The organism is Donghicola eburneus (assembly GCF_900115865.1).
In the GTDB taxonomy this organism is placed as follows: domain Bacteria; phylum Pseudomonadota; class Alphaproteobacteria; order Rhodobacterales; family Rhodobacteraceae; genus Donghicola; species Donghicola eburneus.
Map to the genome: position 1 here is coordinate 165,855 of NZ_FOXY01000007.1, position 55,215 is coordinate 221,069.

Consider the following 55,215-nt stretch of genomic DNA (forward strand, 5'->3'; position numbering starts at 1 on the left):
GTTGCCTTTGCCGACGTGGCTGCCAGTATCGCGGCACACCTGAATATCCCCGCCCAAGGGCCGGGAAGGAGCTTTGTATGACAGAAGAAGAGATGGAACATCCGCCAGTCAACCTGCCCAAGGTCGAACTGCACACCCATATCGAAGGGGCCGCGCAGCCGGACTTTATCCGCCAACTGGCGTTCGAGAAGAAGACCGACATCAGCGGGATTTTCGACGCGCGCGGGGCCTACAAGTACCAAGGGTTCCTCGAATTCCTACAGGTCTACGAGGCTGCGACCACGGTCCTGAAATCGCCCGAAGATTTTCGCCGTCTGACTTTGTCTGTGCTAGAGAATGCCGCCCAGAATGGCGTCATCTATATGGAAAGCTTCCTGTCGCCCGAATTCTGCGGTGGGGCAGACGTGGGCGCGTGGACCGAATACCTGCACGCCATTCAGGACGGTGCCGCCGAGGCGGAAAAGAAATATGGGATCGCCATGCGCGGCGTCGTGACCTGCATCCGCCATTTCGGACCGGATAACGCTAAGCAGGCCGCGATCTGCGCCGCCGAAACAGCCGGTGATTTCGTGACCGGCTTTGGCATGGGCGGCGATGAAAACGCGGGCCACCAGCGCGACTTCTTGTGGGCCTATGATTGCGCCCGAGAGGCTGGATTGGGCCTGACCACCCACGCCGGTGAATGGCGCGGCCCCCAAGAGGTGCGCGATGCCATCGACGATCTGAAAGTCACCCGCATCGGCCACGGCGTGCGCTGCATCGAGGATATGCGACTCGTCGAACATCTGGCCGAACGAGAGATCACGCTAGAGGTCTGCCCGGGCTCCAACGTCGCGCTCGGCGTGTTTCCCGATCTGAAAAGCCACCCGATTGAGCGGCTGCGCGCGTATGGGGTGAAAGTCACGGTATCGACCGACGATCCGCCTTTCTTCCACACAACGATGCAGCAAGAGTACGCTGGACTGACGAAAACCTTTGGCTGGGACAACCGCCATTTCAAAGAAATCACCCTCAATGCCGTCGCGGCTGCCTTCTGCGATCAAGCCACAAAAGACGCGCTGACTAAACGACTGGAGGACGCATTTTGATCGACCAATCCAACCCGCCCCACCTGACTGTCGTCGATCACCCGCTGGTCCAGCACAAGCTGACCCATATGCGCAAAGTGGGAACACCCACCGGTGTCTTTCGGCAACTCCTGCGCGAGATCAGCCAACTCTTGGCCTACGAGATCACGCGTAATCTGGAGATGACCAAAGAGGCCATCGAAACCCCTTTGTGTCCGATGGAAGCGCCGGTTTTGGATGGCAAGAAACTGGCCCTGATTTCAATCCTGCGGGCAGGTAATGGCCTTTTGGACGGCGTTCTCGAACTGGTACCCTCTGCGCGCGTCGGCTTTGTCGGACTGTATCGTGATGAGGAAACACTGGAGCCGGTAGAGTACTATTTTAAGGTGCCCGAAGCGATGGGCGAACGTCTGGTGATTGCCGTGGACCCCATGCTGGCGACCGGAAACTCGGCCGTGGCCGCGATCGATATGCTGAAAAAGGCAGGGGCCAAGAATATCCGTTTCATGTGCCTTTTGGCTGCGCCAGAGGGTGTGGAAACAATGCGCAAGGCGCACCCTGATGTTCCGATCGTCACAGCCTCGCTTGATGAGCGTTTGAATGAACAGGGATACATCGTTCCTGGTCTCGGCGATGCCGGAGATCGGATGTTTGGCACTAAGTGATGTGGTAGTTATTGCGTTACCCCCAACCACTGTGCAATCTGTGCACAGTGTTACTGGGGGTTTAGAATGAATAAGCTCTTTGCGGCTGCCACCGCATGTTTGCTGTCCTCGGGTGCTGCTCTGGCGCAGACACCCGTCAACTTTCCACCCTCTGATTTCGAGGGACGCCAGTTCGTGGACAACAAAGGCTGTGCCTATATCCGCGTGGGCGTCGGCCCGACCGTGGACTGGGTGCCCCGTATGACCCGCAGCCGTGATCAGGTTTGCGGGCTTCAGCCAACTTTCCGCACACCGACCCAGACGGTCGAGGCACCTGCAGCCCCCACACCCACCCCGACGCAAGCCAAGCCCGCGCCGCAGCCTGCACGCACAGCAGCCGTGGCCGAGCCCGCGCCGACACCTGCGCCCAAGGTGGCGCGCGCCAAGCCGAGCCCCGCGCCTGCGCCCACGGTCTTCTCGGGCCCCAAGACAACAGCACCTGCCACAACGACTCGCACGTCGCGTGATGCGCCGATGGCAACAGTTGCCAGCACGGTAGTGGCACGCCCCACAGTTGCTGCGCCAGCGACGGTTCTTGCGCCCACATCCGTCACTTCGGGGCAGGCGGTTAGAACCGCTGCTGCCCCTGCGCCTCGGCCCACGGCTGCGACCAGCGTATGTCCCGAGCGGCAAGGCGTGAGCGCGCAATATACCAACGCCGATGGTGTGCGCTGCGGCCCGCAACCCGCAGCTCCGGTCAAAGTTCTAAGCGTTGGTGGCGCCAACCAGCCGCTGCCCACTCCGCCAAAGGGCTACGTCCGCGTGTGGCAGGATGACCGCTTGAACCCGTATCGCGGCCCACGCACGGCCCAAGGCAACGCGCAGAGTAATCAGGTTTGGGATACGAAGACGCCGCGTAACCTGCGCTCTGATCGCACAGCCCAGGCTGTTCAGGTCGCAACGCCTGCGCCTACTGTCCGCCAAGGGGCAGGCCGCTACGTACAAGTGGCGACATTCTCGGTTGCGGCCAACGCTCAACGCACCGCTGGTCGGTTCCAAGCCGCAGGATTTCCCGTTCGAGTGTTGAACATGCGGAATGGTCAGCAGGTGGTGATGGTTGGCGCTGTCCCCGGCGGCACGCTACAACAGACACTCGCCTCCGCACGCAAAGCAGGTTTTTCGGACGCTTATATCCGCTGAGCTTATCGCTGGCAGATGCCCTGAATGCTAATCCAGTCCCCGTCGCTTAGCAGTTGCGGGGACATTTCATTTGCATAGGGGTCACGCGCGATCAGCGTGTCTGTCGTCGGGTCCTCTGATCCCAGAACACGTGCATAGGGTGTCGTCGCGACGCCCTTGTCCTTGAAGGCTGCGATCAGGCGGTCGGCGTCAATCGGATCTGGCGCGGCACTCAGGATATACTCGGCATAGGCATCCAGCGCGCTGGTCGGCAGGCTGCCTGTGGTCAGCAGTTGCGTGACAGCCAGCAGATTGCTGTGCTCCAGAACTGCGGCCAGAGGGTCCTTGCGTCCTGCTCGCAGCTTTTCTGCCAGAGCAAAGCCTGCCATGACGTTCGGATCTTCGTAATCCTCGACCAGCGTTTTGTGCAGCAGGATCGCGCCGCCCGGTAGGTGAAAGGCGCGGCGGGGTCCGCCTGGAATGATCATCAACCTGCGCCGCGGTGTAGAGTCCAACAGCTTGGTCCCTAATCGGTTCAGTGCAGGCGCCCCAAGGCTGTCGCGGCATTCCGGACCGGTGATGCGCACGACGCGGTTAACCAGAGCGGTGCCAATCTCGGCCCGCTTCACGCGGGGCACGACGTTGGTCGCATGGGCGCGCAAAGCGTCCGGCAGCCAGAGCGTCGAGAGTGCGATCAGTCCCGCAGCAAGCGCGGTAAGGAAGCCCCACCGCAGACGTCCCTGTTTCGGGCGGGACCGATCGATTGCGCTGCGCAACTTTTCGATCGCCTCGATCATCATGTTTTCATCGGCGGCAATTTCGAGCGTTTCGCTGGGATCGCCATCGGGATGGTAGACCGCGGGCAAGACGCCGGGGTTGGCGCGTTCTACCGCAGGAATGGACCAATGAGTCAAAGGACGGCTTTGCATGTCCATGACCACAATAGTTGCGTCTCCCAACGACACCACGACATTGTGCCGCTGGGATTTTGGGTTTTCACGCCATATCCCAACGGCTTCTAGCCGCTGATATTCCTTGAGTGCCGTCATGAGTGCCCGATTTCTTGGTTTTCCAAGCGATAGCACGGGTTACAAAGCGCCGTCTATGCCGGTCAACCTGCCTTTTGATCCGCCCTCTTTGTCTTTGGATCGCGCATCAGGTGCAAGAGGGAGGGCAGGCTTCTTTTTGCTCTGAAGACTCAAAACGCCGCCCCATCGGGGCGGCGCTTCTATTTCACAGCCGTTTTATTCAGGATCAGGCGGCGTACGCGTCGCCTTCGCCGTACTTTTTGTAGAAGCTGCTGTTCTTGTCCGCCATCTGCCGCAGCAGCGCGGGGCAAGAGAACCGCTCGCCGAACTTCTCGGTCAGCTGATCGCAGACTTCTGCTGCAAAGGGCGCGCCGATGATGTCCAGCCAGCTGAACGGACCGCCCGACCAAGGCGCGAAGCCCCAGCCAAGAATCGCGCCCACGTCACCTTCGCGGATGTCTTCCAGCACGCCTTCTTCGAAGGCGCGGACGGCTTCCAGAACCTGCGCCATCAAGAGACGGTGCTGGACCTCGTGCAGATCAGGCTGTTCGTCCGCCAGCGGGTATTTCGCCGCCAAGCCTTCCCACAGACCGGTGCGCTTACCCTTTTCGTCATAGGCATAGAAGCCCGCTGCGGCCTTGCGACCCAAGCGCCCTTCGTCCGCCAGCCAGAACAGCACTTCGTCCACATCGTCGTTGGTGTAGTCTGCGCCCATCGCGGCCTTGGTCGCCTTGGCGATCTTGACCCCCAGATCGATCGAGGTTTCGTCGGTCAGCTGCAGCGGGCCCAAGGGCATCCCGACCAGCTTGGCGGCGTTCTCGATCAGGGCAGGGCTGACACCCTCGTGCACCATGCGGATGCCTTCGTTGATGTAGGGGATGATGCAGCGGTTCGCGTAGAAAAAGCGCGCGTCATTTACCACGATCGGCGTTTTGCGGATCTGGCGTACGTAGTCCAGCGCCTTCGCTACAGCCACATCACCGGTCTTTTGACCCTTGATAATCTCGACCAGCATCATCTTCTCAACGGGGCTAAAGAAGTGGATGCCGATGTATTTTTCGGGGCGCTTGGACGCCTTGGCCAGCTCCGAAATCGGCAGGGTCGAGGTGTTGGTGGCAAAGATGCAGTCTTCACCGATCACGGCCTCGACCTGAGCAGTGACTTCGGCCTTGATGGCGGGGTCTTCGAACACGGCCTCGATGATCAGATCACAACCTGCCAGCGCCTGATAGTCAGTGGTGGCGGTGATACGGGACAGCACCTGCTCTTTCTTCTCGGGCGTGGCTTTGCGCTTGGCGATGCCTTTGTCCATGTAGCTGGCGGTGTAGTCACGGCCCTTGTCTGCGGCGGCCTGATCACGGTCCAAGAGAACCACCTCGATCCCCGCCTGAGCGGACACCAGCGCGATGCCAGCACCCATCATGCCAGCCCCCAGCACGCCAACTTTCTTGACGGTCTGATCGGCCACTTCGGGACGGTTTGCGCCCTTTTCCAGCTTTTCCTTGTTGATGAACAGCGACCGGATCATCGCGCCGGAACTGGGGTTCATCAGAACATGGGTGAACCAACGGGCCTCAATCTTGAGCGCGGTGTCAAAGGGGACCATTGCGCCTTCGTAGACTGCCGAGAGCAGCGCCTTGGCCGCCGGATAGACGCCCTTGGTGTTGCCGTTGACCATCGCCGAAGCGCCGACAAAGGTCATGAAACCCGCAGGGTGATAGGGCGCGCCACCGGGCATCTTGTAGCCCTTGTCGTCCCAAGGTTTCACGATGTCCTTGTCGGTCGCCGACAGAACCCAAGCGCGGGCGTCGGCCATGGGATCGGCGCTGACCTCATCAATCACACCCAGCATCTTGGCCTTCTTGGGGGCGTTCAGCTTGCCTTCCAGCAGCAGCGGCGCCGCTGCCATCGCGCCCATCTTGCGAACCAGGCGAGTGGTGCCGCCTGCGCCAGGGAAGATGCCGACCATGATTTCGGGTAGGCCGATCTTGGCCTTGTCGTTGTCGGCGGCAAAGATGCGGTGGCACGACAGGGGCAGCTCTAGGCCGATCCCCAGCGCGGTGCCGGGCAGAACGGCCGCCACAGGCTTGCCGCCCTTGTTGGTCTTGGGGTCCATGCCCGCACGTTCGATTTTGCGCAGCAGACCATGCATGTTCATGATGCCGTCGAATAGGCCCTGAGCGGGATTATCGCCCGCGCTATCCTTCATCTTGGCGATGATGTTTAGGTCCATGCCGCCAGCGAACGTGTCCTTGCCACTGGTGATGATGATGCCTTTCACAGCCTCATCGGCCAGCGCGTCGTCCACCAGGTCGTTCAGCGCTGCCAGACCTTCCAGCGACAGCACGTTCATCGACTTTTCTTTGACGTCCCAAGTGATCGTTGCGATCCCTTCGGCGTCTTTAACCATAGTGAAATCGGTCATTTCGAATTCCTCCTCGCAGGTCTGACGCCCGCTTAAACCCGTTCGATGATGGTGGCTGCGCCCATGCCGCTGGCAACGCAGAGGGTGGCAAGGCCGGTGCTTTTGCCCGTCCGCTCCAGCTCGTCCAGCAAGGTGCCAATGATGATCGCGCCGGACGCCCCCAAGGGGTGACCCATCGCAATCGCGCCGCCGTTCACGTTCAGCTTGTCATGGTCCACGTTGAAGCGCTGCATGAAGCGCAGAACCACGGCGCTGAAGGCCTCGTTCACCTCGAACAGGTCGATGTCGCTGATCGACATGCCGCTCGCGGCCAGGATCTTTTCGGTGACGGGCACGGGGCCGGTCAGCATGATGGTCGGGTCGGTGCCGATCTTGGCCGTTGCGCGGATCACGGCACGGGGCTTCAGCCCGTGACGTTCGCCGAACGCTTTGGACCCGACCAGAACGCCCGCCGCCCCATCCACGATGCCAGAGCTGTTGCCCGCGTGGTGGATGTGGTTGATCCGCTCAAGATGGGGATACTTCATCATGGCGATCTTGTCGAAACCGGGCATGACTTCGCCCTGATCCTTGAAACTGGCCTTCAATGCGCCAAGAGCCTGCATGTCAGTGCCAGGGCGCATGTATTCGTCGCGGTCCAGAATGGTCAGGCCGTTCACATCACGCACGGGCACGATGGATTTGTCGAACCGTCCGGCGGCCCAAGCCTCGGCGGCGCGGCGCTGGGATTCCACGGCAAAGGCATCGGCGTCATCGCGGCTGAACCCGTATTCGCTGGCGATGATGTCAGCGGCAATACCCTGCGGAACAAAGTAGTGATCCATGGCAACGGTCGGATCGACCGCCACGGCCGCGCCATCGCTGCCCATGGCCACGCGGCTCATCATTTCAACGCCGCCCGCGATATAGGCATCGCCCGAACCGCCCTTGATCTGGTTGGCCGCCAGATTGACCGCCTCCATGCCGGACGCGCAGAAGCGGTTGATCGACAGACCCGGCACGTTCTCGGCCAGATCAGAGGCCATCACCGTGGTCCGCGCCAAGCAGCCGCCCTGTTCCATGACTTGGGTCGCGTTGCCCCAGATCACGTCCTCAAACTCGTCCCCTGCCAGATCCGAACGCTCTTTGAGCGCGTTCAGGATCGTTGCGCCCATACGGACGGCGGTAACCTCGTGCAGGCTGCCATCCTTGCGGCCCTTGCCGCGTGGGGTGCGCACTGCGTCATAGATAAAGGCGTCAGCCATCTGCCTCTCCTCCTAGTCAGATATTCGTGTGTCAGGCCCGGTCCGACGGATTGCCGGGCATGAGGTCATAAGGGTGTTTCCAGCCGGGCAGGGCGCTGATGCGGTCCAGCCAAACGTTGATGTGGGGCCATTCAGCACGGTCAAAACCGAACTCTTCGGGGTAGAACAGATAGCCGCAGCAGGTCAGGTCAGCGTTGGTCACGCCGTTCCCCACGATCCAGTCGCGGCCCTCCAGGTGTTTGTCGAGAATGGCATAAGCGCCTTTAAGCCGTCCCTGCAGGAACGCGATAACCTCGGGCTGTCGCTTGTCCTCGGGGATGAAGTTCAACAGGAACCGTGCAATCCCGGCAAAGGACGAGAGCTTGTGATTGTCCCAGAACTGCCAGCGCAGAACCTCGCGTGCCTCTTCGGGTGTGGCCCCCTCGAACTTGCCTGTCTTGTCACTGATGTACTGCTGGATCACAGCGGATTGGGTCAATTTTAGATCGCCATCCACCAATACTGGCGCTTCGCCCATCTCGTTCACTTCGGTGCGGTAGGCTTGTCCGCGCGTCTCTCCATTAAAGAAATCGATATAGACCGGCTCCCACTCCAGACCGGACAGCTCCAACGCCAAAGCGGCTTTATAGGAATGTCCACTCTCTCCGAAACAGTGCAGCTTGATCGTCATCTCTAAATTCCTTTTCCGGTTCTGGCCGATGGGGTCCAACAGTTGAGTATTTGCAGCAAAAAGAAGCCTAAAACCTCTCTGCGGATCATCAGCCTTTAACCGGAATCACCAAAGTTTGATCTCGCGGTACAGGCTGGGGAGCCGATGACCGCCCAAGGAAGAGCCCCGCTTTGGATGAACCGCAGTCGCGCCGTGCGACCCGATCCGGAGCGGGGTGATCCGCTTCTCTTTCTTGGTAAAAATACCCTCGCGCCAAAGGCGCTCTGACATCTCCACCAGAACCGACTTCACCGTTTCCGCGCCTCGAGTTCCGAATTGAACAAACGCAGGCGATGAGGAAACCGTTCTTCGTGCATCACGCTGTCGAAGTTTTCAAAGATGAACGACAGGGCTTCCCCCTCATCAAGCCCCGCCTCCTGTGCAAAGCGGCGAAGGCGGCGGTAACCATCTTCGGTCATAGCAACGGGAAATCGGCGGGTCAGGCGCAGGCGTTTGGGCATAGGTTCCTCGGTTTGATCAGATGGGGCCGAAGGTGCCGGCCCCTGTGGCTGATCAGAAGTTAGCGGCCTCCAGCGTCATCACCGTATCAGCGCCAGTCTCAATACGCGACAGGTGCAGTGCGGTGGCGGGCAGTTGGCGCGCCATGTAGAACCGGCCGGTCTCGATCTTGGTCTGATAGAATTCGGGGTCCGATGTGCCGTTTTCCAGCGCCGCATAGGACGCCTGCGCCATCTTCGACCACATCAGGCCCAGACACACATGCCCGAACAGGTGCATGAAGTCGTAGCTGCCAGAAAGCGCGTTATGCGGGTTCTTCATGCCGTTCTGCATGAAGTACATACCCGCCGCCTGCAGGTCCTTGCTCGCCTTTTTCAGCGGATCAAGAAAGTTGGCCTTCAGCGCCTCGTTGCCTTCGTTCTCTTTGATGTAGGTTTTTACCATGTCAAAGAACGCCATGATGGTTTTGCCGCCATTCATCGCCAGCTTGCGGCCCACAAGGTCCAGCGATTGGATGCCGTTGGTGCCCTCGTAGATCATGGTGATACGGGCATCGCGGACAAACTGCTCCAGTCCCCACTCCTTGGTAAAGCCCGACCCGCCAAGGGTCTGCTGCGCCAAAACGGTGGTCTCGAAACCTTTGTCGGTCAGAAAACCTTTGATGACCGGTGTCAGCAGCGAAATCATCGCATCCGCATCGGCGTCCGATTTGCGGTGCGCTTCGTCGATCATCTTGGCGCCCCAGAAGGTGAACGCCCGCGCTCCTTCGGTAAAGCTCTTTTGCATCAGAAGGTTGCGGCGCACGTCGGGGTGCACAATGATCGGATCGGCAGGGCCATCGGGGTTCTGCACGCCTTTGACTTCGCGGCCTTGCAGGCGCTCGCGGGCAAAGCCCAGAGCGTTCTGATAGGCGACAGCGCCTTGGGCATAGCCTTGCAGGCCTACACCCAGACGAGCTTCGTTCATCATGGTGAACATGGCGCGCATGCCTTTGTGCATTTCGCCGATCAGATAGCCGGTCGCGCCGTCATAGTTCATCACACATGTCGCGTTGCCGTGGATGCCCATCTTGTGCTCGAGGCCGCCGCAAGACACCGCGTTGCGATCCCCGAGAGAGCCATCCTCGTTCACCATGAACTTGGGCACGATGAACAGAGAAATCCCCTTGGTGCCTTCGCCGCCGCCGGGGGCTTTGGCCAGCACCAGATGGATGATATTGTCGGTCAGGTCGTGCTCACCTGCCGAGATCCAGATCTTGGAGCCGGTGATCTTGTAGCTGCCGTCGTCCTGCGGCTCGGCCTTGGTGCGGATCAGGCCCAGATCGGTGCCGCAGTGGGGTTCGGTCAGGTTCATTGTGCCGGACCATTTGCCCTCGATCATGTTGGGCAGGTACTTGGCCTTCTGCTCGGGTGAGCCGTGGGTCTGGATCGCCGAGATCGCGCCATGAGACAGGCCCTGATACATGTTGAAGGCCATGTTGGCCGACACGAACATCTCGCCCACGGCAGAGTTCACCAAGTAGGGCATGCCCTGACCGCCATATTCGGGGTCACAGTCCAGACCGATCCAACCGCCCTCGCACATCTGGTCATACGCGTCCTTGAACCCCTCGGGGGTGGTCACGACGCCATTTTCCAGTTTGCAGCCCTGTTCGTCGCCCACTTTGTTCAGCGGCGCCAGAACGTTTTCCGACAGCTTTGCAGCCTCGTCCAAGATGGCCTGCGTGGTGTCACGGTCCAGCTCGTCATAGCCGGGGATATCGGATTGGGCGACATTCAGAACATCGTGCAGGATGAACTGCATGTCCTTTACCGGAGCGGTATAGGTCGGCATTGGTCTCTCTCCCTTGGTCGCGGCGGATTACTCGGCCGCTTTATTCGTCTGCTTCAGCGAGGCGATGACTTTCTCCGCCCACTTCAGCTGGTCCTTCAGATCGTCGATGGCCTCGTTCAGTTCGTCGCGCTGCTGCTCCATGGCGTGCAGACGCTCCAGCCCGACCTCATGGGTGCGGGACAGCTGGGTCAGCTGCTGGTCGCCCATGTGGTACAGATCCAGAAGCTGGCGGATTTCTTCGAGGCTGAAACCGAACCGTTTGCCGCGCAGGATCAGCTTGAGCCGCGCACGGTCACGTTTGGTGAACAGGCGCTTTTGCCCGTCACGAATAGGAAAGATAAGCTCTTTGGCTTCATAAAAGCGAAGCGTCCGAGGCGTTACGTCATAGGCCTCGCACATTTCGCGGATGGTCATGATGCGATCGTCCATGACGGGTCTCCTGATAGTGTTCGCGCACCAGAATTCGGTTTCTGGTCGTACTATACTACAGGAGTTGACGTTTACGTAAACAGTACGTCACGTCACCTTTTTGTGTGACGGAGGGTCACTTTTGAACTGAACGGTTCATTTTTCTTTCAGAAGGCTTTCCTGCACTTCATCCCGCAGCTGTCGCAGCTCTGTCATGGCGGTTTCGATCTGAGTTTGTTGCTCGTGCAGCTCGCCAAGCTGGCGGTTTGCCATCTCGACCCACGCTTCCATTTGGGCGGTTGTGCCTTCTTTTTCGTAGATTAGCAGCCACTGGCGAATCTCTTCGAGTTGGAAGCCGAACCGGCGTCCGCGCAGAATCAGCGTCATGCGCGCCACGTCACGCGGCGAATAGAACCGCGATCGGCCTTCGCGCTCGGGGGCGAGCAGTTCGATATACTCGTAGTAGCGCAGGGTGCGCGGGGTAACGTCGAACTTGGCACACATTTCTTTGAAGCTGAGACGAGTCTCGGACATCTGGCTCCTCCTTGGTTGGGGCGGAGCGTAGGGCGAACGCTGGGGCAGGGCAACTGTCACCCTTTACGGACGCGGCGTGAATGCTCCATACCAAGAGCAACCAAGGAGTTTACCAATATGAGCGCGGACAAGGCGAAAATCGCAGCGCAGTTTATACAGGCGATTCCCCACTCTCGGGCGTTGGGTATGAATCTGGTCGAGATCGGAGATGGCGAGGCCGTGATCGAAATGCCCTATGACACCAAGCTTATCGGAGATCCCGACACGGGCGTGATCCATGGTGGTGCCGTCAGCGCGCTGATGGACACGTGCAGTGGAGCGGCGGTCATGAGTCATCCCGACGCGCCGACCTCGACCGCGACCATCGATTTGCGAATCGACTACATGCGGGCCGCGACCCCCGGTCAGACCATCCGCACCCGTGCCTATTGTTACCAAGTGACCCGCAGTGTTGCCTTTGTCCGCGCCGAGGCGGTGGATGAAGACACTGCGCGTCCCGTCGCCACGGCCACCGGTGCCTTTACTTTCGAGAGGTCGAAATGAGTCGTCCCCGTCCCGAACCCGTACAAGTGGTGAAACAACGTCGCGACGCCGCGCTCTCTGCTCTGGTCGAGCGCGTGCCTTACATCCAGTTCCTTGGGATCAGTTTTGATCGCCGCGGGGATGAACTGACCGCAACCATGAATTATGATGAAAAGCTGATCGGTAACCCGATGCTGCCCGCCCTGCATGGGGGCGCGACGGCGGCGTTTCTGGAAACGGCCGCGATTATCGAACTCAGCTGGCAAATGATCTGGCCCAGCATCGAGAGCGACAGCCATGAGCTACCCCCCTTGCGGATGCCCAAGACAATCGACTTCACCGTGGATTATCTGCGCTCTGGCCTGCCGCGCGATGCTTATGCCCGTGCACGGGTGAACCGCTCGGGCCGCCGCTACGCGAGCGTCCATGTCGAAGCATGGCAGGACAACCGCGAGAAGCTGTTTGCTCAGGCGACGGGGCATTTCATGATGCCCCAGAAGAATGACTGACACCCCCGCGCCGCGGGCCGTGACCCATCGCAGAGTGCTGAAAATCGCTCTGCCGATTGTGCTGTCCAATGCAACGGTACCGATTCTGGGCGCGGTGGACACAGGTGTTGTCGGGCAACTCGGTCAGGCTGCCCCGATCGGCGCTGTCGGCATTGGTGCGGTGATTTTGACGGCGGTCTATTGGATTTTTGGCTTCTTGCGCATGGGAACCACAGGGTTCGTGAGCCAAGCCGAAGGGGCAGGCGACCGCGCCGAAATCGCCGCGCTGCTGACGCGGGTGCTGATCATCGCCGGACTGGCTGGCTTTGCGCTGATCCTGCTCCAGCAGCCTATCTTCGCGGCGGGGTTTGCCCTGTCACCTGCTTCGACCGAGGTCGAGGCGCTGGCCCGCGACTACATGTCGATTCGCATCTGGTCAGCCCCAGCGCCGATTGCCTTGTACGGGATTACAGGCTGGCTCTTGGCCCAAGAACGTACGCGCGGCGTTCTGGTTATCCAGATCATCATGAACGGCACCAATATTCTGCTCGACCTGTGGTTCGTGTTGGGGCTGGGCTGGGGCGTCCAAGGCGTGGCGCTGGCGACACTCATATCGGAAGTCTTCGGCCTCTGCGTCGGTCTCTGGCTCTGCCGCGCGGCGTTCCGAGTCCCGGCATGGCGCGACTGGCCCCGCGTGCTGGATCGCGTGCGCCTTCGCCAGATGGCGCTGGTCAACTCTGACATCCTGATACGGTCCTCGCTGCTGCAAGCGATCTTCATGGGATTTCTGTTCGTCAGTGCGCGGTTCGGAGACGTGGCGCTGGCGGCCAACCAAGTTTTACTTCAGTTCCTGAACATCACGGCCTACGCGCTGGACGGTTTTGCCTTCACCGCTGAAACAATAGTCGGCCAAGCCCTCGGAGCGCGAAGCGCACCGATTCTTCGTCGCGGTGCGGTCCTGACGTCCGCTTGGGCTGTCGGCGCGTCAGTGTTGCTTGCCTGCGTCTTCGCTGTCGGAGGGGGCACCATCATCGACATCATGACCACGGCCCCCGAGGTTCGCATCGCCGCGCGAGAGTTCCTGCCGTGGATGGTGGCGGCCCCGCTCCTTGGGGTGGCGGCGTGGATGCTGGACGGTATCTTTATCGGAGCAACCCGCTCGCAGGATATGCGCAACATGATGATCGTCAGTTTTGTGATCTACGTGGTCTGCGTTGTCGCGCTTGTCCCACCTTACCAAAATCACGGTCTCTGGCTTGCGTTCAACATCGCGTTCGTCGCCAGAGGGGTCACCCTTGGCCTGCGCTATCCCGCTTTGGAACGCAGCGCAGCCTGACTTCTTTTTGCTCTAAATACTCAAACAGAAAGGCCACTTCCGCATCGGAAGTGGCCTGACCAAAATGAGTGCGGGGCGCGGCCCCGCACGCTTTATCTTATTTCGCGCTGATGCGACCGTCGGTGTAGGGCGTGTAGGGCGCATTGGCCGCGATGTATTCTGCGGTAACGTCCGCCAAATCGGGGCCAAAGTCGTAGGCATTCTCTGCGTCGCGGAACATCTTGTAGCCGTCACCGCCATTGCGAACGTAGTTGTTGGACACAACACCGTAGGTCGCAGCGGGATCAATCGGCTCACCGCCCACCATCACATCGCTCACACGGCTGCCGGGCTCTGCGCTTGCGTCAAAGACAAAGCTCATGCCCGCGATCTGGGGGAAGCGGCCGCCGCCTTCCTCGATCTCGCTCACACCATTTTCCAGTGCGTCGATCATGGTCTGGCCCGTGACTTGGAAAGTCGAAAGGGTGTTTTGGAAGGGCAGAACGGTCAGGACTTCGCCCATGGTGACTTCGCCCGCGTCAATGCTGGCACGGACGCCGCCGCCGTTCTGGATGGCGATCTGGATGCCTTGGTCTTTGACACGGTCGAGCATCGCATCCGCGATCAGAGTGCCCATCTGGCATTCCATCGCGCGGCAAGAACTACGGTCGCCGTCGATGGCTTCGGCCGTCTCGGCTACGACCTTGCTGCGAATTTCTTCCAGCGGCTTCGCGGCTTCGGCGATGCGCTCGACGGTGGGTGCGTCTTCGGTCACGGCTGCGTCCATGATGATCGGAGCGCCGCTCGCCGAGATGATGTTGCCTTCATCATCAAAGACAACGTTCAGCTCGCCTAGGAATTTGCCGTAGGCGTAGGCCGACAGGATCTGGGTGCCATTGACCACGGTGGGGTAGGGGCCTTCGGCGCCGTCCATGTCACCCAGAAGAGTGTTCGTGTGACCGCCCACGATCACGTCAACGCCGGTGGTTTCTGACGCGACGCGCTGGTCTACCGCATAGCCGGAGTGCGACAGCACGATGATCTTGTTCACGCCCTCGGCGGTCAGCTTATCGACTTCACCCTGAACCGCATCCACCGGATCGGTAAAGATCACCTTGTCCCCGGGCGAGGCCAACTCGTCGGTGTTCTGGGGCGTCAGGCCGATCAAGCCCAGCTTCTCGCCGTTGCGCTCGATCACGGTGGACTTCATCAGCTTGTCCGCCAGCGCAGGCTCCATCGAGACATCGGCGTTCGACATCAGCACGGGGAACTCGACCGCATCCATGAAGCCCGCCAGCACTTCGGGGCCATCATCGAATTCGTGGTTGCCGACGGTCATGCCGTCATAACCGAGCTTGTTCATCATCTCGGCGGCAAGTTTGCCTTTGTAATAGGTGTAGAACAGGGTGCCCTGAAACTGGTCGCCGCCATCAAAAAGGACGGTGTTTTCGTTGCGGGCGCGGGCCTCTTCGACGGCTGTCACCAAGCGGGCACTGCCGCCAAAGCATTCGCCAGCTGCGTTATCCTCGGCAGAGCAGCCGCTGTCATATTTGCTGATGGGTTCGAAACGGGCGTGAAAGTCGTTGGTGTGAAGGATGGTCAGCGCATAATCGGCCGAGGCCGCAGAGGCGGTAATGGCCAGAGCGGCGCAGGTGCTGAACAGACGGATCATCGGGAAACCTTTCTTTCGACTCAGTCTAATGGGACGATGCTAAGGGCATTACATCTGAACTGGCGACATCTTTGTGAACTTGACGTGGGGGCGTGCACGGGCCATCACCGCATTATGCTCATTTACAAGATATTTCGGGCCCACGAATGGGCGCTTTTGGAAACCCAAGGCAGCACGACCGGCGCTCCGGTCGATGTGTCTGACGGATACATCCACTTCTCGACTGCGGCGCAGGCGCGCGAAACGGCGGCAAAGCACTTTGCCGGAGAAGAGGGGCTCGTTCTGCTTGGCGTGACGACGGAAACCATGGACGGCGACCTGCGTTGGGAAAAATCACGCGGTGGAGCTCTGTTCCCGCACCTCTACCGTGACCTGCGTATGACCGATGTGGCGTGGTACAAGCCGCTGCCGCTAGGGCCGGACGGGCACTGCTTTCCCGAGGAAATGGTATGAAGATTCTCGAACAGATTGGGATGCGGGCGATCCGGTCCTTTGATCCTGAAACGGCGCATGGGTTGGCGCTTAAGGCGCTGACGTCGGGCCTGGCACCGCGCCCGAAAACAGTGACATCGCCGCGTCTCGCGACCGAACTGGCGGGCCTGTCTCTGCCGAATCCGCTGGGCTTGGCCGCGGGCTTTGACAAGAACGCGGTGGCCCTGCACCCGCTGGCCAAGGTCGGGTTTGGCTTTGTCGAAGTCGGGGCGATCACCCCGCGCGCGCAACCGGGCAACGCCCGTCCGCGCCTGTTCCGTCTGGAAGAGGATCAGGGCGTCATCAACCGCTTTGGCTTCAACAACGAAGGCATGGTTGTTGCGGCAGAGCGTTTGGCGCAGCGCCCGCGCGATGCAGTGATTGGCCTCAACCTTGGCGCGAACAAAGACAGTGACGACCGCGCCAGCGACTACGCCAAGGTTCTGACCAAGTGCGGGGACTATCTGGATTTCGCGACCGTGAATGTCAGTTCGCCCAATACAGAAAAGCTGCGCGATTTGCAGGGACGCGAGGCGCTGACCGCGCTGCTCGATGGCGTGACCGAGGCAAACAGCAAACTGGACCGTCCGATTCCGATCTTCCTGAAGATCGCGCCGGATCTGGATCACGATGGGTTGGCCGAGATCGCAGATGTTGCGATCCAGACCGGACTGTCCGCGATCATTGCGACGAACACGACCCTTTCGCGCGACGGTCTGAGCAGCAAGCACAAGGACGAGATGGGCGGACTGTCAGGACAGCCCTTGTTCGAGAAATCGACCCGCGTTCTAGCCGAACTGTCCAAACTGACCGAAGGGCGCATTCCTCTGGTTGGTGTCGGCGGCATCAGCAATGCAGAACAAGCCTATGCCAAAATCCGTGCAGGGGCTTCGGCGCTGCAGCTTTATTCGGCGCTGGTGTACGGCGGGCTATCGCTGGTTGAAGAGATCCTGCAGGGGCTGGACGAATGCCTGCTGCGTGATGGCTTTGCGACCGTTGAACAGGCGATAGGCTCGGGGCGCGGCGACTGGCTCTGACCGGTTGATCTGCCGCAGCATCTGCACCACCTTTCGAAGGGCGAGGCTTTGGGCCTCGCCTTTTTCATGTGGGGCTCGGGGATGTGCGGACGATTTGCTATAACGCTGCCGGATCAGGCGATGGCCAATGTTTTTGACGCAGCGCCCTCGAATGATCTGCCGGATACCCCCAATTATAATGTCTGCCCAACGAATACAGTGCACGTCGTGGTTTCTGCCGAGGCGCGGCGGATCGTGCCCATGCGCTGGGGATTCATCCCGCACTGGTACAAGGTGCACAATGACGGCCCGCTGCTGATCAATGCCCGATCCGAGACGATCGCCGAGAAGCCCGCATTCCGCGAGGCTTGTCGCGAACGGCGCTGCATTCTGCCCGCAACTGGGTTCTATGAATGGACAAAATCGGCCGAGGACGCGCGGCTCCCTTGGTATATTTCACGCGCGGATGAACAGCCCATCGCCTTTGCCGGGATCTGGCAGGAGTGGGGCACGGGGGAAGACCGAATGCGGACCTGTGCCATCGTCACCTGCGGCGCGAATGATCCGATGAAAGCGATTCACCACCGGATGCCTGTTATCCTGACGTCAGACAGCTTTGGCCTGTGGCTTGGCGAAGAAGGGAAGGGCGCCGCGCGGCTGATGCACGCCGCGCCTGACGATGCACTGGTCTGGCATCGCGTTGATCCCAAAGTGAATTCTAATCGAGCAGAAGGAGAGGATTTGATCGAGCCGATCGCTTGACCTTCCTGAAAAGTTGCAATATCTCTCTGCCCACTGCGCGGGTGTTGTGTAGTGGTAAGACCTTAGCCTTCCAAGCTAATGACGCGGGTTCGATTCCCGCCACCCGCTCCAAAATCTTCCCCACTTTTGAATTTTTTCGCACAGGTGCTCCTGTATGCGCGACAGTTGTGCTCGTGTGCTGCGTATTTTATTTCTGACTAAATTGCTTTGGAAAGGAATTATGATGCAGAGCCAAACTTTGATCGAGACCGGACAGGCGTCGAAATACTTGCAGCAACTGTGCAAACACTTTGCCCACAAGACCGAAGTCACATTCAGCGAAACCGAAGCGCACTGTGTTTTCGGCACCGCAACTGCTGACATGAGAGCCAAAGAGCAGGGCCTTGAGGTGATCATCACCGCCGAAGACCCCGAGGGCATTGATCGCGGGCAGATGGTGATTTGGAAGCATCTCGAACGCTTCGCATTCCGCGAAGATTTGTCCGAACCCGTTTGGCAGACGGCCTAAACGTTCCTGATACTGCGCGACAGAGCCAAGTGAAGGGAAACCTTTGCTTGACCGCGTAGCGCCACGCGGCCATGTATCCCCCGTTATTTCGGAGGACCCATGGCACGAGCTCCTGTTTTGAACGCGCAGCAAGCGGAACGCGAGAAATCCAAGCGTGTGGGCGCGTTACGCGCGCTCTTTCCCTTTCTGGCGCCATACAAAGGGCTCGCTGGTTTTGCCCTGATCGCACTGGTTCTGACGGCGTCGATTTCGCTGATGCTGCCTTTGGCTGTGCGCCGCGTGGTCGACAATTTCGGCGCGCAGGACGGGGGGATGCTGAACCTGTATTTCAGCGCTGCACTGGTGCTGGCTGGATTGTTGGCCGTGGGTACGGCACTGCGCTATGCGTTGGTGACGCGGCTAGGGGAGCGCGTGGTCGCGGATATCCGCAAAGCTGTCTTTGGCCGCATGGTCGGGATGAGCCCCGCCTTTTACGAAAACATCATGACTGGCGAAGTGCTGAGCCGGATTACCACGGACACGACGCTGATCTTATCGGTCATCGGGTCTTCGATAAGTGTGGCGTTGCGGAACGTGCTGATCCTGTTTGGCGGCCTTATCCTGATGCTTGCGACGTCGGCCAAGCTGACGGCGCTGGTACTGCTGATTGTACCGCTGGTCTTGGTGCCGATCCTGACTCTGGGCCGTAAGCTGCGCGTGCTGAGCCGTGAAAACCAAGACTGGATCGCGACCAGCTCTGGCGAGGCGTCCGAAGTGCTGCTCTCGGTTCAGACCGTTCAGGCATTTACCGCCGAAGCAGCAAGCCGCGATCACTTTGGCGAGGTAACTGAAAAGTCTTTTGACGCCGCACGTCGCCGGATCACCACGCGCTCTTTCATGACGGCTATTGTGATCTTTCTCGTGTTCGCGGGGGTTGTCGGGGTGCTGTGGATTGGTGCGTTGGACGTCCGCGCGGGTCAGATGTCCGCAGGGGCCTTGGTGCAGTTCGTGATTTACTCGGTCATGGTTGCGGGCTCCGTCGGCGCCCTATCCGAAATCTGGAGCGAACTGCAGCGTGCCGCAGGTGCGACCGAACGTTTGGTCGAATTGCTTCATGCTGACGATGCTGTAGTTGACCCCGACGCACCGGTCTCTTTGCCCGCCCCGGTCAAAGGCGAGATCACCTTTGATCATGTAAGCTTTACCTATCCCGCGCGCCCTGACGCACCCGCGCTGCGCGACCTGTCTTTGCGTGTCAAAGCAGGGGAAACTGTAGCGCTGGTGGGCCCTTCTGGCGCGGGCAAATCTACTGTGATCCAGTTGTTGGAACGCTTCTACGACCCGACCGCGGGTCAGGTCATGCTAGACGGCGTGGCCTTGGAGACGCTCAGCCGCGATGCGTTCCGCCGACACATGGCGCTGGTCCCGCAAGATCCGGTGATCTTTGCGGCATCGGCACGAGAGAACATCCGCTTTGGTCGCCCCGATGCAACGGATGCCGAGGTCGAAGCCGCCGCCAAAGCTGCCGCTGCCCATGACTTCATCAGCGCGTTACCCGATGGGTACGACACCTATGTTGGCGAACGAGGCGTCATGCTGTCCGGTGGTCAAAAGCAGCGCATCGCGATCGCTCGCGCTATCCTACGCGACGCGCCGGTCCTGCTTCTGGACGAAGCCACCAGCGCCTTGGATGCCGAATCCGAACGTCTGGTGCAGGCGGCGGTGGACGAGCTGTCCAAGGATCGCACCACCATTGTCGTCGCGCACCGTTTGGCAACTGTTAAAAAAGCTGACCGGATCGTCGTGCTGGAAGACGGGCAGATTGTTGCGCAGGGCACCCACGAAGAACTGGTCGCCGCTGATGGTCTCTATGCAAAACTAGCGCGTTTGCAGTTCACCGATGGCTTTTCAGGAGAAAAGTAACGCTACGGCGCAACAAGTTTATCTTTCGTTGCGTAAGTCTTGCGCCGCGCCGCTGCTCCGCTCACATTGATAGGTGGGAGACAAGAAATCTGCGACCAAGCAGGTTCAGGGAGGAAGCATGCCATACGCGTCGTATGCAGATCGCGCTGCGATCGAAACAGAAATGCCTTGGGCGGACAGGGATGTGCCCAAGACTATGTACAAACTGCTGGAACGCACCAAAGAGCAGTTTGGCAAACGTCCGGCGGTCAGTTTCCAGCTGACCTCTAGCCCCAAAGACGCGGGCGAAACCCTGACTTGGGCGCAGCTGTTCGAAAAAGTCACCCAGACCGCGAACCTGCTGCGCAGCCTGCGCGTGGGTCCGAATGATACGGTCGCATTTCTGCTGCCCAACTGTTCCGAGACGGTTATGGCGCTGCTCGGTGGGATGGTCGCAGGGATCGCGAACCCCATCAACCCGCTGCTGGAGCCAGAGCAAATCTCGGCCATTCTGCGCGAGACGAATGCCAAGGTGCTGGTGACGCTACGGGCTTTTCCCAAGACAGACATCGCGCACAAGGCGGCCGAAGCCGTGCGCTTTGCGCCGAACGTGCATACGGTGCTCGAGGTTGATCTGCTGCGCTACCTTAGCCCGCCGAAGTCTTGGATTGTGCCTTTGATCCGTCCCAAGGCGCCGGATTATGCCCACGCGGACGTGCTGAATTTCAACAAGGCGATCGCCAAGCAGAGTACGAACCTGGATTTCGAGGACACCGACGAGGACCGCGTCGCTGCGTACTTCCATACGGGCGGGACCACGGGTATGCCCAAGGTCGCGCAGCACAAATATTCGGGCATGATCTACAACGGCTGGCTCGGGGCCAAGCTGCTGTTCTCGTCCGATGACAACGTGATCTGCCCGCTTCCGCTGTTCCACGTCTTTGCTGTGCACCCGATTATGATGTCCATGATGTCGAGCGGGGCGCACGTGATCTTTCCCACGCCTGCGGGATATCGAGGCGAGGGCGTTTTCGACAATTTCTGGAAGCTGGTCGAGCGGTGGCAGGTCACCTTTATGATCACCGTGCCGACGGCTGTGTCCGCGCTGATGCAGCGCCCCGTGGATGCGGATATCTCTTCGCTGAAAACAGCATTCTCGGGATCTGCGCCCATGCCGCTTGAGCTGTTCAAACGGTTCGAAAGCGCGTGCGGCGTGTCGATCTGCGAGGGGTATGGCCTGACCGAGGCGACCTGCCTCGTGTCGATCAACCCGCCTGCGGGGGAAAAACGCGTGGGCTCTGTCGGCATTCCGTTTCCCTACACTGACGTCAAAATTCTGCGCCACGGTCCCGATGGCCCGATTGAGTGCGGTATCGAAGAGGTTGGCGAAATCTGCGTTGCGAACCCCGGTGTCTACGCGGGCTCGACTTATACCGAGGCGGACAAGAACGCCGATCTGTTTCATTACGACTGCTATCTGCGCACAGGCGATCTGGGGCGTTTGGATGCGGATGGCTACCTGTGGATCACCGGTCGTGCCAAGGATCTGATCATTCGTGGGGGCCACAACATTGACCCCGCCGAAATCGAAGAGGCGCTGTTGACCCACCCCGCCGTTGCCTTTGCAGGCGCGATTGGTCAGCCGGACGCGCATTCTGGCGAGATGCCCTGCGCCTACGTGGAGTTGGTGGATAATGCAGAGGTCACGTGCGAGGAACTGCTCGCCCACGCCAAAAAGCATATCCACGAGCGTGCTGCATGCCCAAAGCATCTGGAAATTCTGCCGGAACTGCCCAAGACGGCGGTGGGTAAGGTCTTTAAACCGGACCTGCGCAAAAGCGCGATCAAGAGAATTTATAATGCCGCGCTGACCGGAACAGGTGCCGAGGTGATCGAAGTTATAGACGATAAACGTCGCGGGCTGACGGCACGCCTGCAGCGCTCAGACTCGACAGATACCAAGGCGGTCGAGGCGGCACTGTCGGCGCACACGCGGCCTTGGGAATGGGCTGACTAGATAACGAGGGGCACCAAAGCGGTGCCCCTTTTTTGATTATTGCGCGGTGTAGCCGCCGTCGACCACGTGGTACGACCCCGTGACGAAACTGGCCTGATCGGACAGCAGATAGGCAACGAGGCTTGCGACCTCTTCGGGTTTCCCCAGTCGTTTCATCGCGTGCATGCCCGCCAGAGCGTTTTGGGTGTCTTCATCCAGGGTCTGATCGACCAATGGGGTGTGAATGAAGCCGGGCCCAACCGAATTGACACGGATGTTGTCACTCGCATGTTCGATGGCGGCAGTCTTGGTCATCCCGACCACGGCGTGTTTTGCTGCCACATAGGCACCTGAACCAGCTATCCCGACGGACCCAAGGATCGAAGCGATATTCACAATGGCGCCGCCGCCCGCGGCTTTCATCTCGGGAATGGCGTAGCGTAGACCGTAGAAGACGCCGTTCAGGTTAACGTTGATGACCTTGCGCCACGAATCCGTCGGATATTCACCTAGCGGCGCGTTGGCGCCGCCGATGCCAGCGTTGTTCACCAGATAGTCCAGACGGCCAGTTTTCTCTTTGGCAAATCGCACCATCGCTTGGACCGAATCTTCGTCGCCAACGTCGACTTTGACGCCCAAGGCTGATGCGCTGATCTCTTTGGCAGCGGCGTCGGCTTTGTCCTGATCTAGGTCGGCAACGATAACGGTTGCCCCCGAGTCGGCCAGTTGTTCAGCGATGGCGTACCCGATGCCAGAGGCGCCGCCGGTCACGATGGCTGTTTTGCCGGTAAAATCGATATTCATAACAAACTCCTTCTCCCGCGAATTTGTGCGGTTGCGTTTGATATGGCACGATTTTCACAAATCCAAAGGCGCGCTCTCGAAACCGTGTGTGTGCATTTGCATACCGAAATACGCAGGGTTGCACCAAGCGCTGACATCAAAGCGCTAGCGAGGTGCTTATTGAAGAAGCGTAATGATTTCAGGGATTTGATGGTGCTGCAGGGGAGGATTGAACTCCCGACCTCTCCCTTACCAAGGGAGTGCTCTACCACTGAGCTACTGCAGCGCCGTGTTGGTGAGGGGGCTTCTAATAACAAAATTCAGGGTGTGCAAGGGCAATCTGGACGGTTTTTTCATCAGGATGTAGGAACGGGGCATGAAAAAAGATTCCGAGCCCCAGAACACCAAGAAATACAAGGATCCGAGCCGTGAAGATCGGCTGAAGGCCGCGCTCAAAGCCAATATGGCGAAGCGTAAGGCTCAGGCAAAGGCTCGTGTCACGACCTCCGAGCAGGACAAGGAAGAGAACTAATGGATTCAATCATCGTAAAAGGCGGCACCGAACTGCGCGGCCAGATCCCGATCGCCGGCGCCAAGAATGCCTGCCTGACGCTGATGCCCGCGACTCTTCTGTCAGAGGAGCCTTTGACCCTGACGAATGCGCCGCGTTTGTCGGACATCCGCACAATGACACTGCTGCTGCAGTCGCTCGGGGCCGAAGTTCAGAGCTTGAACGATGGCCGCGTTTTGGCGCTGTCTTCGCACGGGTTAAATAACCACAAGGCCGACTACGATATCGTCCGCAAAATGCGTGCGTCGATTCTGGTTCTCGGCCCGATGTTGGCGCGCGATGGCCACGCGGTTGTGTCGCTGCCCGGCGGTTGCGCCATTGGCGCGCGTCCCGTGGACCTGCACCTGACCGCGCTAGAGGCGATGGGCGCAGAGCTGGAACTGAAGGACGGCTATGTCCACGCCAAAGCAGCGGGTGGCCTGAAGGGCGGGATCGTTGATTTCCGTTTCGCGTCTGTCGGCGCGACCGAGAACGCCCTGATGGCGGCAACGCTGGCCAAAGGCACCACGGTCCTGAACAACGCGGCCCGCGAGCCCGAAATCGTCGATCTGGCGCAATGCTTGCGCGCGATGGGCGCTCAGATTGAAGGCGAGGGAACAAGCCGAATCGAAATTCAGGGCGTTGAGCGTCTGCATGGCGCGACTCACCAAGTTGTCGCAGACCGAATCGAAATGGGCACGTACATGCTCGCCCCTGCAATCGCGGGCGGTGAGGTCGAAGTGCTTGGCGGATCTATTGAGCTGCTCGGGGCATTCGTTGAAAAGTTGGAGGCGGCGGGTGTCTCGGTGACGCCCACCAAAGGCGGTGTTCTGGTAGCGCGTAAGAATGGCCGCGTTGATGCGGTAGACGTCACCACCGAGCCTTATCCTGGCTTCCCCACCGATCTTCAGGCACAGTTCATGGCGATGATGTGCACGGCGAATGGCACCAGCGTTCTCGAAGAGAAGATCTTTGAGAATCGCTTCATGCACGCGCCGGAACTGATCCGGATGGGCGCCGATATCGAGGTTCATGGCGGCACTGCAACCGTGACCGGCGTTGAACGTCTGCGCGGCGCGCCCGTGATGGCGACCGATCTGCGTGCCTCTGTCTCGCTGATTCTGGCGGGTCTGGCAGCCGAAGGCGAAACCCGCGTGAACCGCGTGTATCACCTAGACCGCGGCTACGAGAGCGTTGAAACCAAGCTTGGCGCCTGCGGTGCCAACATCGAAAGGGTCAAAGAAGAGTGACACAGGACGCCCGTTTCGAAGATGCCAGCCCCAAGCCCCTGAACATTGGGGCAATGGATGCCGATGATCTGCAAGTGATCTCGGCCCTGGTGCAGGACGCTGTTCTGCCCGTGGGCGAGATGACCTATGAACGCGGGGCAGGGCGCTTTGCCCTGCTGCTGAACCGCTTCCGCTGGGAGGATAAGTCTGCCGCCCGTCCCGAACGAGTGCAGGCTGTGCTGGCCTTTGAAACCGTGCGCGGCGTGTCATCCCAAGGCATCGACCGCAGCGACAAGGACACCGTTCTGTCGCTGCTCTCCGTTGAGTTCGCCGAAACGGACGCCCCGAGTGGCCACGTGACCCTGCATTTCGCGGGTGACGGCGCCTTGCGCCTAACGGTCGAGGCGATCGAAGCGACCCTGCGGGATGTGACGCGGCCCTACTACGCGCCTTCGGGTAAAGTGCCTGATCACAACGCCTGATGCGGCCAAAGCACCGGTAGTTCTTGAGGACAGCGCCCCTGCGGTCTATGTCTGCGCCCGTAATCTTAGGAGCCGCAGCCCATGCCCGTATTCCTGTCCACCCGTGACGCCGATTTCGAAGCCCAGTTCACCGCGCTGCTCGGTGCCAAGCGCGAGGACAGCCCCGATGTGGATCATATCGTTGCAGAGATCATTGCGGACATCCGTGCGCGCGGCGACGAAGCTCTGCTGGAATACACGCAGCGCTTTGATTGCCTGGAGCTGACCGCGGATACGCTGGCCTTTTCCGAAGCAGAGATCGACGCACTGATCGCAGAGGTTCCCGCCGAAGAGCGCGAGGCTCTGGAACTGGCAGCCGCCCGCATCCGCGCCTACCACGAGCGTCAAATCCCCGAAGATCAGCGCTGGACCGATGAGAGCGGCGCAGAGCTTGGCTGGCGTTGGACCCCTGTATCGGCCGCTGGCCTGTATGTGCCCGGTGGTCTGGCGTCCTATCCAAGCTCTGTGTTGATGAACGCCATTCCGGCCAAGGTAGCTGGGGTTCAGCGTCTGGCGATCACCGTGCCGACCCCTGATGGCGTGGCGAACCCCTTGGTCCTGCTGGCTGCGCGCCTGTCGGGTGTGGACGAAGTTTATCGCGTGGGTGGGGCGCAGGCCGTGGCCGCGCTGGCCTATGGCACTGACACCATCAAGCCTGTCGACAAAATAACTGGCCCCGGTAACGCCTTTGTCGCGGCAGCCAAGCGCCGTGTGTTCGGCAAGGTCGGGATCGACATGATTGCGGGCCCTTCGGAAATTCTGGTGATAGCGGACAAGGACAATAACGCGGACTGGATCGCTTTGGACCTGATGAGCCAAGCCGAGCACGACGAGAGCGCGCAATCGATCCTGATCACCGACAGCGAAGATTTCGCGCGCGAGGTCTGCGCCGCTGTGGATCGCCAACTGGAAACGCTAGAGCGTCGCGCGATCGCGGGTGCCAGCTGGCGTGATTTTGGCGCGGTCATTGTGGTGGACGATCTGGATCAGGCCGCGCAACTGTCTGACCGCATTGCGCCAGAGCACTTGGAGCTGTGTGTGGCCGACCCTGACGGCCTGTCGGACAAGATCACCCACGCGGGCGCAATTTTCCTCGGTGCTTGGACGCCAGAGGCGATTGGTGACTATGTCGGTGGTCCGAACCACGTGCTGCCCACCGCACGCTCGGCCCGTTTCAGCTCTGGCCTGTCGGTGATGGATTTCGTCAAACGCACGACGCTGGCCAAGATGACCCCCGCCGCGTTGCGGGCTATCGGGCCTGCGGCTGAGGTGCTGGCAAAATCGGAGAGCCTTCAGTCTCATGGCTTGTCCGTCACCGCACGCCTGCAAAGCCTGAATGATTGATCGCCATGACCGCTACGATTTATCACAATCCCCGCTGTAGCAAATCGCGCAACGCCCTGACTATTTTGCAAGCCGCAGGCGAAGCGCCAGATGTCGTTGAATATCTGAAAACCGGATGGACGCGCGACTTGCTGGTGTCACTGTTTACAGAAGCGGGCATTACGGCACGCGATGCTCTGCGCAAGGGCGAGACGCAGGCAAAAGAGCTCGGGCTGTCTGCCCCCGATGTCACCGACGACCAGATCATCGAGGCAATGATCACGCACCCCGTTCTGGTCGAGCGGCCCATCGTCCGCACGCCCAAAGGCGTCGCAGTGTGCCGTCCGATGTCGAACCTCTTGCCGCTCTTGGCGCAGCCGCTTTCGGGACCCGTCACCGATGCCAAGGGCAAAGTCTTGGTCGACGACCAGGGAAACGCCCTGTGACCGATACGCCGAATATCGACGACACCTTGTTTCAGACCTTCGACCCTGCGCGTTTGTTCGAGGCGGAGCGCAGCACCCATGCTCCGCGCATTCTGGTGCTCTATGGATCGCTGCGTGCACGGTCCTATTCGCGTCTTCTGGCCGAGGAAGCGGGCCGCATTCTGACGCGTCTTGGTGCCGAAGTGCGGTTTTTTGATCCCAAAGGCCTGCCCCTGCCTGACGCCGAAGACGCCAGCCACCCCAAGGTCGCTGAATTGCGCGAGCTGGCCCAATGGGCCGAGGGCATGGTGTGGTCCAGCCCCGAACGACATGGCGCGATGACGTCTGTCATGAAAGCCCAGATCGACTGGATTCCGCTGTCTCTGGGCGGCGTGCGTCCGACTCAGGGCAAGACGCTGGCGCTCTTGCAGGTCTGCGGCGGCAGCCAAAGTTTCAATACGGTCAACCAGATGCGCATTCTGGGCCGCTGGATGCGGATGCTGACGATCCCGAACCAGAGCAGTGTCGCCAAAGCCTTTCACGAGTTCGACGAGTCAGGCCGGATGCTGCCAAGCGCCTATTACAACCGCGTTGTCGATGTCATGGAAGAGTTGGTGAAATTTACTTGGCTCACCCGCGATGTGAACGATACCCTGCTGGATCGCTACAGCGAACACGTAGAATCTGCCGAGGACCTGTCGCAACGGGTGAACCAGAAATCGCTCTGATCGGGGCAATGCGCTTGCACCTATCCTAATGGTCACTAAAGATACGGTCGAAGAAAGTAACTGTTAGTGCCCCCTCTTATGTCTCGTATCTCAAATATCACTCTGGACGACAGCGCCCTCCCGCCGCCGACCCCCGAGATTGAACAGGAACGCCGCGTGGCGATGTTCGATCTTCTAGAGGATAATAGCCTTGTCTTGCCCGCACGGGATGACCGCCCCGCGCCCGACGGACCCTACCATCTGGATCTGTCGATCCGTGACAAGCGTCTTGTCTTCGACCTGAACACCGAAGGCGGCGAAAAAGCCGCTGAATTCCATCTGTCGCTTGGGCCGTTCCGCCAAGTGGTCAAAGACTACTTCCAAATCTGCGCCAGCTACTTTGACGCTGTGAAAAAGATGCCCCCGAGCCAGATCGAAGCGATCGATATGGCCCGTCGCGGCATCCACAACGAAGGCGCGCGCATCCTTCAAGAGCGTCTCGAAGGCAAAGCCGAGCTCGATAGCGACACAGCGCGGCGTCTCTTCACCCTGATTTGCGTTCTGCATTTCGGAGGGTAGTGGTTGACGCGGGAGGTGCCTCAGTCGGTTTTGTTCTGCTGCGATCACAACGCGGTACGGTCCCCCATGGCCGAAGGCTTGATGAAAAAGCTGTACGGGCAGCAATGCTACGTCCAGTCGGTCGGCGTAAAGAATGACATGGAGATCGACGGCTTTGCCGTTTCTGTCTGCAAAGAGGTCGGGGTGGAGTTGGACCGACACCAGTCCCGCAGCTTCGATGAGATGGAGCAATGGGGCGATGATTTGTCGTCCTATGATCTGATTATTGCACTGTCTCCCGCAAGTCAGCGGCGCGCGTTGGAACTGACCCGCTTCTTCCACCTCGACGTAGACTATTGGCCTATCCTCGATCCGACAGGTTTGGGGGAAACTCGCGACGCGAAGCTGGTGCAATATAGGGCAGCTCGTGACCAGATTGTTCAGCGGCTGACCGACGCATTCGGGCCGCCAGAAAGCGAGGATTGAATGAGCGCGACCGACGTACTGCGCCGTTACTACGATGCATTTAACGCAGGCGACACCGACGGCATGCTGGAGTGCTTGTCCGACGACGTGGCGCACCACGTGAACGAGGGTAACATCCGCGTGGGCAAAGAAAAATTTGCAGAGTTCAACGCCCACATGACCCGCTGCTACAAAGAAAACCTCACCGACATCGTGCTGTTCGAAGCCGAAGGCGGCACCCGCGCAGCGGCCGAGTTCACTGTGAACGGCACCTATCTGCAAACTGACGAAGGTTTGCCCGAGGCCAAGGGCCAGACCTACCGTCTGCCTGCTGGCACATTCTTTAGCCTCGAGGGCGACAAGATCACCCGCGTGGTGACCTACTACAACCTCTCTGACTGGATTCGGCAGGTCCAGTGACCCTACGCATCGAAACCCTGAGGGGCGAAGCGCTGGACGCGGCACTCGATGATGTGGCGCGTCTGCGGATCACCGTGTTTCGTGATTGGCCGTATTTGTACGACGGCTCGCTCGACTATGAACGCAAGTATCTAGAGGTTTATCGCCAGAGTGATCAGACGGTTCTGGTTGGGGCCTTCGACGGAACGCGCCTGGTTGGTGCGGCGACGGGCACCCCGATGCTGGACCATGCCGAAGATTTTGCGACCGCCTTTGAGGGCGCGGGCTATGACCTTGTGAACATCTTTTACTGTGCCGAATCTGTTTTGCTGCCGGACTATCGGGGGCAGGGCGCAGGACACCGTTTCTTTGACCTAAGAGAAGCGCATGCGCGATCGGTCGGGTCGCAATACACCGCCTTCTGCAGCGTGCAGCGTCCAGCGGATCACCCGATGCGTCCCGCGGACTATGCTCCGCTGGATCCGTTTTGGCGCAAGCGGGGCTACCGTCCGCTCGACGGGGTCATTGCACAGTTCAGCTGGAAAGATGTGGGCGATTCCTTTGAAACGAAAAAGCCGCTCCAGTTTTGGATACGCGATCTTTCGTCCGAAGATAAAAGCTGAGGGGGCCAGGGGGTTGGGGGATTTGGGGTGAAGCGCTCGTAGCGGGCCACTCGTACTCTGATACCGACCGTTGAACTCTTTACCGTCACTCGCAAACATGCGCCGTTTGGAACATCTTCATTCGCGTGGACGGGTGAAACGGTCACTCTGTAAAAGGTTACTTCCGACCAGTGGCGCCGCTGGCGCCCCTCTACCCGGCGTTAACCGAGTAAGAATGGTATACCGTCTTGATTTGCAAAAATCTCGGGCACATCAGTGCAGAATCTACTGCCTTTTGTTGGGGCCTCTGACTTAAGGGTAGGAAACTCAACGTCTTGCGTAGGTTTGGGCCTACGTGCAAAATTTTGTTATCACGTGAATGGGAAGCCAAAAGATGAAAGTCGCAACCGCAGCCTATCCGATTGACTGGCACGATTCTTGGCAAAGCTACGCGGACAAGGTCACGCGTTGGGTGCATGATGCGGCCGAGAACGGGGCCCAGATGCTTGTTTTCCCAGAGTATGGCGCAATGGAACTGGCGTCTTTGGCCGGCGCAGAGCAGGCGGGGGATCTGGCTGGGTCGATTCGGGCCGTGTCGGACCGTGTGGCAGAGGCGGATGACCTGCACCGCCAACTGGCGCAGGACACGCAGACCTATATTCTGTCGGCAAGTGCGCCCGTGCCAGACGGGGATGAGATCGTGAACCGCGCTCGTTTCTTTAGCCCCGCTGGTGCGATGGACTGGCAGGACAAACAGATCATGACCCGCTTCGAACGCGAAGATTGGGGAATCGCCGGGGGCGGCCCTCTCAAGATATTCGATACTGCGTTCGGCAAGGTTGGCATCCTGATCTGCTATGATTCGGAATTTCCACTTTTGGCGCGCGCTTTGGTGGACGCAGGCTGCGAAGCGATCCTTGTGCCCTCTGCGACCGAAGCGCTCAGTGGCTACAGTCGCGTTCGTATCGGCGCGATGGCCCGTGCGCTGGAATGCCAGTGCGTGACGGTCATGGCCTCGAACGTGGGCGATGCCCCATGGTGTGAAGCCGTTGACCTGAATGTGGGGCGCGGCGGCGTCTTCTGCCCGCCGGATAAAGGGTTTGACCCCACGGGCGTTCTGGCCGAAGGTGTGATGAACCAGCCGCGCTGGACCTATGCCGAGATCGACTTTGACCAGATCGCGGAGGTCCGAAAAGACGGCGTGGTGCTTAATTTGACCCACTGGGAAGAGCAACTGCCGCGAGTTTCTGCGGTGGAATTGTCACCTTTCTGAGATTGTTCTTGAAAATCTGCTATAATCGGCCCAATTAGTGGCGCGTCCTACATGAGGGCGAGACTAAATACGGAGTGAACATGGCCAAGGAAGAATTGCTCGAATTTCCCGGCGTCGTGAAGGAACTCCTGCCTAATGCGACATTCCGGGTCGAGCTTGAGAACGGCCATGAGATCATCGCACATACGGCAGGCAAGATGCGCAAAAACCGCATCCGTGTTCTGGCTGGCGACCGCGTACAGGTGGAAATGACCCCCTACGATCTGACCAAGGGTCGGATCAACTACCGCTTCAAGTAAACGAAGTGGCTTTAATCCTCGGCTCAGGCAGCCCGCGCAGGCGGGAACTGTTGGCGCAAATGGGCGTCGTGGCCGATTATATCCGGTCGCCGGATATCGATGAAACGCCGGAGCGGGGCGAACAGCCCCGCCCATACTGCGAACGCATGGCGCGGGAAAAGGCTTTGGCCGTTCCCGGCGGTGCGGTCGACATCATTCTCTCTGCAGATACGACTGTCGCGCTAGGGCGCCGCATCTTGGGCAAGCCCGAGAACGAGAAAGAGGCTGCCTCTTTCCTGCTGGCTCTGTCCGGTCGCCGTCACCGCGTGATCACCGCTGTTGCGGTGCGCAAGGCGGGCAAGCTGTGGGAAAAATCTGTCGTCACCCAAGTTATGATGAAGCGCCTCTCGGACAACGAGCTCAACACCTACCTCGCCAGCGGTGATTGGAAGGGCAAGGCAGGCGCATACGGGATTCAAGGCGCAGCCAGCGCGTTCATCCCGTGGATCAACGGATCATTTACTGCGGTTGTCGGTCTGCCGATGGCAGAGACCGCGAATTTGCTGCAGGCCGCAGGATACCCTCTTTACGGAGAATGAAGACATGAAAGGTCGTCTGATTGCCCTGGACCACATCGGAGAGGTCGAGGCTGCTGCACTTATGGTGGATGGCAAACTCGAAGACCTTCTGATCGACAGCGATATGCCGCGTCCGGGCACCATCTATCGCGCCATTGCTGACCGCCCCATGAAAGGGCAGGGCGGCATGTTCCTAAAAACGCCCGATGGCAATTGCTTCTTGCGTCAGACCAAGGGGCTGGCCCCCGGGGATGCGGTGCTTGTGCAGGTCACGGGTTATGCCGAGCCGGGCAAAGCGATGCCTGTGACCTTGGACGTCCTGTTCAAGAGCCGCTACGCCATCATTACCCCCGACAAGCCCGGTCTGAATATCAGCCGTTCCATCCGCGACGATGATCGCCGTGACGAGCTGCAAGGCATCGCCAAGGGGACAATGCAAGGCAGCGAGTTTGGTTTGATCCTGCGTTCTGCCTGCGCCGAAGCGGACGACGAAGAGGTGGCCGAGGACGTGACAGCCATGCTCGACATGGCGAACGCCGTGCTGGCAGACCGCGAAGGCTCTGAGCCTGAGAAACTGGTCGAAGGCGATGGCCCCCACCTGCTGGCCTGGCGCGAATGGTACGAACGCGCGACCGTCGACGCAGAGGCTGGCAGCTTCGAAGCCAACGGTGTTCTAGACGCGATAGAGGACCTGTCCTCTCCCAAAGTCATGCTCGAAGGCGGCGGGTTCATGTTTGTCGAACCGACCCGCGCTTTGGTCGCCGTGGATGTGAACACCGGCGGGGATTCGTCCCATGCAGCTGGGATCAAAGCGAACTTTGCTGCTGCACGCGCCATTCCGCGTGCTCTTCGCCTGCGTGGTCTTGGCGGCCAGATTGTGCTGGACTTGGCTCCTATGCCCAAGAAAGAGCGCCGGACGTTTGAAACCAGCCTGCGTGCGGCCTTCAAAGCAGACGGCATCGATACCGCCTTGCTGGGCTGGACGACCCTTGGCCATTTCGAGCTGCAGCGCAAACGCGAGCGCCGTGTCTTACGCGATTGCTTGCCCAAGGTATAACCGATGGCCTGCCCGATCTGTGATAAGCAAACCGATCCGAAGTACCGTCCGTTCTGCTCCAAACGCTGTGCGGACATCGATCTGGCCAAGTGGATGACCGGCTCTTACGCCGTGCCGTCCACCGATCCCGAGGACTTGGAACAGGCCCTTGAGGAGGCTGAACAAAAAAAATCAAAACCCCACTGATTTTTTCTGTTTCGGGTCTGGACACTCCCGAGAACTGCGCATAATACAGCGCTCACCCGAACGGACAACGTTCACCCAGCCCGGGTAGCTCAGGGGTAGAGCAGTGGATTGAAAATCCTCGTGTCGGTGGTTCGATTCCGCCCCCGGGCACCATTTTACCGAATGAACATAAAGTGTTATCTGCTTGGTTCGCGCAGCGGTGAGATCACATTTCTTCTGCGCTACACGCCCAAATACAAAAAACGCCTGTCGCAATCTGCGAGGGCGTTTTGTGTTTTCGCTTGGGGTTATTCTTACCAGCGCAAGTACTTGTGGCCCGCCAACGCACCGATCCCGGTGCTGATCAATATTCCGATGCCGTACCATGTGACGTAGAACAGCGGCGCGTCTTCGTCGCAGTGCAGAGCGTAGCCCGCCGCAGCCAGTGCGCCGATCGCAAGGCCAAGGAGCGCGCCGGATCGGATTGGGCGAGTTGTGGCCCCTTGGCGCAGCGTGCGAATACCAACGACCAGCGGAAGAGCCGAGATCGCGGTGATCGAGATCAGGCAGGCGCCTGCCGTCTGGCCCATCAGCTCGGGAAGGAAGTTGGTGGGAGCTGTGTTCACGGCCTGTAAGAGGAAAAGGCCCGCGGCCAAGGCGACAGGCACGATGAGCGGCCAAACAGGACCGTCTCGTTCGGGGCGTGTTGTGAGGAACGCGATGGGCAGCGCCAAGCACGCCAACAACAAAGGCAGCGCGTTTTTAGCCAGCGTGACGGGGTCTTGAAGGGCTGCCCCAAGATCTGGACGGATCCCGAGTGCGCCAAGCACAGCGCCAAGGCCCACGGCAAAGGCCCCGCCGATCCAACCAGCCGCGCGGGGCAGGTCCAGTGGTTCAGGCGTCGGGCGCGCCGCGAGCGAGGCGATGAACGCGTCAGTGTCCTCAGGAGTTGTCAATTCTTTGTCCTTTCGGCGATACGTGCCAATTGTTTTAGGGCGCGGTGCAAGGCAACCCGCGCCGACGAGGCCGAGAGCCCCACCTTTTCGCCTGCGTCTTCTGCGCTTTCGCCCTCGAGAGTCATTGATCGCACCAAGGCTGCGCCGCGCCCGTCCAGATGGCTCAGCATGTATTCAGCGTCCTTGCCCGCCAGCGGTACAGCGGCCGACAGATCCTCGAGCGTTTCGGAAAAAGGCTCGATCGGCACGTGAATGATAGCGCCTCGGCGTCGAAAGGCATCCACGACCTTGTAGCGGGTGATCGCATAGACCCATGGTTTGACGGGCGTCCCCTCTTTCCACGAGCCGCGCTTGAGGTGGATGGCCAGCAGAACCTCTTGGAGGATGTCTTCGTGCTGGTGTTCAGGCAGGCTGCTGCCTTTGGCGCGGATGACAGTCCGTATCGCGGGCGTGATGCGGCGCAGAAACTGGGCAAAGGCCGGACCATCCCCTGCATTCGCGCGTCTTAACAGCTCTGCGAGTTCGTCCGGTTGGGACACTTTTTCCTCCGCGCGCGCGCCGCCCCGTTTGGCCCGAGTATACGGTGCGGGCCGTGCGGCGCAATTGGCAGAGAGAGCGAGTAAAGCTGTCTGTGTCACGCGTGATCCAGCCCCAACTTGTGGTCCACCGAAATCCGGCCCGGTCCCATGGCGATCAACGCAATCAGGGCTGACGCCCAAAGCCCATGTGTGATCCACGCATTCGGATAGACGAAAATCTGGATCGTCGCGGTCATCACCAACAGGCCCAGAGCCGACAGGCGGGTGAATAGGCCAATGATCATCAAGGCGGGTAGGATGTGTTCGGCCAGTGTCGCCAGCACGGCTGCCAGTTCGTGGGGGATCAGGGGCAGGGCGTATTCGTGTTCAAACAGGAAGTACGTGCTGTCCTTGATCGAGAACGCCTCGACCTTGGTGCGGCCTGATTGCAAGAACACCGCAGCGGGAAAAATGCGCAAGGCGAGTGCGGTGAAGGATGCAGGAATGCGGTCCCCGAGCGCGTTCAATTTGGTGATTGGTGTCATGTCTTGGGGCTCCCTTCGGTCAGCACGCCGGCCTGCATCAGACTGACCAGCAAAGGTTGCGGATTGAACATCGGATCCTTGAGCGATCCCGATGCGGCGGCAGAGGCCAGAGGGCGCCCCATGCGCAGGGCTTCGATCATCTCAGCTTCGGCAGGGCTAATTGCTGCGACGGGCACGTCGAAAATGCGGTCGCGCAGGACCAATGCGATTTCACCGCTGTGGCCGATGGGGTACGTTTCGAAGCCGGGCTGATTGCGTGTCCAGATCGACACTGCGGCATAGCGCAATTTCAGAACTTGGACCGACGGATGCAGCCCCATGCGCAAGGTTTCAGGGTTGGCGCTGGTCAGCGTGCTGGCTGCGATCGGCTCGGCATCTGCTGCGTGAAAGGCCACACCGCGCGCGTATTCGATCCGCGCCACATCACCGAGGTAGGGGTACTCCTTTAGCGGCGAGAACCGGTCGAGGAAGATGGCAAACTCTTTGCCCCATTCCTGAAGGACGGGCGAGGTCGGCTTGTGATGCTCGATGAACACCCGCGCCATCGCGCCAAAGAAAGCGTCACCGACCAGCCGCCGGATCACGGGGTAGCGGGCGTTCAGCGCTTCGGTCAGGCTGACCATCATGTTATTGCGGTAGACGTTAAAGCGCTGCTCGGCCTCTGACGGATCGAGCGCGGTGATACCTTTGGGCAGCGGACCGCCTGTCAGGGCGCGGTCGAACGCCGCCAGTGTTTCATGATGCGAGGTCAAGGCGTGCCCCTCCTTGTGCCAGAATGTCTGCAGCAGCGCGGGCTTCGGCCGCCAGTATGGGCCAGTCGGGCAGATCGTTGTCCCATTCGACCAGCGTGGGCAGCGCGCCGGTCTGTCCTATGACATGGGAAAATAGGGACCACACGGGATCAGCCACGGGCGAGCCGTGGGCGTCGATCAGAAGAGGACCAGAGGGCAATTCTTCGGTGCTGTGACCGCCAAGGTGGATTTCCCCGACCGAAGTCATCGGGAACGCGGCAATGTAGTCATAGGGGTCTTGGCCATGGTTGGTGCAGGACACAAAGACGTTGTTCACATCCAGCAGCAGCCCGCAGCCTGTGCGCTGAACGATCGCCTTTAGAAAATCGGTTTCGCTGATCGTAGATTGTTCGAACAGCACATAAGTTGAGGGGTTTTCCAGCAGCATCTTGCGCCCCAAAACCTCTTGGACCTGATCAATGTGGTCGCAGATGGTCTGCAGTGTTTCCTGTGTGTAGGGCAGGGGCAGCAGGTCATTCAGGTATTCGGCCCCGTGGCTGGACCATGCCAGATGCTCGGAAAAGCTGTCGGGCTGGTAGCGGTCGCATACGGTTTTCAGGCGCTGCAGGTGATCTGCATCCAAGCCGCGCTGTCCGCCGATGGACAGGCCAACTCCGTGCACGGACAGGCTATAGTCGTCGCGCAGAGCGGTCAACTGTGCGTGCGGCAACCCGCCAGCGCCCATGTAATTCTCTGCATGAATTTCAAAGAAGTCCACGCGCCGCGCGTCGTTGCGGATGGCGGTGAAATGGTCGGGCTTGAAGCCGACGCCGACAGATGCAGGAAGTCCGGTCATGGCAATACCTTTGGGGCAAATGAAAAAAGGGGGGCGCTGTTGGGAAGCGCCCCCAAGCGCGTCTTAGGCAGGGATGTCGCGGGTCAGAGCCTCGAGCGAGCCCATGCGCGATTTGCCCATGTCATCCGAAGGCAGCTCCATGCTGACGCAGGTACCTGCAGGGACCAGCTTCCATGCGTTGCCCTGATAATCGACTTTCGAGGTGCCAGCGCAGGTGGTGCCGGGGCCTGCGGCGCAGTCGTTCTGGCCGGCCAGCGCCACGCCAAAGCATTTCTCCATGCCGTCTTCTGCCGCGTGTGCAGGAATGGCTGCCATGGCACCCAGAGTACAGGCCAGCGAAGCACCCAGAACGATGTTGTTTTTCAATGCGGTCATTTTTAGCTCTCCATCACTAAATCAAAGGGCGTTCTCCGTTGCCCTTCACTGATCAGTTCGCAGAGAGAGGCCCGTTCGTTACGGCGCTCACACCCCCGTTATGGCCAATGGGCGTTCCGTGATGGGTGTTACAGAAAAAGCGGGATTTTGCGGGATTTCGGGCGAAATCAGTCCGCGCTGTGCAGGGAGATTGAAACAAAAAGGGCGCAGCCGAAGCCGCGCCCTTGGGGATTTTGAGGCCCACGCTCACGGGCGGGGCATGTTTTTACGCCTTCAGATCGAAGCGATCCGCGTTCATCACTTTGGTCCACGCGTCCACAAAGGCCTTCAGGAAGGGCTCGGTGCCATCGTCCTGAGCATAAACCTCTGCATAGGCGCGCAGCACAGAGTTCGAGCCGAACACCAGATCCACGCGGCTGGCGGTCCACTTGGTCTCGCCAGTTTGGCGGTCACGAATTTCGTAGGTGCCATCACCGATCGGGTGCCATGTGTTGGCCATATCGGTCAGGTTCACAAAGAAGTCCGTGGTCAGTGCGCCTTCGCGGTCGGTGAAGACACCGTGCTTGGTGCCGCCGTAGTTGGTGCCCATGGCACGCATCCCGCCGACCAGAACAGTCATCTCGTGCGCAGTCAGACCCAGCAGCTGCGTGCGGTCCAGCATCATCTCTTCGGCCGAGACGATGTAGTCCTTCTTCAGCCAGTTGCGGTAGCCATCGTGGATGGGCTCCAGCGGTTCGAAGCTGTCCTCATCGGTCTGCTCTGCGGTTGCATCGCCGCGACCGGGGGCAAAGGGCACTTCGATGTCGTGACCTGCGGCTTTCGCTGCCATCTCGACGCCGACGCTACCGGCCAGCACGATGGTGTCTGCAACGCTTGCGCCGAACTGCTCTGCCAAGGGCTCCAGCACCGACAGGACACGCGCCAGACGCTCGGGCTCGTTGCCTTCCCAGTCCTTCTGCGGGGCCAGACGGATACGCGCACCGTTGGCACCGCCGCGCATGTCAGACCCGCGATAGGTGCGAGCGCTGTCCCACGCGGTGTTCACCATGTCCGCCACGGTCAGGCCGCTGGCGGCGATGGCGGCCTTCAGGCCAGCAACATCGTAGCCGGTGGTGCCTTCGGGGATGGGGTCCATCCAGATCAGGTCTTCTTGGGGCACATCGGGGCCAAAGAAACGTGCCTTGGGGCCCATGTCGCGGTGGGTCAATTTGAACCAAGCTCGGGCAAAAGTGTCCGCGAAGTACTCGGGGTCCGCCATGAACTTCTGGCAGATCGCGTTATACGCGGGGTCCACCTTCATCGCCATGTCAGCATCGGTCATGATCGGCATGCGGCGGATCGAGGGGTCCTCGACGTCGACCGGCATGTCCTCTTCCTTGATGTCGACAGGCTCCCACTGCCAAGCGCCTGCGGGGCTCTTCTTCAGTTCCCACTCGTGGCCGAACAGCATGTCGAACCAGCCCATGTCCCATTGGGTGGGGTTCTTGGTCCAAGCGCCTTCGATACCGGACACCACCTGATCGCGGCCAACGCTGCGGCCTTTGGTGTTCATCCAGCCGATGCCTTGGTATTCGACATCAGCCGCTTCGGGATCGGCGCTCAGGTTCGCCGCGTCGCCGTTGCCGTGGCACTTGCCGATAGTGTGGCCGCCTGCAGTCAGGGCTGCGGTTTCCTCGTCGTCCATGGCCATGCGGGCAAAGGTCTCGCGGACCTGTGCGGCGGTTGCCATGGGGTCGGGCTGACCGTTGACGCCCTCGGGGTTCACATAGATCAGACCCATCTGCACAGCGGCGAGCGGGTTTTCCATGGTGCTGGGTTTGGTCACGTCGTCGTATCGGTTGTCCGACGGTGCCAGCCATTCTTTTTCAGCGCCCCAGTAAACGTCCTTTTCGGGGTGCCAGATGTCTTCGCGGCCAAAGGCAAAGCCAAATGTCTTCAGGCCCGCAACTTCGTAGGCAATGGTGCCAGACAGGATCATCAGGTCGGCCCAGGAAATCTTGTTGCCGTACTTCTTCTTGATCGGCCACAGCAGACGGCGGCCCTTGTCGGTGTTCACGTTGTCGGGCCAGCTGTTCAGCGGCGCAAAGCGCTGGTTGCCGGTGCCACCACCACCACGGCCATCAGCCAGACGGTACGAACCAGCCGCGTGCCACGCGACGCGCGCGAACATGCCGACATAGCTGCCCCAGTCGGCGGGCCACCAGTCTTGGCTGTCCTTCATCAAATCACGGAGGTCCTGCTTCAGCGCTTCGACGTCCAGCTTTTCCAGCTCTTCGCGATAGTTGAAGGTCGGGCCAAAGGGCTGAACCTTGGTGTCATGCTGGTGCAGGATGTCGAGGTTCAGAGCATTCGGCCACCAGCTGGTGACGGAATTGCCGTTCGAGGTTTGGCCCCCATGCATCACCGGGCATTTGCCAGTCATCGGTGCGTTGCCGTCCATTGTTTTTCCTCCGAGTCATTCACGTTGGTTTTCAATAAAAAGTGGCCTCGGCCGCCTAAAGTTCCAGCAACTTTAGAATCGTTTTCGAAGCGCCTTGATGCGGACAGTATGCATTGGTGGTGATAAAATATAATCGTATGTTTTTCTTGTTGTGATAATTTCAAGTTATCACAATTGCTGCACGCGCATCCTGCGGTGCAGCATGTTCTGTATCTGTGATTTGGCGTGCTAATCAGTCGGACTTAGAGGCGCTGCGTGGGGTCCAGAGCCTGAGCTGCGTTGCTTACAGCATGCCCACGAACGCTTCAAGCAGCGGACTTGCGGCTCCGACCAGCAGGGGGGACAGGGCGAGCAGAAAGTTCAAAAACCGCTGGCGCATATCCTTGTCACCAAGCACGTCCGACAAGGATGCGTTCAATGTATCATCTCCCTTGCTGCGGGCTGCGCGTAATAGCAGAAGTCGCGCTGGCACAAAGATCGCAAAGAGGGTGAGCGTGAAAATCATACCGTAGAACAGGGTCAGGGCTGATCCGTATCCGCTGAACGCAGCTGTCGCATCCGCATGCAAAATGCTGAGTGGCAACTTAAAGAATAGCGAAAGGGTGACTGCACTGGTCACCAAAACAACGACATTAGCCTGAAAGGCATCTTTCAAAATCGATGCGGTGCGCTTTAGCCCCTCTTCGTCGCTTTCCGATGGGCCGATCCCCGCGCTCACGAGCGCAGAGACGAAGCCCGTCGCCAAGATGCCCGCGATCAACGGCAGAAGCGCAATCCAAGCGAGCAAGCTGACACCTGCGCTGGTGCAACTCGTGGGCAAGAAGTTTGATCCAAGGTCGGCAGCGTTAATGACCGCACAGATGTTTCGGTAGGTCAGGAACAGAGCACCATCAAGGCCCTCTTGCCGCGCGCCATATCCCATTAGAACACAGGCGCCGAGCGACAGCCCCAGAACGACCGCCGTTCTCGTGATAATCCGGCGCGGTTGGGCAAGCAATCGCACGATAGCCCAAAGGCCGATGACAAGGCACACAGTCAGGTGAAACAGTCCAACCGCCGAATAGACCAGTAGCCCGCTGAGCAAACGCAGATCGCTGTCCGCCCCCACAAAGAGCGGTGTGGTCTCTAGCGCAAGCAAGCCCGCGTTACCATGGAGTGTTTCGAGAGCCAGCAAGGCAGCCCCGAGGGGCAGGACAGGCAGCACCCCCCAAAGCAGATAGATCTGGTTGCGAAAAAACGATTTCATTCCAAGGCCAAATCTCTTGCGCATTGAAATCGAAACTGTCGCGAGCAAAGCGCATGCGTGCGACCCTGAACAGCGATCACGTCCGACAGGACGGTCAGAGCCCGATGTCGCTGCGCGTCACGACAACCTCCAGAGTGGGCGAAGAGTCGTTCTGGGTTTGGTATCGAACAGACGCGCGGCCAAAGTTTTCTGTCCCCCGAAGGTCGGAATCGTAAATCCAGTTCATGACATCGCTCCACGGCGTCGGAGCCCACTTCTTGGCGGTCATGACCTTGCAAAGGGCAGAAGACGATTTACTGCCCCATGGCGTCGAAAAGCCGACCATCAAGACGTCATCATGACCATATCCCAGCAAGTCATAGCCGACGACCGCGCAGGACCCCGATGCCGCCCCGTGCGTCTTGTGATGGAACCCGATGGACCATTGCCCAACCTCGATCCTGTCGGCGAGCGTGTTCACTGACCAATAGCCATAATCGTCATGCTTGGAGCGAAATTTCAGCGGCACACCGAGTCCGTTATAAACCATCACGCGCGTCGACACACCGGTGCCCCAGAATTCCTTCATCCCATTGAGTTGCTTGATCGCTTCGTTGACGGTCTCGTCTTTCGCGCGCATTGCTTGCTGCGCCATCAGCTTGCACACATCGTCTTCGTCAAGGCTTTCGGGGTCGTCATGAGTGAGCTCTAGATTGGACTTGAATTGCTCGTAGAAAATCGGCGTACCGAACACGAAATCGGGCATTGAAAGCTCCTATGGCGCAAGAAAATCAAATGAATGTGGTTGTCGATCTGGCTGCTTGGAAAGCGCCGTATCAGTAGAGTGCCTGCTCCTTTGGCGGGTACGTGAAAAAATGAAGTGACTAGTCAGGCAGCAGTGACGTGGCCATCTCAGACGACATCGTATGGCTCATCCCAGCATAGGTGATGGTCGACATCGGCAAGCGCATTGAGGGGCTGACCGTTAGGTTTCCGAATAGGGACGCGACGATCACGTCGAACATCTTGTAAAGCCCCATGCCCACCGCTGTGACGATGCCTGCAGCAACCAGAGCCACGGCAACAGGTGGCACTTCGACAGTCGCTGCAGCGGCGGAGAATAACCCAGTCAGCGCGCCGCCCATAGTGGCAAGGGTCGAGGTGACAGCGGCACTAATAGCGCCCTCAGCCGCAACTGTGGCAATCGTAAAACCAGCCACCAAAGAGCTTTTGGCGACTGCGTTGGCCCAACTGCCTTTGGTCGCCATCTCGCTAAAGAACGTGGTGACCACTTCGATGAGCGGCACGCCATACTTAAACCATTTGGCAGAGATAAAATCATCGAGCGCCCGAAGCCACTTTGGTGCCTTCGTTGCGTCAGAAAAATTCTCGGTGAAGAGATAGGCGCGGAGCGCTGCGATCTCTTGGGCGTCTGGCAACGCCTTTCCTAACTTGGATGCTACGAGCGAAGCGACCTTGCCTGTTGCCTTCGAGATGTATTTGACGAGGAAGAGTTGGGTCTTGCCCGTCAGGAACTCTACCGCGATCTGCTGATACTTCAGTTTGTTGGTGGCGAGTTCGATAAAGAAGTTTTTGACCTGTTCCACCCGATCAAGCCATTCCTGGATAGCTCCGCTCGCGTCAGCGGCCGAGGAGTGTCCAATTCGCTCGAGGGTCTGCCGCTGCTTATTCAGACCGTCTGAATACTCTCGGATCTTCTCAAGTCGGTTCTCAACGCTGTTGTGTTCTTTGAGTATGGCTTCTGCGATATCCAGTTGCAGCGTGGCGAACTGTTGTCTGGCCGCATCTAGGGACTTTGGACCTGGGATTTCGGCCACTGCGGCGTCTATCATCGCGAGGTGCATCTTGCGTGCGCGTTTGACACGCGCCAAAGACTTCTGCTGCGCGGTAACTTGTCCGCGCCATTGCGCATTCAACAGGCGTGCCCCCTCGTGCTTGTGAAGGCGCACGATCAGAGCGCGCAAAGAGTCTGCCCTTTGGTGGATGTCCATTCGAATCTCCCGACACGCTATGGTTGTATTTGGGTACTATGTTTTGTGCCAAAAAGCCATATAAATAAGGAAGGGTTCGATGGTTGGGTGTGGGTGTATCGTGGTTTCTGGCATCAACGGATACCGCGATAGAATTACTTATTGCTTTTGATTTCCTGTAGATGAACCAGCTCAAAAAACTCGCCAATCGCTACTCTTGGACCGAGGCTCCGGATGGAAGTGATGGGACCGGCGACGGCGAACATGACCGTGGTGATCGGGCCCCGAAGGCTGCGTTCCGCCCTGAAGGACGCGCTGCGGGCGCGCTGTGCCCTCCTGAAAACAAGAGCATTTCCATAGATCGCGCACTAGCCTTATACGTGTGGGGCGGGGCCCTTGTTCGTGGAGCATTCTGAGGTGAAAGCGGAAGACATCAACTTGACCGGCTGCACGGTGCAGGAAGCGGTTCGTAGGATCGCCAGTGCATATCAAGTGGATTTTGTGACGCTCCACCTCTTTCGCTCGGGTGAGGATGCACAGAACAAGCCTTACGTCCGCACCAACTACCCCGACGCGTGGGTAAGCCACTACTTGCTAAATGACTACGTGCGTATTGACCCTGTCTTGCACATGGCCGAGCAGATCCAAGGTCCGTTTTGCTGGTCCACGATAACGCCGCATGAGGGTCAAGCCGAGATGATGGTGCAGGCTGTGAAGCACGGCTTAGGCCAGACAGGCTTTAGCGTGCGGCATGTCGATGCGATTGGCCGCCGCACGGTGTTGTCGTTCAACGCGCATGACGCCAGAGGTGAAACAACGTGGGAAGCGCATCTCCCCGCGATGCGCGATGATCTGATTGCACTGGCGCAGGCAATGCACACCGTGGCTCTGGCAGAGATTTATGTGGATGGCGAAACATTCCCTCAGCTGACACCTCGCGAGGTGGAGTGCTTGCGATGGACGGCAGAGGGCAAAGCTCACACGGACATTGCCATTATTCTTGGTTTGTCGGGCCACACTGTGCGTGGATACCTGAAAGATGCCCGCGTAAAGCTGGACTGCGTCACGCTCGCCCAGGCTGTGTCCAAAGCCATTAGCCTCGGTCTGATCTAGGGCGACGCGTCCCGAGCCCCCACAATTGCGGGGATTTCTCAAATGTTGTCTGCCGCCTAGCGTTTGAGTGGTTCCGCAGCAGGGGAACGCGTCAAAAGCACAGGGAAATGACATGACACAAATGAATGCGGTCGGTTGGTTCGACATCTACGTGAGCGAAATGCACCGCGCCGAGGGGTTCTATAAGACGGTACTAGGGGCCGAGATGGAGGATATGACAGACCCCACAGGCGAGACCGAAATGAAGAGCTTTGTCGCCGACATGGGGGTCTATGGCGCGGCAGGCGCTCTGGTCAAAGCGCCCTACGCCAAGCCGGGACCGGGTGGCACACAGATCTATTTTTCTGTCGAAGATTGCGCGACGCAGCAAGCGCGGATCGAAGCAGCGGGCGGGCAAATCATACGGCCAAAGTTTTCCATCGGCGAATACGGTTACGTAACCTTGGCGCAGGACACCGAAGGCAACCTGATCGGGTTCAACTCGCTGAAGTAAGCCGTGCGCAATGCGCGCCAGCCGCCGCGATACCCAATCAAGCACCGCAGAGGAAAGTGGATGTTCAAACTCAATAAAGTTGCCAAGGTTTCTGCGGCGGCATGTGCTGCAGTTGCGATTTTCTGGGCCGGATACGAAGCCTTGCGTCCCACCTACAAGGGAAATGTCGGGGTCACACAAGGCAAGGCCTATGCCTACGCCCGTCAGTCGCATGTCTCCTTCGACATCTGGTATCCAGCCCGCCCGGGCGGAAAGGTCGTGACCGTCGGCGGGAACGGCGTGTTTATTGGCACTCCGGCAGGTCGCAAAGCGCCGCGGCGCGAGGGACGGTTCCCCTTGGTAGTCATTTCGCATGGGGCAGGTGGAAACGCAGGACAGTTCGGTTGGATCGCGTCGGCGCTGGCAGAGAACGGGTTTGTGGTTGTTCTGCCCAATCATCCCGGTACGACAAGCGGGAACGCCAGTGCAGAAGCGGCCGTTCGAGTCTGGGAGCGTCCGCAAGACGTCACAGCAGTGCTGGATCACATGGCGGATCATCAAGAAGAGTTTTCCTATATTGATTTCGATAAAATCGCTGTGGTTGGGTTCTCGGCAGGTGGGTATACGGCCTTGGCCGTGTCAGGCGCGCGCGTCGATCCTGACCGCTTGCAGGGGTTCTGCGATGCGGGCGATCACGGGATGTCCGATTGCGCATTCCTGCGCCGCTTTGGCATCGACCTGCATCAGATGGATCTGACACCTGCAGCGCAAGACTTGCATGATGCGCGGATCAAAGCTGGCGTGATTGTGGACCCAGGGATTATCAGCATGATCACCGAGCAAAGCTTGGAGAATATTCAAATCCCGCTCTTCGTGATCAATCTAGGGACGAAAGAAAGCGTACCTTTGGGCGTTCATGCATTGGCAGCGTCTGGGGTCATTCCGAATGCAGAACACCTGTTCGTGCCCGATGCCACCCACTTCAGCTTTCTAGCAGAATGCACAGAGCGCGGCGCTGACATTCTGAAGAACGAGGGCGAACTGGACCCTCTTTGCGCAGATGCAGGGGGACGCGGCCGGAGTGAAATCCACGAGGAACTGGCCAGAATGATTGTCGCCTATCTTGACCGAACACTGGGAAGTTCTGAATTGTATGTTGCGGCTGCTGGCTCTGACTAATGCCTCGAGGGCCCGTGCCCGACCGCTGCGGTGCGCGACCAAGCGGGACAAATCGCCGATAATCACCCAAACTACTGGTTTGTCCGACCTTCTTTACCCCAGGTCGTTCTCGCCGAGCTTGTCGACATGTCCGTGCAATGTGCTTAACTAGGCGTTGAATTGTTCGCGGTTAGAAAGCAGTGATGTGACGTCCCCCCGAAACTCCACCGAGCCATCCGAAGAGCGCGACATCGTGGCTGATCTGAGGGCCGAAAACTTGGCTCTTCGGTCAGAGCTGGCGGAGCTTCGCGAGGCGCTTGACGCGAGCGCTGCCCATGCCGAATGCACCAAGGCGATGCAGATTGCGGTGGAACGCGAAGCAGCCGACAGGCGCAAAGAGCGCGCCGAGCACACTGCGCGCCTCGACGCGTTGATCCGCTCTTCGTCCGAGGTGCGCTACGAGATCAATGCAGACTGGAGTGCGCTCGGCACACTTTCGGGCGGCGGTTTCATACCGGACACAGAAGCAGTGAACGCGAATTGGCTCGAGGAATATATCCCCAAAGAGCACCAAGAGCGCGTCCGCGAGGAAATCCGCCGCGCGATTGCTGGCAAAGACACGTATAACATCGAGCACAAGGTAAACCGCGTCGATGGTTCGGTCGGCTGGGCCCTGTCTCGGGCGGTGCCGCTCTTTGACGAAGATGGTGAGATCAAGAGTTGGATGGGCGCGGCCTCTGACATCAGTGACCGTAAGAACGCGGAGCAGTTGCAGCAGGTCTTGAATGACGAGCTAACCCACCGGATGAAGAACATCTTCTCTATGGTGCAGGCGATTGCCAGTCAGACTTTGCGGGGGGCAAGCAGTCTAGAAGAGGGGCGTGCAGCAATTAGCGCACGGCTTGCCGCGCTGGCGAGAGCTCAGGATGTCCTGACCGGTGAAACACTGGCCAAAGCCGATATTCGGCATGTGATCACCGCAGCGATGGTGCCGCATGAGGAAAAGGCAGAGCAACTGCATCTGAATGGGCCGCGAATGATCCTGAACTCTCAGCAGGCGCTGGGAATGACGCTCGCCATCCACGAGCTTTCGACGAATGCGATTAAATATGGCGCTTTGTCGAATGAGCAGGGGAGCGTAGCGGTGACATGGCGGTATGACGGCGGCAGCTTTACGTTCGACTGGGTTGAGGCTGGTGGCCCACCGGTCGACAAGCCATCACGGCGGGGCTTCGGGTCAAGATTGATCGAGCAGATCGTGCCCTCTTACTTCGATGGTGAGGCCCATCTGGGATATGACCCAGAGGGCCTGAGGTTCCGCTTGACCGGCAAAACACTGGCGTGACCTCCGACACTATTCCAAGCCGTCGACGAGCACAGCGTTTAACGTAGACCCAGTGCGCCCGAGCGTCGCGAGGGCCTGAAACGCGTCAGATTGCCAAAAGGCGTCTGCGTGTAATTTGGGCAACAGCCCCAACACCCGCCAGCCTGTCGCGCGATCTGGCGGGCGAGACTGGCACCGCTCTGTCGGGTGCCCCATGCGATATGGGGCACCAAAACAGAGCAGCGCTTATGACCTACGCTCTAGGCGTAGAAGCATGCCGCTTGATGGGCTTCGCCCATCAACTCGGGCCGTTCCGCGCGGCATTTGTCGGTGGCTTTCCAGCAGCGCGGGGCAAAGGCGCAACCCGCGGGCACGTTGAGCGGCGAGGGCAATTCGCCCGTCAGCTTGATCCGTTCCTTGTGGTGCTCTGGGTCGGCGACCGGAGTCGCGGACAGCAGCGCCTGAGTGTAGGGGTGCGATGGGTTCTGGAACACGTCCTCTTTGCTGCCCTTTTCCACGGCGCGCCCCAGATACATCACGATGACATCATCGGCCACGTGACGCACGACGCTCAGATCGTGTGAGATGAATAGATAGGCCAGTCCTAGTCGTTCCTGCAGATCGGTCAGAAGGTTTAGCACAGACGATTGGATCGACAGGTCCAGCGCAGACACAGGTTCGTCCAGCACCAGCACTTTGGGGTCCAGCATAAGGGCGCGGGCGATGGCGATCCGCTGGCGCTGACCACCCGAGAACATATGCGGGTAGCGGTCGAAATGTTCAGGGCGCAGGCCGACCATGTTCAGCATTTGGCGGGCGCGATCTTCCTTCTCGGACTTGGACAGGTCAGGGCGGTTGATGACCAAGGGCTCCATCAGGATTTGCCCGATCCGCTGCCGCGGATTCAGCGATCCGTAGGGGTCTTGGAACACAATCTGCACCGACTGCCGCAGGGACGCCCACTGGTCAGGTGTCACCGCGTTCCCGTCCAAGGTCAGAGTGCCGCTGGTGGGTTCCTCGATCATGGTAACCATTCGGGCCAGCGTGGACTTGCCGCAGCCCGACTCGCCGACCACGGCCAGCGTCTTGCCTGCATAGAGTTCAAAGTCCACGTCCTGCACGGCACGTAGTGTTTGCGGTTTGCTGAAGAGGCCTCCGCCGACGGCATAGTGGCGCGCCAAATGGGTGGCGGTCATTACAGGCGCATCGGTCATGACGCGATCCTCCGGTCAGTGTTCAGCGGGTAGTGACAGCGGGCATAGCCCAGATCAGCGCCAAAAGGCGCGGGCGAGACCGTGCGGCAGTGATCGTTCGCGAACTGGCAGCGCGGGCTAAAAAGGCAGCCTGCGGGCCGGTCGAACTGGCCGGGCACCACGCCGGGGATGGTCGGCAGACGCTTTTCGGTGGCGCGCTCGGGCAGGGCGCGCAGCAGGGCGTCCGAATAGGGGTGGTGCGGGGCGCGGAACAGGTCACGGACGGGACGCTCTTCGATCTTTTGACCGGCATACTGAACGCTGACGCGATGCGCGGTTTCAGCGACCACACCCATGTCGTGGGTGATCAGAACCAGCCCCATCCCGCTGTCTTCGCGCAGGGATGTCAGCAGGTCGAGGATCTGCGCCTGAATGGTCACGTCCAGCGCCGTGGTGGGTTCGTCCGCGATCAGCAGCTTGGGTTTGCAGGCAATCGCCATCGCAATCATCACGCGCTGGTTCATGCCCCCAGACAGCTGGTGGGGAAAGGACGACAGTCGCTTTTCCGGCGCGGGAATGCCGACCTGTTCAAACAGTTCGATCGCCCGCTTATGGCGCGCGGCACGGTCCATGCCCAGATGCTTGCGCAGGGCTTCCTTGATCTGCCAGCCCACGGTGAAGCAGGGGTTGAGCGACGACATCGGCTCTTGAAAGATCATGGCAAGGTCTTTGCCGATAATCCGGCGGCGTTCCCTGCCGCTCATGTTCAAGAGGTCATGCCCGTCAAAGGACAGCTCGTCGGCGGTCACTTTGGCGGTCCACGGCAACAGGCCCATCAGCGCCAACATGGACACGGATTTGCCCGATCCACTCTCGCCAACGATGGCCAGAATTTCGCCGTTTGCGACGTCCTGATCCACACTGTCCACAGCGCGGAACATGCCAGTCGAGGTCGAGAACTCGACGCTCAGGTTTCGAATACGGAGGAGGCTCATGTCTCAGCTCCTTTTCAGCTTGGGATCAAGGGCGTCGCGCAGGCCATCGCCCATCAGGTTGATCGCCAGAACGGTGATCAGGATGGCCACACCGGGGAAGGTGACGACCCACCACGCGCGCAAAATGAACTCGCGCGCTTCGGCCAGCATGGTGCCCCATTCGGGGGTCGGGGGCTGTGCGCCCATCCCCAGAAAGCCCAAGGCCGCTGCGTCCAGAATGGCGGTCGAGAACGACAGTGCCGCTTGCACGATGATCGGGGCCAGACAGTTGGGCAGGACCGTGATGAACATCAGCCGCATTAGGCCAGCACCGGCGACGCGGGCCGAGGTCACGTAGTCCTTTTGCCGCTCGGACATGACCGAAGCGCGGGTCAAGCGGACATAGTGGGGCTGCAAGACGATGGCGATCGCGATCATCGCGTTGGTCAAAGATGGCCCCAAAACGGCCACCAGCACCAAGGCCAGCAGCAGCGAGGGGAACGCCAGAATGATGTCCATCAGGCGCATGATGATGGTGTCGAGCCATTGAGGTGCAAAGCCCGCCAAAAGCCCGATGATGATCCCCCCAGCGGAGGCGATCGAGACCACAACAATGCCGACAAAGAACGAGAACCTCGCCCCGACGATCAGGCGGGACAGCATATCGCGGCCCAAAGGATCGGTGCCCAGTGGGAACTGCCAGCTGCCGCCCTCTTGCCAAACAGGGGGCTGCAGGATGTTACCACGGTACTGCATGGTCGGGTCATGAGGCGCAATATACGGGGCCAGTGCGGCGACGATCAAAAAGGCGCCAAAGACCCAAAGGCCGATCACGGCCCCACGGTTTTCGCGGAAGTAGTACCAGAATTCACGCAGGGCGCTGGGACGGGACGGAGTGTTGGACATCTCGGTCATCAGCGTTTCCTAATCTTGGGGTTGATGATGCCATAGAGGACATCGACAGTCAGGTTCACGATCATCACCATCACGGCGATCAGCAGCAGGCCGCCTTGGACCACGGGGTAGTCGCGGCGGAAGATGCTATCGACCATCCACTTGCCGATGCCGGGCCAGCTAAAGATCGTTTCGGTCAGGATCGCGCCAGCCAGCAAGGTGCCCACGGACAGGCCAATCACGGTGATCACGGGGATCAGCGCGTTGCGCAGGGCGTGGACAGCATTGATGCGCGACGGCGACATGCCCTTGGCACGGGCGGTGCGAATGTAGTCCTCGCCCAAGACCTCGAGCATCGCGGAGCGGGTCTGGCGGGCAATGACTGCCAGAGGGATGGTGCCCAGAACGATGGTCGGCAGGATCAGGTGGCGGATGGCGGACCACAGTGCGCCCGACTGGCCGGACATAATCGCGTCATAGATCATGAAGCCGCTCGCATTCGGGAAGTAGTAGACCAGATCAATACGCCCCGACACGGGCGTCCATTGCAAGATGCCAGAGAACACGATGATCAACAGCAGCGCCCACCAGAAGATCGGCATCGAATACCCGATCAGCGCGGTGGACATCAACGCGCGGTCAAAGAACTTGCCGCGGTTCACGGCGGCGATCACGCCAGCGGGCAGGCCCAGAGCCACTGCGAAAATCATTGCGCAAAGCGACAGCTCTAGCGTCGCGGGGAAGAGGGCAAAGAACTCGTCCCACACCGGACGCTTGGTCACAAACGAATTGCCCAAGTCGCCCTGGACAACGCCGGTCAGGTAGTTCCAGAACTGCACGTACATCGGCTGGTCGAACCCGTATTGGGCGGTCAGCTCTGCGTGGCGTTCGGGGGACATACCGCGTTCGCCTGCCATCACGATGATCGGATCACCGGGCAGCAGGCGGATAAAGGCAAACGAAATCAGCGTGACGCCGATAAAGGTCGGGATAAACGTCAGAAGACGCGAGGCGAAATATTTCAGCATTCCAGCACCCGTAGTTCGGTCGGGAAGGTTGTGAGGGATGTGCTCCCTGCGTCGGTGATCAGCACGTCATCTTCGATCCGCACCCCGAGACGTCCAGGAACGTAGAGGCCGGGCTCGTTCGTAAAGACGGTGCCAGCAGGCAGTGTCATGCGGTTGCCGCGCATGATGTAGGGGGCTTCGTGGACCTCGCGGCCTAGACCGTGGCCCGTCTTGGTCCGGATGTATTCGGCAAAGGGCGAAGCTTCGAGCACGCTGGTGACGGCATCGTCGATCTCGTGCGCGGTGATGCCGCCACGAGCAATCTCGTGGCCAAGGTTGTTGGCGCGGCGGACGGTATCGTACAATTCCGCGTCTTCGTCTGCGACATGGCCAACGAAAAAGGTGCGCGTGATGTCCGCACAGAACCCACCCCAGCGGGCGCCGAAGTCAAATAGCAGCGCGTCGCCGGATTTGATCGGGACATCGCGGGCCTCAGCATGGGGGCGGGCAGAGTTCTCGGCAGCGGCGACGATCGGGCGGAAGGCGTGGTCAGACGCGCCCTCGGCGAACAGGTTCAGGACCAGCGCCTGCTCGATCTGCTTTTCAGTGTGGCCCATCTGGATCGTTTCGAGGGTGCGTTCCAAAGCGCGTTCCGAAATCTGGATCGCGATGCGCATGGCCTCGATGTCTTCGGGCGTTTTGATCATCCGCAGGGCCGAGATTTCGCGCTCGGCGTCCACGATCTGCACGTCAGCGCGGGCGGCAGTCATCGCGTGGTGGATAAAAACCCGCATGACTTGACCTTCGACTGCGATGCTGTCGGCGTTCAGGTAGTCCATGAAGCCCGCAAATGCCTCGGCGTAGCCGGTCTGATCGCGCCAATCAAACACGGGTCCGTCAAAGCCGACGAGCTCCCAGCTTTGCAGCTCCAGATTAGGGACGATCGCAGCAGCGCGTCCATCCGCGCAAGCCGCCAGCAGAAAAGGACGCTCATTGCTCATGAACGGGTGGTGGACCACGCGGGTGAAATTCGGGCCGGGGACCAGCGCGACTGCGTCGACGCCAAGGCTACGCGCCACGGCGGAGTAATCGGCCAGCCTGTCAGAGAGTGTGCCAGTCATGTGTCCCTCGGGAATAATGCAAAAAAGGGACCGGCGCAGGAGTGCGCGCCGATCCCGATTGTCAAACGATCGCTTACTTCAGGCCAACCTGGTTGAAGATGTGACCCCCCAGCGGGTGCACAACATAGCCGTCAACCTCGGGGCGGGTGACCATGTACACAACAGAGTGCGCGATGGTGGCCCAAGGTGCCTGATCCTTGAAGATCGCCTGAGCTTCTTCGTAGAGCTTGGTGCGCTCGGCTTGGTCGCTGGTGACCTTGGCGGCCTTTACGACTTCGTCGAACTCTTCGTTGCACCACTGTGCGCGGTTCGAGCCGCCCACAGCGTCACAGCCCAAGAGAACAGCAAGGAAGTTGTCCGGATCACCGTTGTCACCGGTCCAACCCAGCAGGACTGCGCCGTCACGGTCGGTGGCTTTCGAACGCTCCAGATACTCGCCCCATTCATAGGACACGATCTCAACGTCAACGCCGATTTCGGCAAAGTCGGACTGCATCAGTTCAGCCATGCGGCGGGCATTGGGGTTGTAGGGACGCTGAACGGGCATAGCCCAGATTTTCATCGACAGATCGCTGACGCCGGCTTCTTCGAGCATCGCCTTGGCGGCTTCGGGATCATAGGCGTCGTCCACGGTCGCATCGCTGTAGGACCACATGGTCGGCGGGATCGGGTTCTTGGCGATTTGGCCAGAGCCTTGGAAGACCACATCGATGATCGCCTGCTTGTCGATCGCCATGTTCAGCGCTTTGCGGACGGTTGGGTTGTCGTAGGGGGCAACCTGAGTGTTGTAGGCCAGATAGCCGACGTTCAGGCCCTCTTGCTCCAGCACTTCGACGCCGTCGTCAGCCTTCATCGCTTCGATGTCAGCGGGGTTCGGGTAGGCCATGACGTGGCACTCGCCAGCCTGAACCTTCTGGTAACGGACCGACGCGTCGGGCGTGATCGCAAAGATCAGCGCTTCGACTTTGGCCGGATCACCCCAGTAGTCGTCGTTGCGCACGTAGCGGACAACTGCGTCTTTCTGGTAGGCTTGGAACGTGAACGGACCGGTGCCGATGGGCGCCTGGTTCAGCATCTCAGGGGTGCCTGCTTCGAGCATGGCATCCGCGTATTCCTTGGACACGATCGAGGCAAAGTCCATCGCCATGTTCGCGATAAACGGCGCTTCGGGGCGGTTCAGGTGGAAGGCAACGGTGTAGTCGTCAACCTTTTCGATCTCTTTGATCAGGTCGGGCATCGACATGCCGTTGAAGTATTCCCAAGTACCGCCGGACACTTCGTTGTAGGGGTTCTCGGGGTTGCCTTGGCGATCAAAGGTAAAGATTACGTCGTCCGCGTTGAAGTCGCGGGTCGGGGTGAAAATGTCGTTCGAGTGGAATTTCACACCCTGACGCAGGTTGAAGGTGATGGTCATGCCATCCTCTGAAACCTCATAGCTTTCGGCCAGACCGGGCTGGGTCTCGGTGGTGCCGACCTTGAATTCGACCAGCTGATTGTAAATCGGGTGGCTGGACGCATCAAAGGTGGTGCCAGCTGTATAGAGCGCGGGGTCAAAACCTTCGGGCGACCCTTCGGAGCAGTAGACCAGAGCTTGCGCGTGAGCGCCGCCAGCGGTCAGAGCCATAGCCGCAGCCATGCCTAGCATTTTTGCCTTAAGTAACATTCGATCAACCTCCATGTTGAATCTAATGGTGTGGATTTCCGGTGTCTGATGCACCGTGTGCCCGCTTGTGCGGATCTGCTCTCCGGCCGCGATGGGCCGGAAACTTAACCCTCGCCCTCGGTCGAGGCGGGGGGGAGCCGACGCTGATCATTGACCGTCAAAACGCTGAGCGTTCCGGTCCAGAGTATGCGCGCCGGATGGTCGGTCAGGTTGGCCCATGCGTGAGGAACAGTGCCGCTATAGTGCAGGCTGTCCCCGGGACGCATGGTAAAGGTCTGACCGTCGAGGGACTGTTCGATCTGTCCCTCGAGAATATAAATGATCTCCTCGCCTTCATGGGACACGGTCTCGGACTGGTAGCCCGCCGGAACGTGCATGATGTAGGACGACATTTCCGACCCCGGGTAATCGTTGCTCAGGGCCTCATAGGTGATCGAGGACCCGGCCAGCGAAAACTGCTCGCGCTGTGCGGCGCGGCTGATCGCATCGGTCGGTTTGTGGGTTTTGATAAAATACTCCAGCCGCACGTCCAACCCTTCGGCCAGTTGCGCCAGAGTGCCAAGTGTCGGCACTGCCAGATCCCGTTCGATCTGGCTGACATAGCCGACCGAAACGCCCGCGGCCTCGCTGAGGCCCTGCAGGGTCATCCCCAGCCCTTTGCGCCGCTTTCGGATCAGCGCGCCAAGCTTTGGCCCTGTGGGTTTGTCCAGAATTGTGGGTGCGTCACTCTGCATGGTCGCGAGTATTTGACCACATGATCAATAAAGACAACAAAAATTTTTCCAGTGGTAAAAAATTTTTACTAAGTCCCTAGAGACGCGTGGAAATTGAGCGAAGTACCCTTTAATGCAAGGCTAGCGCGCCCTTGGGTCAAGCGCGAAGCATTCCCTTGCGTCAACCGGATTGGAGTCGAAATGTTGCGAGTCAACGTCGTCGGAGCAGGCAAAGTGGCGCAGACTTTGATGCTCTTGTTTCAAAAGTCCGATCGCATTCGGGTTCAGTCGGTTTACAGCCGGTCGCCCGAGTCCGCCGATGGCGCGGTAGGGCTTGCGGGGGTAGGGCAGGCTGTTACGCGGCTGTCGGACATGGAGCCTGCGGACCTATGGTTGCTGACTGTGCCGGATGATCAGATCACCGCTGCGGCAGAAGCGCTGGTGGACTCGGGCGCGGAGCCGTCTGTTGTGATCCACTGCAGCGGCTTCTTTTCATCTCAGGCTCTGGCCCCACTCGCACAGGCTGGTTGGCAGGTGGCAAGCTGTCATCCCGTCCTGAGTTTTGCGGATCCCCAAACGGCACGCGATCAGTTCACAGGAACCTATTGCGCCGTCGAAGGAGATGCCGCAGCGGTGGCGCTCATCTCGGACCTGATCGTGCAAGTCGGGGGGCAACCGTTCCCCGTAAGTGCAGACAAAAAGGCGCTCTACCACGCGGCGGCGGTATTCTCGAACAACTTTGCGGTGGTGCTGCAGGCCATCGCGGCAGAGGCGTGGTCAGAGGCGGGGGTGCCGGATGTGGTGGCAGCGGCGCTCGGGGACAAACTCCTCACTGGGGCGGCTGCAAATGTGGCACGGCTTGGGCCCGTTGC

The 55,215-nt window shown here is 59.6% G+C and carries 61 protein-coding genes and 3 tRNA genes (2 of these 64 running past the window's edge); 35 read left to right on the plus strand and 29 right to left on the minus strand.

Annotation, left to right across the window (positions count from 1 at the left end):
* The 4 genes from BM225_RS13750 to BM225_RS13765 form a co-directional block, all read left to right on the plus strand.
* On the plus strand, nt 1-81 hold the 3' portion of the coding sequence (locus BM225_RS13750; RefSeq protein ID WP_072705141.1) for a phosphopentomutase. The gene continues 1,131 nt to the left of window position 1, outside the view; 81 of the gene's 1,212 nt are visible here — the last part of the coding sequence; the start codon falls outside the window, past its left edge; the stop codon is at nt 79-81.
* Nucleotides 78-1,088, plus strand: coding sequence for an adenosine deaminase (locus tag BM225_RS13755; RefSeq protein ID WP_072705143.1), 1,011 nt, complete (start codon nt 78-80; stop codon nt 1,086-1,088). Before BM225_RS13750 ends, BM225_RS13755 begins: the two co-directional genes overlap by 4 nt.
* On the plus strand, nt 1,085-1,732 hold the full coding sequence (upp, locus tag BM225_RS13760) for a uracil phosphoribosyltransferase (protein WP_276326958.1): 648 nt from the start codon (nt 1,085-1,087) through the stop codon (nt 1,730-1,732). Before BM225_RS13755 ends, upp begins: the two co-directional genes overlap by 4 nt.
* A gap of 66 nt (nt 1,733-1,798) precedes the next feature.
* On the plus strand, nt 1,799-2,911 hold the full coding sequence (locus BM225_RS13765; protein WP_072705146.1) for an SPOR domain-containing protein: 1,113 nt from the start codon (nt 1,799-1,801) through the stop codon (nt 2,909-2,911).
* A gap of 2 nt (nt 2,912-2,913) precedes the next feature.
* Here BM225_RS13765 and BM225_RS13770 read toward each other — a convergent pair whose 3' ends face one another.
* The 9 genes from BM225_RS13770 to BM225_RS13810 all read right to left on the minus strand — a co-directional run bounded on the left by BM225_RS13770 (nt 2,914) and on the right by BM225_RS13810 (nt 11,530).
* Nucleotides 2,914-3,939, minus strand: coding sequence for a hypothetical protein (locus BM225_RS13770; RefSeq protein ID WP_072705149.1), 1,026 nt, complete (start codon nt 3,937-3,939; stop codon nt 2,914-2,916).
* 205 nt (nt 3,940-4,144) lie between these two features.
* Nucleotides 4,145-6,343 (minus strand): 3-hydroxyacyl-CoA dehydrogenase NAD-binding domain-containing protein, encoded by a 2,199-nt coding sequence (locus BM225_RS13775; protein WP_072705152.1) that lies wholly within the window; start codon nt 6,341-6,343, stop codon nt 4,145-4,147.
* 32 nt (nt 6,344-6,375) lie between these two features.
* Entirely contained in the window at nt 6,376-7,587 is a 1,212-nt protein-coding gene (locus tag BM225_RS13780; RefSeq protein ID WP_072705155.1) for an acetyl-CoA C-acetyltransferase, read from the minus strand.
* Nucleotides 7,588-7,618: 31 nt separating this feature from the next.
* Nucleotides 7,619-8,257, minus strand: coding sequence for a glutathione S-transferase family protein (locus BM225_RS13785; protein ID WP_072705158.1), 639 nt, complete (start codon nt 8,255-8,257; stop codon nt 7,619-7,621).
* A gap of 105 nt (nt 8,258-8,362) precedes the next feature.
* On the minus strand, nt 8,363-8,548 hold the full coding sequence (locus BM225_RS13790; protein WP_072705161.1) for a hypothetical protein: 186 nt from the start codon (nt 8,546-8,548) through the stop codon (nt 8,363-8,365).
* Nucleotides 8,545-8,757: a hypothetical protein gene (locus BM225_RS13795; protein WP_072705163.1), complete on the minus strand. Its 213-nt coding sequence runs from the start codon at nt 8,755-8,757 to the stop codon at nt 8,545-8,547. Before BM225_RS13795 ends, BM225_RS13790 begins: the two co-directional genes overlap by 4 nt.
* A gap of 52 nt (nt 8,758-8,809) precedes the next feature.
* On the minus strand, nt 8,810-10,588 hold the full coding sequence (locus BM225_RS13800) for an acyl-CoA dehydrogenase C-terminal domain-containing protein (RefSeq protein WP_072705166.1): 1,779 nt from the start codon (nt 10,586-10,588) through the stop codon (nt 8,810-8,812).
* Between the two features lie 27 nt (nt 10,589-10,615).
* Entirely contained in the window at nt 10,616-11,017 is a 402-nt protein-coding gene (locus BM225_RS13805) for a MerR family transcriptional regulator (protein ID WP_072705169.1), read from the minus strand.
* Between the two features lie 135 nt (nt 11,018-11,152).
* Nucleotides 11,153-11,530 carry a MerR family transcriptional regulator gene (locus tag BM225_RS13810; protein WP_072705171.1) on the minus strand — a complete coding sequence of 126 codons (378 nt, stop codon included), beginning with the start codon at nt 11,528-11,530 and terminating at the stop codon, nt 11,153-11,155.
* A 117-nt stretch (nt 11,531-11,647) separates the two neighbouring features.
* Between BM225_RS13810 and BM225_RS13815 the strand changes: the two genes are divergently transcribed.
* The 3 genes from BM225_RS13815 to BM225_RS13825 are packed head-to-tail and all read left to right on the plus strand — an operon-like array spanning nt 11,648 to nt 13,876.
* The gene (locus BM225_RS13815) at nt 11,648-12,073 is read left to right on the plus strand and encodes a PaaI family thioesterase (RefSeq protein WP_072705174.1); all 426 of its coding nucleotides are present in this window, start codon (nt 11,648-11,650) and stop codon (nt 12,071-12,073) included.
* Nucleotides 12,070-12,561, plus strand: a complete 492-nt coding sequence (locus BM225_RS13820) for a PaaI family thioesterase (protein ID WP_072705177.1) — start codon at nt 12,070-12,072, stop codon at nt 12,559-12,561. The genes BM225_RS13815 and BM225_RS13820 overlap by 4 nt, the downstream gene beginning before the upstream one ends.
* Nucleotides 12,554-13,876, plus strand: coding sequence for an MATE family efflux transporter (locus tag BM225_RS13825; RefSeq protein WP_072705180.1), 1,323 nt, complete (start codon nt 12,554-12,556; stop codon nt 13,874-13,876). The genes BM225_RS13820 and BM225_RS13825 overlap by 8 nt, the downstream gene beginning before the upstream one ends.
* A gap of 97 nt (nt 13,877-13,973) precedes the next feature.
* Here BM225_RS13825 and BM225_RS13830 read toward each other — a convergent pair whose 3' ends face one another.
* Nucleotides 13,974-15,527: a bifunctional metallophosphatase/5'-nucleotidase gene (locus tag BM225_RS13830; protein ID WP_072705183.1), complete on the minus strand. Its 1,554-nt coding sequence runs from the start codon at nt 15,525-15,527 to the stop codon at nt 13,974-13,976.
* A 114-nt stretch (nt 15,528-15,641) separates the two neighbouring features.
* On the opposite strand from BM225_RS13830, the gene BM225_RS13835 reads away from it, so the two are divergent.
* From BM225_RS13835 to BM225_RS13865, 7 genes are all read left to right on the plus strand, one after another.
* Nucleotides 15,642-15,980, plus strand: coding sequence for a DUF952 domain-containing protein (locus tag BM225_RS13835; protein WP_072705186.1), 339 nt, complete (start codon nt 15,642-15,644; stop codon nt 15,978-15,980).
* Complete coding sequence (locus tag BM225_RS13840) at nt 15,977-17,035, plus strand: quinone-dependent dihydroorotate dehydrogenase (protein WP_072705189.1); 1,059 nt, start codon at nt 15,977-15,979, stop codon at nt 17,033-17,035. Before BM225_RS13835 ends, BM225_RS13840 begins: the two co-directional genes overlap by 4 nt.
* Nucleotides 17,036-17,116: 81 nt before the next feature.
* Nucleotides 17,117-17,776, plus strand: coding sequence for an SOS response-associated peptidase (locus tag BM225_RS13845; protein WP_072705394.1), 660 nt, complete (start codon nt 17,117-17,119; stop codon nt 17,774-17,776).
* Between the two features lie 37 nt (nt 17,777-17,813).
* A tRNA-Gly gene (locus tag BM225_RS13850) sits at nt 17,814-17,887 on the plus strand.
* Between the two features lie 109 nt (nt 17,888-17,996).
* A complete protein-coding gene (locus BM225_RS13855; RefSeq protein ID WP_245780498.1) occupies nt 17,997-18,284 on the plus strand; it encodes a DUF2218 domain-containing protein in 288 nt (95 codons plus the stop codon).
* 99 nt (nt 18,285-18,383) lie between these two features.
* Nucleotides 18,384-20,186 carry an ABC transporter transmembrane domain-containing protein gene (locus BM225_RS13860; RefSeq protein WP_072705195.1) on the plus strand — a complete coding sequence of 601 codons (1,803 nt, stop codon included), beginning with the start codon at nt 18,384-18,386 and terminating at the stop codon, nt 20,184-20,186.
* Nucleotides 20,187-20,304: 118 nt separating this feature from the next.
* Nucleotides 20,305-22,182: an acyl-CoA synthetase gene (locus BM225_RS13865; RefSeq protein WP_072705198.1), complete on the plus strand. Its 1,878-nt coding sequence runs from the start codon at nt 20,305-20,307 to the stop codon at nt 22,180-22,182.
* Between the two features lie 36 nt (nt 22,183-22,218).
* On the opposite strand, the gene BM225_RS13870 is transcribed toward BM225_RS13865, so the two are convergent.
* Together BM225_RS13870 and BM225_RS13875 are read right to left on the minus strand one after the other, a co-directional pair.
* Complete coding sequence (locus tag BM225_RS13870; protein ID WP_072705201.1) at nt 22,219-22,965, minus strand: SDR family NAD(P)-dependent oxidoreductase; 747 nt, start codon at nt 22,963-22,965, stop codon at nt 22,219-22,221.
* A gap of 190 nt (nt 22,966-23,155) precedes the next feature.
* Nucleotides 23,156-23,230, minus strand: a tRNA-Thr gene (locus BM225_RS13875).
* 90 nt (nt 23,231-23,320) lie between these two features.
* On the opposite strand from BM225_RS13875, the gene BM225_RS21835 reads away from it, so the two are divergent.
* The 16 genes from BM225_RS21835 (at nt 23,321) to BM225_RS13945 (ending at nt 33,248) form a co-directional block, all read left to right on the plus strand.
* Entirely contained in the window at nt 23,321-23,476 is a 156-nt protein-coding gene (locus BM225_RS21835; protein ID WP_177218630.1) for a hypothetical protein, read from the plus strand.
* Nucleotides 23,476-24,744, plus strand: a complete 1,269-nt coding sequence (gene murA / locus BM225_RS13880; RefSeq protein ID WP_072705204.1) for a UDP-N-acetylglucosamine 1-carboxyvinyltransferase — start codon at nt 23,476-23,478, stop codon at nt 24,742-24,744. The genes BM225_RS21835 and murA overlap by 1 nt, the downstream gene beginning before the upstream one ends.
* Nucleotides 24,741-25,205: a DUF2948 family protein gene (locus BM225_RS13885; protein WP_177218631.1), complete on the plus strand. Its 465-nt coding sequence runs from the start codon at nt 24,741-24,743 to the stop codon at nt 25,203-25,205. The genes murA and BM225_RS13885 overlap by 4 nt, the downstream gene beginning before the upstream one ends.
* An 81-nt stretch (nt 25,206-25,286) precedes the next feature.
* The gene (gene hisD / locus BM225_RS13890) at nt 25,287-26,588 is read left to right on the plus strand and encodes a histidinol dehydrogenase (protein WP_092464808.1); all 1,302 of its coding nucleotides are present in this window, start codon (nt 25,287-25,289) and stop codon (nt 26,586-26,588) included.
* 5 nt (nt 26,589-26,593) lie between these two features.
* On the plus strand, nt 26,594-27,013 hold the full coding sequence (arsC, locus tag BM225_RS21965) for an arsenate reductase (glutaredoxin) (RefSeq protein ID WP_218157058.1): 420 nt from the start codon (nt 26,594-26,596) through the stop codon (nt 27,011-27,013).
* The gene (gene arsH, locus BM225_RS13895) at nt 27,010-27,720 is read left to right on the plus strand and encodes an arsenical resistance protein ArsH (protein ID WP_072705213.1); all 711 of its coding nucleotides are present in this window, start codon (nt 27,010-27,012) and stop codon (nt 27,718-27,720) included. Before arsC ends, arsH begins: the two co-directional genes overlap by 4 nt.
* A gap of 78 nt (nt 27,721-27,798) precedes the next feature.
* Nucleotides 27,799-28,278, plus strand: a complete 480-nt coding sequence (locus BM225_RS13900) for a UPF0262 family protein (protein WP_072705216.1) — start codon at nt 27,799-27,801, stop codon at nt 28,276-28,278.
* A gap of 3 nt (nt 28,279-28,281) precedes the next feature.
* Nucleotides 28,282-28,743, plus strand: coding sequence for an arsenate-mycothiol transferase ArsC (locus BM225_RS13905; protein WP_072705236.1), 462 nt, complete (start codon nt 28,282-28,284; stop codon nt 28,741-28,743).
* Nucleotides 28,744-29,142, plus strand: a complete 399-nt coding sequence (locus BM225_RS13910; protein WP_072705239.1) for a ketosteroid isomerase-related protein — start codon at nt 28,744-28,746, stop codon at nt 29,140-29,142. It abuts the gene before it with no gap.
* Entirely contained in the window at nt 29,139-29,744 is a 606-nt protein-coding gene (locus BM225_RS13915) for a GNAT family N-acetyltransferase (protein WP_072705242.1), read from the plus strand. The genes BM225_RS13910 and BM225_RS13915 overlap by 4 nt, the downstream gene beginning before the upstream one ends.
* A gap of 373 nt (nt 29,745-30,117) precedes the next feature.
* Complete coding sequence (locus BM225_RS13920) at nt 30,118-30,996, plus strand: carbon-nitrogen hydrolase family protein (protein WP_072705245.1); 879 nt, start codon at nt 30,118-30,120, stop codon at nt 30,994-30,996.
* An 80-nt stretch (nt 30,997-31,076) separates the two neighbouring features.
* Entirely contained in the window at nt 31,077-31,295 is a 219-nt protein-coding gene (gene infA / locus BM225_RS13925) for a translation initiation factor IF-1 (protein WP_021097168.1), read from the plus strand.
* A gap of 5 nt (nt 31,296-31,300) precedes the next feature.
* Nucleotides 31,301-31,873, plus strand: coding sequence for a Maf family protein (locus BM225_RS13930; RefSeq protein WP_072705249.1), 573 nt, complete (start codon nt 31,301-31,303; stop codon nt 31,871-31,873).
* Between the two features lie 4 nt (nt 31,874-31,877).
* The gene (locus BM225_RS13935) at nt 31,878-32,909 is read left to right on the plus strand and encodes a ribonuclease E/G (RefSeq protein ID WP_072705252.1); all 1,032 of its coding nucleotides are present in this window, start codon (nt 31,878-31,880) and stop codon (nt 32,907-32,909) included.
* Nucleotides 32,910-32,912: 3 nt separating this feature from the next.
* Nucleotides 32,913-33,095 carry a DNA gyrase inhibitor YacG gene (locus BM225_RS13940; protein WP_072705254.1) on the plus strand — a complete coding sequence of 61 codons (183 nt, stop codon included), beginning with the start codon at nt 32,913-32,915 and terminating at the stop codon, nt 33,093-33,095.
* A gap of 78 nt (nt 33,096-33,173) precedes the next feature.
* Nucleotides 33,174-33,248, plus strand: a tRNA-Phe gene (locus BM225_RS13945).
* 140 nt (nt 33,249-33,388) lie between these two features.
* On the opposite strand, the gene BM225_RS13950 is transcribed toward BM225_RS13945, so the two are convergent.
* From BM225_RS13950 to BM225_RS13995, 10 genes are all read right to left on the minus strand, one after another.
* Nucleotides 33,389-34,030 (minus strand): NrsF family protein, encoded by a 642-nt coding sequence (locus BM225_RS13950; protein ID WP_072705257.1) that lies wholly within the window; start codon nt 34,028-34,030, stop codon nt 33,389-33,391.
* Entirely contained in the window at nt 34,027-34,569 is a 543-nt protein-coding gene (locus BM225_RS13955; protein ID WP_072705261.1) for a sigma factor, read from the minus strand. Before BM225_RS13955 ends, BM225_RS13950 begins: the two co-directional genes overlap by 4 nt.
* A 95-nt stretch (nt 34,570-34,664) precedes the next feature.
* A complete protein-coding gene (locus tag BM225_RS13960; RefSeq protein ID WP_072705264.1) occupies nt 34,665-35,093 on the minus strand; it encodes a DoxX family protein in 429 nt (142 codons plus the stop codon).
* On the minus strand, nt 35,090-35,845 hold the full coding sequence (locus BM225_RS13965) for an HvfC/BufC N-terminal domain-containing protein (protein WP_072705267.1): 756 nt from the start codon (nt 35,843-35,845) through the stop codon (nt 35,090-35,092). The genes BM225_RS13960 and BM225_RS13965 overlap by 4 nt, the downstream gene beginning before the upstream one ends.
* Nucleotides 35,829-36,680 (minus strand): MNIO family bufferin maturase, encoded by an 852-nt coding sequence (gene bufB / locus BM225_RS13970; protein ID WP_072705271.1) that lies wholly within the window; start codon nt 36,678-36,680, stop codon nt 35,829-35,831. The genes BM225_RS13965 and bufB overlap by 17 nt, the downstream gene beginning before the upstream one ends.
* Nucleotides 36,681-36,743: 63 nt before the next feature.
* Nucleotides 36,744-37,055 carry a BufA1 family periplasmic bufferin-type metallophore gene (locus tag BM225_RS13975; RefSeq protein WP_072705274.1) on the minus strand — a complete coding sequence of 104 codons (312 nt, stop codon included), beginning with the start codon at nt 37,053-37,055 and terminating at the stop codon, nt 36,744-36,746.
* 265 nt (nt 37,056-37,320) lie between these two features.
* Nucleotides 37,321-39,495 carry a catalase/peroxidase HPI gene (gene katG, locus BM225_RS13980; protein ID WP_072705277.1) on the minus strand — a complete coding sequence of 725 codons (2,175 nt, stop codon included), beginning with the start codon at nt 39,493-39,495 and terminating at the stop codon, nt 37,321-37,323.
* A 283-nt stretch (nt 39,496-39,778) separates the two neighbouring features.
* Nucleotides 39,779-40,741: a hypothetical protein gene (locus BM225_RS13985; protein ID WP_072705280.1), complete on the minus strand. Its 963-nt coding sequence runs from the start codon at nt 40,739-40,741 to the stop codon at nt 39,779-39,781.
* A gap of 94 nt (nt 40,742-40,835) precedes the next feature.
* Nucleotides 40,836-41,486 carry a hypothetical protein gene (locus BM225_RS13990; protein ID WP_072705283.1) on the minus strand — a complete coding sequence of 217 codons (651 nt, stop codon included), beginning with the start codon at nt 41,484-41,486 and terminating at the stop codon, nt 40,836-40,838.
* A 118-nt stretch (nt 41,487-41,604) separates the two neighbouring features.
* Nucleotides 41,605-42,732: a hypothetical protein gene (locus BM225_RS13995; protein WP_072705286.1), complete on the minus strand. Its 1,128-nt coding sequence runs from the start codon at nt 42,730-42,732 to the stop codon at nt 41,605-41,607.
* 396 nt (nt 42,733-43,128) lie between these two features.
* Between BM225_RS13995 and BM225_RS14000 the strand changes: the two genes are divergently transcribed.
* From BM225_RS14000 to BM225_RS14015, 4 genes are all read left to right on the plus strand, one after another.
* Complete coding sequence (locus BM225_RS14000) at nt 43,129-43,824, plus strand: helix-turn-helix transcriptional regulator (protein ID WP_177218632.1); 696 nt, start codon at nt 43,129-43,131, stop codon at nt 43,822-43,824.
* Nucleotides 43,825-43,936: 112 nt separating this feature from the next.
* Nucleotides 43,937-44,317, plus strand: a complete 381-nt coding sequence (locus tag BM225_RS14005; protein WP_092464810.1) for a VOC family protein — start codon at nt 43,937-43,939, stop codon at nt 44,315-44,317.
* A 60-nt stretch (nt 44,318-44,377) separates the two neighbouring features.
* Nucleotides 44,378-45,475, plus strand: coding sequence for an alpha/beta hydrolase family protein (locus BM225_RS14010; protein WP_092464811.1), 1,098 nt, complete (start codon nt 44,378-44,380; stop codon nt 45,473-45,475).
* Nucleotides 45,476-45,659: 184 nt separating this feature from the next.
* Complete coding sequence (locus tag BM225_RS14015) at nt 45,660-46,799, plus strand: HWE histidine kinase domain-containing protein (RefSeq protein WP_072705297.1); 1,140 nt, start codon at nt 45,660-45,662, stop codon at nt 46,797-46,799.
* 239 nt (nt 46,800-47,038) lie between these two features.
* On the opposite strand, the gene BM225_RS14020 is transcribed toward BM225_RS14015, so the two are convergent.
* From BM225_RS14020 to BM225_RS14050, 7 genes are all read right to left on the minus strand, one after another.
* Nucleotides 47,039-47,992 (minus strand): ABC transporter ATP-binding protein, encoded by a 954-nt coding sequence (locus tag BM225_RS14020; protein WP_072705301.1) that lies wholly within the window; start codon nt 47,990-47,992, stop codon nt 47,039-47,041.
* Nucleotides 47,989-48,966 (minus strand): ABC transporter ATP-binding protein, encoded by a 978-nt coding sequence (locus BM225_RS14025; protein ID WP_072705304.1) that lies wholly within the window; start codon nt 48,964-48,966, stop codon nt 47,989-47,991. Before BM225_RS14025 ends, BM225_RS14020 begins: the two co-directional genes overlap by 4 nt.
* A 3-nt stretch (nt 48,967-48,969) precedes the next feature.
* The gene (locus BM225_RS14030; protein ID WP_092464812.1) at nt 48,970-49,860 is read right to left on the minus strand and encodes an ABC transporter permease subunit; all 891 of its coding nucleotides are present in this window, start codon (nt 49,858-49,860) and stop codon (nt 48,970-48,972) included.
* Nucleotides 49,860-50,867 carry an ABC transporter permease subunit gene (locus BM225_RS14035; protein WP_072705310.1) on the minus strand — a complete coding sequence of 336 codons (1,008 nt, stop codon included), beginning with the start codon at nt 50,865-50,867 and terminating at the stop codon, nt 49,860-49,862. The genes BM225_RS14030 and BM225_RS14035 overlap by 1 nt, the downstream gene beginning before the upstream one ends.
* Entirely contained in the window at nt 50,861-51,967 is a 1,107-nt protein-coding gene (locus BM225_RS14040) for a M24 family metallopeptidase (protein ID WP_072705313.1), read from the minus strand. The genes BM225_RS14035 and BM225_RS14040 overlap by 7 nt, the downstream gene beginning before the upstream one ends.
* A gap of 73 nt (nt 51,968-52,040) precedes the next feature.
* The gene (locus BM225_RS14045; protein WP_072705316.1) at nt 52,041-53,630 is read right to left on the minus strand and encodes an ABC transporter substrate-binding protein; all 1,590 of its coding nucleotides are present in this window, start codon (nt 53,628-53,630) and stop codon (nt 52,041-52,043) included.
* Between the two features lie 104 nt (nt 53,631-53,734).
* Entirely contained in the window at nt 53,735-54,364 is a 630-nt protein-coding gene (locus BM225_RS14050; RefSeq protein ID WP_072705319.1) for a helix-turn-helix domain-containing protein, read from the minus strand.
* 180 nt (nt 54,365-54,544) lie between these two features.
* Between BM225_RS14050 and BM225_RS14055 the strand changes: the two genes are divergently transcribed.
* Nucleotides 54,545-55,215: the 5' portion of a Rossmann-like and DUF2520 domain-containing protein gene (locus tag BM225_RS14055; RefSeq protein ID WP_072705322.1), read on the plus strand. 163 nt of this gene lie beyond the right edge of the window; the window shows 671 of its 834 coding nt (coding positions 1-671); the start codon lies at nt 54,545-54,547; its stop codon lies beyond the right edge, outside the window.

Coding starts and splice junctions, on each gene's coding strand:
- BM225_RS13755 (WP_072705143.1), top strand. CDS start 78: ATGACAGAAGAAGAGATGGAACATCCGCCAGTCAACCTGCCCAAGGTC.
- BM225_RS13765 (WP_072705146.1), top strand. CDS start 1,799: ATGAATAAGCTCTTTGCGGCTGCCACCGCATGTTTGCTGTCCTCGGGT.
- BM225_RS13770 (WP_072705149.1), bottom strand. CDS start 3,939: ATGACGGCACTCAAGGAATATCAGCGGCTAGAAGCCGTTGGGATATGG.
- BM225_RS13775 (WP_072705152.1), bottom strand. CDS start 6,343: ATGACCGATTTCACTATGGTTAAAGACGCCGAAGGGATCGCAACGATC.
- BM225_RS13780 (WP_072705155.1), bottom strand. CDS start 7,587: ATGGCTGACGCCTTTATCTATGACGCAGTGCGCACCCCACGCGGCAAG.
- BM225_RS13785 (WP_072705158.1), bottom strand. CDS start 8,257: ATGACGATCAAGCTGCACTGTTTCGGAGAGAGTGGACATTCCTATAAA.
- BM225_RS13795 (WP_072705163.1), bottom strand. CDS start 8,757: ATGCCCAAACGCCTGCGCCTGACCCGCCGATTTCCCGTTGCTATGACC.
- BM225_RS13800 (WP_072705166.1), bottom strand. CDS start 10,588: ATGCCGACCTATACCGCTCCGGTAAAGGACATGCAGTTCATCCTGCAC.
- BM225_RS13805 (WP_072705169.1), bottom strand. CDS start 11,017: ATGGACGATCGCATCATGACCATCCGCGAAATGTGCGAGGCCTATGAC.
- BM225_RS13810 (WP_072705171.1), bottom strand. CDS start 11,530: ATGTCCGAGACTCGTCTCAGCTTCAAAGAAATGTGTGCCAAGTTCGAC.
- BM225_RS13815 (WP_072705174.1), top strand. CDS start 11,648: ATGAGCGCGGACAAGGCGAAAATCGCAGCGCAGTTTATACAGGCGATT.
- BM225_RS13820 (WP_072705177.1), top strand. CDS start 12,070: ATGAGTCGTCCCCGTCCCGAACCCGTACAAGTGGTGAAACAACGTCGC.
- BM225_RS13825 (WP_072705180.1), top strand. CDS start 12,554: ATGACTGACACCCCCGCGCCGCGGGCCGTGACCCATCGCAGAGTGCTG.
- BM225_RS13830 (WP_072705183.1), bottom strand. CDS start 15,527: ATGATCCGTCTGTTCAGCACCTGCGCCGCTCTGGCCATTACCGCCTCT.
- BM225_RS13835 (WP_072705186.1), top strand. CDS start 15,642: ATGCTCATTTACAAGATATTTCGGGCCCACGAATGGGCGCTTTTGGAA.
- BM225_RS13840 (WP_072705189.1), top strand. CDS start 15,977: ATGAAGATTCTCGAACAGATTGGGATGCGGGCGATCCGGTCCTTTGAT.
- BM225_RS13845 (WP_072705394.1), top strand. CDS start 17,117: ATGTGCGGACGATTTGCTATAACGCTGCCGGATCAGGCGATGGCCAAT.
- BM225_RS13855 (WP_245780498.1), top strand. CDS start 17,997: ATGATGCAGAGCCAAACTTTGATCGAGACCGGACAGGCGTCGAAATAC.
- BM225_RS13860 (WP_072705195.1), top strand. CDS start 18,384: ATGGCACGAGCTCCTGTTTTGAACGCGCAGCAAGCGGAACGCGAGAAA.
- BM225_RS13865 (WP_072705198.1), top strand. CDS start 20,305: ATGCCATACGCGTCGTATGCAGATCGCGCTGCGATCGAAACAGAAATG.
- BM225_RS13870 (WP_072705201.1), bottom strand. CDS start 22,965: ATGAATATCGATTTTACCGGCAAAACAGCCATCGTGACCGGCGGCGCC.
- BM225_RS21835 (WP_177218630.1), top strand. CDS start 23,321: ATGAAAAAAGATTCCGAGCCCCAGAACACCAAGAAATACAAGGATCCG.
- murA (WP_072705204.1), top strand. CDS start 23,476: ATGGATTCAATCATCGTAAAAGGCGGCACCGAACTGCGCGGCCAGATC.
- hisD (WP_092464808.1), top strand. CDS start 25,287: ATGCCCGTATTCCTGTCCACCCGTGACGCCGATTTCGAAGCCCAGTTC.
- arsC (WP_218157058.1), top strand. CDS start 26,594: ATGACCGCTACGATTTATCACAATCCCCGCTGTAGCAAATCGCGCAAC.
- BM225_RS13900 (WP_072705216.1), top strand. CDS start 27,799: ATGTCTCGTATCTCAAATATCACTCTGGACGACAGCGCCCTCCCGCCG.
- BM225_RS13910 (WP_072705239.1), top strand. CDS start 28,744: ATGAGCGCGACCGACGTACTGCGCCGTTACTACGATGCATTTAACGCA.
- BM225_RS13920 (WP_072705245.1), top strand. CDS start 30,118: ATGAAAGTCGCAACCGCAGCCTATCCGATTGACTGGCACGATTCTTGG.
- infA (WP_021097168.1), top strand. CDS start 31,077: ATGGCCAAGGAAGAATTGCTCGAATTTCCCGGCGTCGTGAAGGAACTC.
- BM225_RS13935 (WP_072705252.1), top strand. CDS start 31,878: ATGAAAGGTCGTCTGATTGCCCTGGACCACATCGGAGAGGTCGAGGCT.
- BM225_RS13940 (WP_072705254.1), top strand. CDS start 32,913: ATGGCCTGCCCGATCTGTGATAAGCAAACCGATCCGAAGTACCGTCCG.
- BM225_RS13960 (WP_072705264.1), bottom strand. CDS start 35,093: ATGACACCAATCACCAAATTGAACGCGCTCGGGGACCGCATTCCTGCA.
- bufB (WP_072705271.1), bottom strand. CDS start 36,680: ATGACCGGACTTCCTGCATCTGTCGGCGTCGGCTTCAAGCCCGACCAT.
- BM225_RS13975 (WP_072705274.1), bottom strand. CDS start 37,055: ATGACCGCATTGAAAAACAACATCGTTCTGGGTGCTTCGCTGGCCTGT.
- katG (WP_072705277.1), bottom strand. CDS start 39,495: ATGGACGGCAACGCACCGATGACTGGCAAATGCCCGGTGATGCATGGG.
- BM225_RS13985 (WP_072705280.1), bottom strand. CDS start 40,741: ATGAAATCGTTTTTTCGCAACCAGATCTATCTGCTTTGGGGGGTGCTG.
- BM225_RS13990 (WP_072705283.1), bottom strand. CDS start 41,486: ATGCCCGATTTCGTGTTCGGTACGCCGATTTTCTACGAGCAATTCAAG.
- BM225_RS13995 (WP_072705286.1), bottom strand. CDS start 42,732: ATGGACATCCACCAAAGGGCAGACTCTTTGCGCGCTCTGATCGTGCGC.
- BM225_RS14005 (WP_092464810.1), top strand. CDS start 43,937: ATGACACAAATGAATGCGGTCGGTTGGTTCGACATCTACGTGAGCGAA.
- BM225_RS14010 (WP_092464811.1), top strand. CDS start 44,378: ATGTTCAAACTCAATAAAGTTGCCAAGGTTTCTGCGGCGGCATGTGCT.
- BM225_RS14020 (WP_072705301.1), bottom strand. CDS start 47,992: ATGACCGATGCGCCTGTAATGACCGCCACCCATTTGGCGCGCCACTAT.
- BM225_RS14025 (WP_072705304.1), bottom strand. CDS start 48,966: ATGAGCCTCCTCCGTATTCGAAACCTGAGCGTCGAGTTCTCGACCTCG.
- BM225_RS14030 (WP_092464812.1), bottom strand. CDS start 49,860: ATGACCGAGATGTCCAACACTCCGTCCCGTCCCAGCGCCCTGCGTGAA.
- BM225_RS14035 (WP_072705310.1), bottom strand. CDS start 50,867: ATGCTGAAATATTTCGCCTCGCGTCTTCTGACGTTTATCCCGACCTTT.
- BM225_RS14040 (WP_072705313.1), bottom strand. CDS start 51,967: ATGACTGGCACACTCTCTGACAGGCTGGCCGATTACTCCGCCGTGGCG.
- BM225_RS14045 (WP_072705316.1), bottom strand. CDS start 53,630: ATGTTACTTAAGGCAAAAATGCTAGGCATGGCTGCGGCTATGGCTCTG.
- BM225_RS14050 (WP_072705319.1), bottom strand. CDS start 54,364: ATGCAGAGTGACGCACCCACAATTCTGGACAAACCCACAGGGCCAAAG.